44 protein-coding genes are annotated in these 57,671 nt (G+C 29.9%); 10 read left to right on the forward strand and 34 right to left on the reverse strand.

What is annotated here, in order from left to right; translation table 11 throughout:
* Together EF514_RS07260 and EF514_RS07265 are read right to left on the reverse strand one after the other, a co-directional pair.
* A partial coding sequence (locus EF514_RS07260) for a DUF1542 domain-containing protein (protein ID WP_164845569.1) occupies nt 1-2,356 on the reverse strand: 2,356 nt, incomplete at its 3' end.
* A gap of 535 nt (nt 2,357-2,891) precedes the next feature.
* Nucleotides 2,892-3,107, reverse strand: a complete 216-nt coding sequence (locus EF514_RS07265) for a helix-turn-helix transcriptional regulator (RefSeq protein WP_127724779.1) — start codon at nt 3,105-3,107, stop codon at nt 2,892-2,894.
* 170 nt (nt 3,108-3,277) lie between these two features.
* Here EF514_RS07265 and EF514_RS07270 point away from each other — a divergent pair, with 170 nt between their 5' ends.
* Entirely contained in the window at nt 3,278-3,634 is a 357-nt protein-coding gene (locus tag EF514_RS07270; protein ID WP_205666391.1) for a helix-turn-helix domain-containing protein, read from the forward strand.
* A gap of 354 nt (nt 3,635-3,988) precedes the next feature.
* Here EF514_RS07270 and EF514_RS07275 read toward each other — a convergent pair whose 3' ends face one another.
* The 15 genes from EF514_RS07275 to EF514_RS07345 form a co-directional block, all read right to left on the reverse strand.
* Nucleotides 3,989-5,641, reverse strand: a complete 1,653-nt coding sequence (locus tag EF514_RS07275; RefSeq protein WP_127724780.1) for an S-layer homology domain-containing protein — start codon at nt 5,639-5,641, stop codon at nt 3,989-3,991.
* Nucleotides 5,642-6,047: 406 nt separating this feature from the next.
* Nucleotides 6,048-6,773 (reverse strand): hypothetical protein, encoded by a 726-nt coding sequence (locus EF514_RS07280; RefSeq protein WP_127724781.1) that lies wholly within the window; start codon nt 6,771-6,773, stop codon nt 6,048-6,050.
* 13 nt (nt 6,774-6,786) lie between these two features.
* Nucleotides 6,787-9,006 (reverse strand): M1 family aminopeptidase, encoded by a 2,220-nt coding sequence (locus EF514_RS07285; protein ID WP_127724782.1) that lies wholly within the window; start codon nt 9,004-9,006, stop codon nt 6,787-6,789.
* Complete coding sequence (locus EF514_RS07290) at nt 8,996-9,862, reverse strand: ATP-binding cassette domain-containing protein (protein WP_127724783.1); 867 nt, start codon at nt 9,860-9,862, stop codon at nt 8,996-8,998. Before EF514_RS07290 ends, EF514_RS07285 begins: the two co-directional genes overlap by 11 nt.
* A gap of 116 nt (nt 9,863-9,978) precedes the next feature.
* The gene (locus EF514_RS07295) at nt 9,979-11,322 is read right to left on the reverse strand and encodes a sensor histidine kinase (RefSeq protein ID WP_127724784.1); all 1,344 of its coding nucleotides are present in this window, start codon (nt 11,320-11,322) and stop codon (nt 9,979-9,981) included.
* A gap of 88 nt (nt 11,323-11,410) precedes the next feature.
* Nucleotides 11,411-12,085 carry a response regulator transcription factor gene (locus EF514_RS07300; RefSeq protein WP_205666392.1) on the reverse strand — a complete coding sequence of 225 codons (675 nt, stop codon included), beginning with the start codon at nt 12,083-12,085 and terminating at the stop codon, nt 11,411-11,413.
* Nucleotides 12,086-12,405: 320 nt separating this feature from the next.
* Complete coding sequence (locus EF514_RS07305; protein ID WP_127724785.1) at nt 12,406-13,185, reverse strand: DUF6612 family protein; 780 nt, start codon at nt 13,183-13,185, stop codon at nt 12,406-12,408.
* A 426-nt stretch (nt 13,186-13,611) separates the two neighbouring features.
* Nucleotides 13,612-14,679, reverse strand: a complete 1,068-nt coding sequence (locus EF514_RS07310) for a mandelate racemase/muconate lactonizing enzyme family protein (protein WP_127724786.1) — start codon at nt 14,677-14,679, stop codon at nt 13,612-13,614.
* A 13-nt stretch (nt 14,680-14,692) separates the two neighbouring features.
* A complete protein-coding gene (locus EF514_RS07315; protein ID WP_127724787.1) occupies nt 14,693-16,060 on the reverse strand; it encodes a transglutaminase-like domain-containing protein in 1,368 nt (455 codons plus the stop codon).
* Between the two features lie 23 nt (nt 16,061-16,083).
* On the reverse strand, nt 16,084-17,079 hold the full coding sequence (locus tag EF514_RS07320) for an ABC transporter ATP-binding protein (protein ID WP_127724788.1): 996 nt from the start codon (nt 17,077-17,079) through the stop codon (nt 16,084-16,086).
* On the reverse strand, nt 17,045-18,040 hold the full coding sequence (locus EF514_RS07325) for an ABC transporter ATP-binding protein (protein ID WP_127724789.1): 996 nt from the start codon (nt 18,038-18,040) through the stop codon (nt 17,045-17,047). Before EF514_RS07325 ends, EF514_RS07320 begins: the two co-directional genes overlap by 35 nt.
* A 14-nt stretch (nt 18,041-18,054) precedes the next feature.
* A complete protein-coding gene (locus tag EF514_RS07330) occupies nt 18,055-18,939 on the reverse strand; it encodes an ABC transporter permease (protein ID WP_127724790.1) in 885 nt (294 codons plus the stop codon).
* The gene (locus EF514_RS07335; protein WP_205666393.1) at nt 18,940-19,872 is read right to left on the reverse strand and encodes an ABC transporter permease; all 933 of its coding nucleotides are present in this window, start codon (nt 19,870-19,872) and stop codon (nt 18,940-18,942) included.
* Between the two features lie 86 nt (nt 19,873-19,958).
* Nucleotides 19,959-21,545: an ABC transporter substrate-binding protein gene (locus tag EF514_RS07340; RefSeq protein WP_127724791.1), complete on the reverse strand. Its 1,587-nt coding sequence runs from the start codon at nt 21,543-21,545 to the stop codon at nt 19,959-19,961.
* A 760-nt stretch (nt 21,546-22,305) separates the two neighbouring features.
* On the reverse strand, nt 22,306-23,778 hold the full coding sequence (locus EF514_RS07345) for an AcpB/EbpR/MafR family transcriptional regulator (protein WP_127724792.1): 1,473 nt from the start codon (nt 23,776-23,778) through the stop codon (nt 22,306-22,308).
* Nucleotides 23,779-23,960: 182 nt separating this feature from the next.
* Here EF514_RS07345 and EF514_RS07350 point away from each other — a divergent pair, with 182 nt between their 5' ends.
* From EF514_RS07350 to EF514_RS07365, 4 genes are all read left to right on the forward strand, one after another.
* Entirely contained in the window at nt 23,961-25,073 is a 1,113-nt protein-coding gene (locus EF514_RS07350) for a M20/M25/M40 family metallo-hydrolase (protein WP_127724793.1), read from the forward strand.
* A complete protein-coding gene (locus tag EF514_RS07355; RefSeq protein ID WP_205666394.1) occupies nt 25,066-25,695 on the forward strand; it encodes a YitT family protein in 630 nt (209 codons plus the stop codon). Before EF514_RS07350 ends, EF514_RS07355 begins: the two co-directional genes overlap by 8 nt.
* A gap of 252 nt (nt 25,696-25,947) precedes the next feature.
* Entirely contained in the window at nt 25,948-26,913 is a 966-nt protein-coding gene (locus EF514_RS07360) for a hypothetical protein (protein WP_205666395.1), read from the forward strand.
* A gap of 17 nt (nt 26,914-26,930) precedes the next feature.
* Entirely contained in the window at nt 26,931-27,575 is a 645-nt protein-coding gene (locus EF514_RS07365) for a hypothetical protein (protein WP_127724795.1), read from the forward strand.
* A 926-nt stretch (nt 27,576-28,501) separates the two neighbouring features.
* On the opposite strand, the gene EF514_RS07375 is transcribed toward EF514_RS07365, so the two are convergent.
* The 11 genes from EF514_RS07375 to EF514_RS07425 form a co-directional block, all read right to left on the reverse strand.
* Nucleotides 28,502-29,314: an SDR family NAD(P)-dependent oxidoreductase gene (locus EF514_RS07375; protein ID WP_127724796.1), complete on the reverse strand. Its 813-nt coding sequence runs from the start codon at nt 29,312-29,314 to the stop codon at nt 28,502-28,504.
* 1,268 nt (nt 29,315-30,582) lie between these two features.
* Nucleotides 30,583-30,795 (reverse strand): hypothetical protein, encoded by a 213-nt coding sequence (locus EF514_RS07380; protein ID WP_127724797.1) that lies wholly within the window; start codon nt 30,793-30,795, stop codon nt 30,583-30,585.
* A 268-nt stretch (nt 30,796-31,063) separates the two neighbouring features.
* Nucleotides 31,064-31,969, reverse strand: coding sequence for a copper amine oxidase N-terminal domain-containing protein (locus tag EF514_RS07385; RefSeq protein WP_127724798.1), 906 nt, complete (start codon nt 31,967-31,969; stop codon nt 31,064-31,066).
* Nucleotides 31,970-32,029: 60 nt separating this feature from the next.
* Complete coding sequence (locus tag EF514_RS07390; protein WP_127724799.1) at nt 32,030-35,830, reverse strand: S-layer homology domain-containing protein; 3,801 nt, start codon at nt 35,828-35,830, stop codon at nt 32,030-32,032.
* Nucleotides 35,728-37,041, reverse strand: a complete 1,314-nt coding sequence (locus EF514_RS07395; protein ID WP_127724800.1) for a hypothetical protein — start codon at nt 37,039-37,041, stop codon at nt 35,728-35,730. Before EF514_RS07395 ends, EF514_RS07390 begins: the two co-directional genes overlap by 103 nt.
* 51 nt (nt 37,042-37,092) lie before the next feature.
* Complete coding sequence (locus EF514_RS07400; protein ID WP_127724801.1) at nt 37,093-37,719, reverse strand: hypothetical protein; 627 nt, start codon at nt 37,717-37,719, stop codon at nt 37,093-37,095.
* A gap of 354 nt (nt 37,720-38,073) precedes the next feature.
* Nucleotides 38,074-38,835, reverse strand: coding sequence for an ABC transporter ATP-binding protein (locus EF514_RS07405; RefSeq protein ID WP_127724802.1), 762 nt, complete (start codon nt 38,833-38,835; stop codon nt 38,074-38,076).
* Nucleotides 38,825-39,820, reverse strand: a complete 996-nt coding sequence (locus tag EF514_RS07410; protein WP_127724803.1) for a FecCD family ABC transporter permease — start codon at nt 39,818-39,820, stop codon at nt 38,825-38,827. Before EF514_RS07410 ends, EF514_RS07405 begins: the two co-directional genes overlap by 11 nt.
* Nucleotides 39,810-40,691, reverse strand: coding sequence for a heme ABC transporter substrate-binding protein IsdE (gene isdE / locus EF514_RS07415; RefSeq protein ID WP_127724804.1), 882 nt, complete (start codon nt 40,689-40,691; stop codon nt 39,810-39,812). The genes EF514_RS07410 and isdE overlap by 11 nt, the downstream gene beginning before the upstream one ends.
* Nucleotides 40,684-41,622 carry a heme-binding Shp domain-containing protein gene (locus EF514_RS07420; RefSeq protein WP_127724805.1) on the reverse strand — a complete coding sequence of 313 codons (939 nt, stop codon included), beginning with the start codon at nt 41,620-41,622 and terminating at the stop codon, nt 40,684-40,686. The genes isdE and EF514_RS07420 overlap by 8 nt, the downstream gene beginning before the upstream one ends.
* A complete protein-coding gene (locus EF514_RS07425) occupies nt 41,619-43,061 on the reverse strand; it encodes an NEAT domain-containing protein (protein WP_127724806.1) in 1,443 nt (480 codons plus the stop codon). The genes EF514_RS07420 and EF514_RS07425 overlap by 4 nt, the downstream gene beginning before the upstream one ends.
* A 1,199-nt stretch (nt 43,062-44,260) precedes the next feature.
* Here EF514_RS07425 and EF514_RS07430 point away from each other — a divergent pair.
* Complete coding sequence (locus EF514_RS07430; protein WP_420836574.1) at nt 44,261-44,557, forward strand: transposase; 297 nt, start codon at nt 44,261-44,263, stop codon at nt 44,555-44,557.
* Nucleotides 44,558-45,039: 482 nt separating this feature from the next.
* On the opposite strand, the gene EF514_RS07435 is transcribed toward EF514_RS07430, so the two are convergent.
* From EF514_RS07435 to EF514_RS07455, 5 genes are all read right to left on the reverse strand, one after another.
* Nucleotides 45,040-45,876, reverse strand: a complete 837-nt coding sequence (locus EF514_RS07435) for a hypothetical protein (RefSeq protein WP_164845570.1) — start codon at nt 45,874-45,876, stop codon at nt 45,040-45,042.
* Nucleotides 45,877-45,953: 77 nt separating this feature from the next.
* Complete coding sequence (locus EF514_RS07440; protein ID WP_127724809.1) at nt 45,954-47,582, reverse strand: ABC transporter ATP-binding protein; 1,629 nt, start codon at nt 47,580-47,582, stop codon at nt 45,954-45,956.
* On the reverse strand, nt 47,579-49,297 hold the full coding sequence (locus EF514_RS07445) for an ABC transporter ATP-binding protein/permease (protein WP_127724810.1): 1,719 nt from the start codon (nt 49,295-49,297) through the stop codon (nt 47,579-47,581). The genes EF514_RS07440 and EF514_RS07445 overlap by 4 nt, the downstream gene beginning before the upstream one ends.
* On the reverse strand, nt 49,294-49,665 hold the full coding sequence (locus EF514_RS07450; protein ID WP_127724811.1) for a YbaN family protein: 372 nt from the start codon (nt 49,663-49,665) through the stop codon (nt 49,294-49,296). The genes EF514_RS07445 and EF514_RS07450 overlap by 4 nt, the downstream gene beginning before the upstream one ends.
* Nucleotides 49,666-50,832: 1,167 nt before the next feature.
* Complete coding sequence (locus EF514_RS07455; protein WP_127724812.1) at nt 50,833-50,991, reverse strand: S-layer homology domain-containing protein; 159 nt, start codon at nt 50,989-50,991, stop codon at nt 50,833-50,835.
* Between the two features lie 520 nt (nt 50,992-51,511).
* Between EF514_RS07455 and EF514_RS07460 the strand changes: the two genes are divergently transcribed.
* The 4 genes from EF514_RS07460 to EF514_RS07475 all read left to right on the forward strand — a co-directional run bounded on the left by EF514_RS07460 (nt 51,512) and on the right by EF514_RS07475 (nt 55,798).
* Nucleotides 51,512-52,198 carry a response regulator transcription factor gene (locus EF514_RS07460; RefSeq protein WP_127724813.1) on the forward strand — a complete coding sequence of 229 codons (687 nt, stop codon included), beginning with the start codon at nt 51,512-51,514 and terminating at the stop codon, nt 52,196-52,198.
* Between the two features lie 8 nt (nt 52,199-52,206).
* The gene (locus EF514_RS07465) at nt 52,207-53,244 is read left to right on the forward strand and encodes a sensor histidine kinase (protein ID WP_127724814.1); all 1,038 of its coding nucleotides are present in this window, start codon (nt 52,207-52,209) and stop codon (nt 53,242-53,244) included.
* A gap of 71 nt (nt 53,245-53,315) precedes the next feature.
* Complete coding sequence (locus tag EF514_RS07470; RefSeq protein ID WP_127724815.1) at nt 53,316-53,999, forward strand: ABC transporter ATP-binding protein; 684 nt, start codon at nt 53,316-53,318, stop codon at nt 53,997-53,999.
* Entirely contained in the window at nt 53,996-55,798 is a 1,803-nt protein-coding gene (locus EF514_RS07475; protein ID WP_127724816.1) for an ABC transporter permease, read from the forward strand. The genes EF514_RS07470 and EF514_RS07475 overlap by 4 nt, the downstream gene beginning before the upstream one ends.
* 339 nt (nt 55,799-56,137) lie before the next feature.
* On the opposite strand, the gene EF514_RS07480 is transcribed toward EF514_RS07475, so the two are convergent.
* Entirely contained in the window at nt 56,138-57,136 is a 999-nt protein-coding gene (locus EF514_RS07480) for an isocitrate/isopropylmalate dehydrogenase family protein (RefSeq protein ID WP_127724817.1), read from the reverse strand.
* Nucleotides 57,137-57,671 lie beyond the last annotated feature (535 nt).

The raw sequence follows: 57,671 nt of genomic DNA on the forward strand, positions 1-57,671 counted from the left end.
TATTTTTACCGGCAGTAGCAAATTTATTTACTCTCCCAATGGCTTCAGTCTTACCATTTTCAGATACATCATCTCTTGCATTGATTTCTTTTATCTTTGCATTTGCTGACCCATCTATAGCTGCCTTAGCTCCTTCTTTGGCAATGGCAAGTAGTCCATTTTCCTTAGCTTGTCCTACCTCTTCCTCTGTCGTAGCATTGTCTATATCTTCTTTGACTTCTTTTACTGCATCATCAATGGCATCTTGAGCAGCTTCTTTTTCTTCCTCACTTAAGTTGTCATTGTTTTCAATTTTTTCTTTCTCTTCAGCTGCTTTGTTGTCTATTTCATCATTGGCTTCAATTTGAGCATTTTCAATTCCACTTAAAGGTAATTTTACATTTTCAATGGCTACTAGTCCCGCTTCTTTTGCTTGGTCTACTTCTTCCATCGTTTTTCCATTGCCAATGTTTTCTATGGCATTTGTCTTCTCGGTTTCCACTGCTGTTTTAGAAGCTTGAGCATCCTCTTCCTTTGGATTTTCTACACTGTCAATTTCCTTATTTTTTACATTTCCCTTGGCAATGATTTCTGCCTTGGCTCCTTCTTTGACAATTGAAAGTAGTCCATCTTCCTTAGCTTGTCCTACCTCTTCCTCTGTTGTCGCATTGTCTATATCTTCTTTGGCTTCTTTTACTGCATCATCAATTGCATCTTGAGCAGCCTCTTTTTCTTCCTCACTTAAGTTGTCATTGTTTTCAATCTTGTCTTTCTCTTCTTGTGCCTTATTATCTATTTCGTCCTTAGCTTCTGTTTGTTTAACGCTTATATCTATTTCAATATCCTTTATTGCAATTTCAAGTAACTCACCTAAATTTCCTGCATTGTCAATAGCACGAACCATTAATTTACTATCTCTTGATACTTCCTTACCTATCTTTATATTAATTCCATCTGTTTCTTCATCATGTAAGTGTACAGCATCAATAATGTAGTCACCATTATCATCTTTTTTCCCAGTGTCTTCAGGATCTTTATCAAAGTCTACAATATATCCCTTAATGCCTGACTTGCTCTCTTGCACAACTTCATCTGACATTAAATTATTTTCGCTTGGATTGGTTTGATTTAAAGCTTCAACTTTTCCTTGATATAGAGTTCCTATATCCTTTGCGTTAAGAAGTACTGTATCACTATCTTCCGTCTGTTCTATTATCTTTGCATTTGGCATCTCAGGTCCGGCATAGTCCATGGCTGAGTAGTCTTCCAGTGATTCTTCCTTTGTCAGTTGAGCCAAGAAGTAAATGGTGTTTGCAAAGATTTTTAACTCATCATCAGTACTGTTCGTATAATGTCCTGCCTGCGTTTGAGCTGTATTTTTATAGGTGGACAAATAATAATTAGATTCATAGCTTGCCATTCCACTTCCGTCATCATAGTCTAAAGTTTTATTTGGTGTTTTCATACCATGATCTGATAAAGTTCCATCTTCTTTCACCAAGCGCATCCATATTTTCCCTTTAGTAAGAGCTGCATTAACATGAGTTAATGGTATTTTCAATATTTCATCTTTTGCCAATTTATTTGGATATTCCAAAAGAAATCCATCTCTATCAACTTTTATATACGTGCTTTGATGAGCCAATTGAGCAACGTCTCTATCAGCAACTACTCCCGCATAGTGTCTCAATTTTGAATACTGCCAATTGTCATTCTTCATAATGTCAAAATCATTACTTACACTTCCCCAATCTATTAAGGTGTCATGGCCGAATAATACTCCACGACCTGTTTTAATATATGCTTCAATGGCATTTCTCATTTCATCTGTCACAGTCACAAGGCCATTTAAGTCTGCTTTACCAATTACTATAACATCATAAAAATACTGAGATGTGTCTCCATTTCTGCGAAGGATTCCTTCAGGGTCTCTCTTAAAGTCATCATTACTTTTATAGGTCATATTTATTCCACCATCAGGGTCAAATTCCGTTGGAATCTCAACTTTAGATGAGTTAGTATTGGGATAAATATTAAGCACCTTTATATCTCTATTATAGTTTGAAGATCTAAGTTCAAAGTCCTCTTGCTCTTCTTCAGACAAATTCGGATCATATAATCTTTGGTAATACCTGTAGCTAAAAGTGTCACTTTCATTAGGCTTGTCCCAATTTACATCTAATTTATTTTCTTCTGTATTATTTATCATACGTAATGCAAAATTTCCCTCTTTGATTACTTCTCCATCTTTAGGAAATTCAGCAGCTTCCTCGTCTTCAACAGTAACTTCACCACTGTAATCTTTAAGATCATCATTTGATTCCGCATAAGCTCTTACTTCAGTTATCGGTGTTATTATATTTGTAAAAATCACCATAATTACTAATAGTAAACTTATACTCCTCATTTTTTTTCAATCTTTTTCCTCCTAAAATTCAACTATACATTATTATAGTTATATTGTTATAAATTTTTTTAAAACATTATTATAAATTTAACTATTCCTAGAGAATAAATAATTAAATCTTATTTGTTATTTGAAATTTAAATTATAATAATACTATTTACATAATTACAATATTAATTTAATACATATTAAAAGTATAAATAACTTATCTCTATATGTCATATACCTATCCTTTAAATAAAACTTTTTATTATATTCCAAATATTTTAATTTTTATATAATATACCAATGTATAAAATTACATAAAAAAAGACTCATACTATTTTCCAGTATAATTCCAATACAAAGCATCCAGTGTTTATGATTAATTAAATATTATTTTTATAATTAATACTTACTTAAAAGTAATCTTTGTATTAATAAGTCTTATAATATCAGTTAAATAAACATATTTAGCTACTTTTAAACTATTTATTTTCACCTCCTAATTTAAAAAATAAAATAATTATTGAGTTTGATACAATTTAACAACATTATTTAAAAAAAAATCTACACTTACTCCATATATTTTTGATAATTTAATGGCATGTGTAATGGATAGTTTTACGTTTCCATTCTCAAGGTGATTGTATCCGCTTCTATTTTTATACCCAAGTTTTTTAGCTATTTCATCTTGTGTATAACCATTTTTAATTCTTAATTCTCTGAGGATATTATTCATCTTGCACCTCCAATTTGTTTTCATATTTCAAACATACATTTCATTATAGTTGAAATTACTTCAACTTTCAAGTGTTTCTGATGAATTAATCGAAGTTTCTTAAACATCATTGTTTTTATTGTATAAACTTGCTACACTATTGTTAAGTTTATCTTTCTTAAACTAAGGTGGTGTTAAAAATAGTTTCAACTGGAGAACGCATAAAAGAACTAAGAATTAAAAAAAATCTAACGCAAGAAGAATTAGGGAAAAAATTTGGTTTAGTAAAATCCACTATTTCTCTTTATGAAAGTAATAAGAGTACACCTGATGATAATATAAAAAGAGCACTTGCTAAATATTTTGATGTAACTCTTGATTATTTAATGGGAGTATCAGACAATCCTAAAGGTGAAATAATCAAAAATAAAAAAATACCCGAAAATATAGCCGCATATTTTGATGGTGAAGAATTTTCCGATGAAGCATTGAGAGATATTGAAGAATATATTGAGTTTGTAAAACAAAAAAGAAATAAAAAAGGTTAAATTATTATAAAATAAGTGCTAGTAAAATATAGAATTTTACTAGTACTACAGTGTATCTTATTATAGAAATACTTAATTTACAGAAAAACTTTTACAGTTTCATAAATATCTGAATTTTATCCTTATAAAAGTTTATGGTTTTAGTTCAGCCTTTATTAATAATTATTTAATAATATCTACTATAAAACAATTATCATATTTTTTGTTTCTGATTTATAAATCTATTATACTCCTAAAGTTTTAATTTACAAAAGTAGACATATTTTCTGTCTACTTTCATTTTTTAATCTAACGATATTATTTTATTAACAATATCTTATATAATCACTAAAGTTTTTAAACTATAATAGTTAATTAATAATTTTCAATTTTTGACAACACATCCATATAAATTTGACTATCGCCATCAGGTATAATACCTAGTCTCCAAACTGATATTCCCTTTAAGTCAAATAGTTTGGCTAAATTCACCTTAGCTTCAACACTTCTTGAATCTTCATACCAAATAATATTATTTGTTCCATCATTTCCATCATAAAATTTAATAAAAGGATTTTCATAAAGCGAACTATAATTCATCTCTACATCTGTATTCATCCTTTTAATAAGCGCATCATAATTAGGCGTATATGGTCTATTGTGTAAAACCTTCCCTTCCTGAGTTTTCCATTGTGCGGTTATAAAAGATAATTGCAACAGTATTTTGTTATGATCTTGAACACCTGTGTTCGGATCTGTAATTTCTCTTAGTGCATAATATACGTCTTCTATTGGAGTAAGAGGAGTATCAACTACTCCATTTGCCATTTCTTCATCACTTAACAATTTAGCATTGTAATCATGTGCCATTAAAATGACTTTATCTGCAATATCTCCAATTGTTTTATAGTCATAACCATCAAAATATTCACGTGTTTCTCTGCCTATAGGATGTACTGCTACATATATTTTTTTATTTCCAACTTTGTTTCTTAAAGCATTTAAAAGTTCATTTAAGCTGTTCTTTAAACTTTCACCTTTTAATCCTTCAAAGTCTACTACTATACCATCAAAATCACTTATAGAATCTGCCATTAAATCTACTGCATTTGCTCTTAAATTTACATCATTTAATATATTAGCCGCATCTTCATTAGAAACTGCCAACATCAACATTTTTTCTTTATCGCCACTAATATTAATAATATCTTCATAACCCTCTGGTAAACTATATTCATTTTCATTGGCTGAAGTATTATTTACAATTAAATTTCCATTATCAAATTCCAACTTTCCCCAGCCAAAAGAAATACTATCAAAATTTGAAATAGAATCCTTTTGACTTGCAGAACGAATGGCATAAAAAGCATTTTTGTGATCTATTTTATTATTAATACGCTCGTACATACGAATTAATATTGCAGCCACTTCTTCTCTCTTTGCTGTATTATTAGGATTATAATTATACTCATCAATTCCTTGAATAAATCCAAAATCTTTTGCCATATTAATAAATCCGGTATCTTCAGTTACATCATTAAAGCTGCTATTTTGTGAATTTAGTTTTGTAGCCAGTTCATTATAACCTAGAGAGTTTACAATCATAACAGCCATCTCTCTTCTAGTAATTGCCTCCTTTGGTCTAAATGAACCATCTTCATTATTTATAACTCCATGTTTCAAAGCGGTACTTACATATGGAAAAAACCATTCAGAAGAATCTGAGTTATCAGAAAAATTATTTTCTACTTCTTCTACTAATTCCCATCCCATTAATTTACAAAGAAAAGTCACAAATTCTGCCCTTGTTACAGTTTGACCTAAACCAAATTGTCCATCACCAACTCCGGAAGTTATTTCCAACCCCCTAAGCTTTTCAATATAATCATAAGACCAGTGATCTTGTGGCACATCAGAAAAACTTTCTTCAGCTGCCAAGACGTTAGCCGATAGCGCATTAAACATTAAGGTACACACCATTAAAATTAACAATAATTTTGAAAGTTTACTATTCACTTTAGCTCTCATTTAAATACTCCTTTTCTCTATATATTTTTAACAATAATTTCTAGTCAATAATCCTTATCCTCTAAAATTAGTTTAAAATATATAATTTCTATAATTGTTATTAAATTATTTTTATATTTAATATTAATTTAATAAACCATAAATATATTATAGCAAATATAGTAAGTAATACCATGAAACACTTAAAAATGGTGCATTTTTTAAAAACAATTTGTAAGTTTAAAAGTTAATAGATAAAATTATTATTTTTAATTACACTTTTTGATCTACTATTTTTAAATAATTCTATATATTATTGAATTAAATAATTTTCATTTCTAACAATATGTTTATTTGCTTTGAATCTCGACAATATAATATTTGAAATCGGCAGAATTATAAATTTAATTAAACACAAAGTTTGAAATTAAAAATTATATATTTTTTTACTAAGTTTCTTTATATACAGCACTATTAAAAACAATCCGACTACTAGAAATAGAAGTCTTGACATTCCAAAAGAAAAAGATAACTTAAAGGCCGGATCAAGTATACCTATACTTAAAGGGTAGTTAACAAAAAAGTTTCTACCATATAAATCTATTTCCTCTGGGAGATTTATAAAATTAACAAAAATTAATAATCCCATAAGTAAATAATTTGCAATTGGTAAAATACTTCCTATTGATAAACCTAAGCCCATAATTATTATTACACTTGGGATAACAATTATAATCAATGGAATTAGCAAATCAAAACTCATGCTATATTGAAATATAGATTTATAAAAATAAAAACTGTATAGTATAGGAACTGCAAGTATTATCATAAAAGACACTATAATCGTCATAAGTCGTACAAAATAAAACTTACCTATATTTACTGAGGTTATATTTGTAATTGCTTGTATGGTCTTTTCTTCTCTAGAGAATAAAAACGATATAAAGAATAATAGTGTTATAAGTATTATAGGCATAATTTTTGAAATGTAAAATCCAAAACTCCAAGGAGAAAAAGGTGCAGTATTAGCCACTCCAAGAATTATTTCCCCGCTCAACAATAAATAACTGTAAAGTAGTGTTGCAAATAGCAATCCAACAAAATACTTATTAATAATAAGTCGTTTTACTTCATAGTAGAAAATTTTATACATGTACTGACACCTCCTATAAATTTAATTGAGACTCTATGAGTCCACAGGCATCTAAAAAATCTTGCCATGTTATATACGGATGCATTTCAGTATCTTCCTTTGAAAATAAATCTTTCAATATTCTATCCATTTCTTCTTCACCTCCAACTAGTTCTTCTGCTTTTAGTATCTGTAGAGGAACTTTTGTATATATATTCATTGATATAAATTCCATTTGTAAATTATAAAGATATCGTTCCGGCAATTGCGTCAAATATTTAGGATTTCGTAAATAAAAATTATCATTGGTGTTTTTTAGTTCTCTTTCCCACACATCAATATAGTTCTTCTTAACATATTCTTCACCATATTTTTCTTTCATCATTCTATAAGTCGCGTATACAGTAACACCCTCACTTGTCCACTCAGGATTTTCCATATCCATCATAAACCTATGAACTCCCCACCATTGATGAATTATTTCATGCGCTATAACTTCTGAAGCATTTGCTCCTTTTAAAGGATCATTTAAAACCTCCTCAATAAAACTGGACTCTGTTATGAAGCTTAAATTATCCGTAGCCCCTCCTCCTTGAAAATGTGCGCTATTCATCACCAAATTTAAAGGTAACTCTTTAGAATAAGGCAGTTTCCCATATGTTTTAGTACAATATTCTATTGTTGATTTTAATATTTCCTCAACATTCCAATTTTCAAACTTCTCGCTATGCTTTTTGCTATAATAAAAATTTACCGGAAAAAACTCATTACCAATTTCCATGCACTCATAATCCGCAGCAAAAAAGTTCATACCTCCACTTTCATTAAATACTTCCCAAGTATTTGTACCATCCATATTTTTACTTAATAGCGCCACAGGTTTTCCTATTGACACCGGTGTCATATTAGATGGAATTGTGATATTCCCTTCTATTGGGTTTATTTCATCTGATAGTATTAACAACTTAGGCGCCAATTCATTTCCACTTATATAAATATAATCCGATGTTATTTCTCCTCCCAGTAGAAGTCCCTCTACCGGAGCAGGAATTTTTACAGTTCCTCCATACTTTATTTCCATATTTATATTCTTATCTTTTGGTAGTTCGGTTATTATATCTCTATTTCCATAACCATAGTCATTTTTCAAATCTATAAATTCAATTTCTTTTCCATTAACAATAATTGAATCAATTTTAATTCCAGGAGATAAGTTTATGATACATTCCTGAGAATCTTGGCTTTCATTTACTATGCTATATATAGCTTTACCAACAGTCTTTCCCTTTAAGGTATTTAAAGAAATATTAAAAAAAGTATTTATCAATTTTAAATTTTTATTTCCCTTACTTTCTTCCTTGTTTGAAGTAGCTACTGCAATATCCCCTCCAGAAAAATAATTTTCTTCTAATTCAACTTTGGCTTGGTCTACATAAGGTTGGTTTGTATACATTAAAAAAGCTGTTGTTATAAATGTAATACTAAATGTTAACAACCATTTATTTTTAATATTTTTCCTTATGGATGCAAAAATGGTTTTCTCGTATACTCTAACACTTAGTAAGGATACAAAATAAAGTCCTAATAATAAACTAATCCAAAATATCCTACTATAAACAGATGTACGGAACAATAGTGTATTGCCAAAATTATCAGAATAAATAGGTATTAATGGATTTATCCATCTGAGCATATATCTTTCTTCCACCCAAGGGCTAAGACTGTACAATATTAATAATAAAAAAATTATAAAGGACAGTTCCGCACGAGTGACTATTTGATATATTGAAGCTGATGCCAATATTCCCATGACAACTGTTAAAAACATTAACAGTCCATAAGACAATATATATTCTAAAACACTAAACTGTATTCCTAACTTAACTGCAGTGTAAGGAAGATACACTATAGCTGTCAAAACTGTAGTTAAAAACGCTAAACAAATAAGCGAAACAATTTTTACTCCACTATTAAAAAGAGGATTAATAATGCTGTCCGCCAACACTTTTACCCTTGCTTTCTCATCTCTACTCCACTCGTATAAAGTATACATTCCAAATACAAACGCCCCACCTAAACCTCCTGCTAAAACAGGATTTGCCAATACTACACTTGATGTTGTGCCATAAGTTGCCGGTTGATATAAGCTATAACCTAGTATAGGACATATCAGCGTTAGCATAATAACTAATTTCATTATCTTGGAGCGAAGAAGTCTTAAAATTTCCATTCTGACTCGTTTTCTAAAATCCATCACTTCTATCCTTTCTACTCATTAAATACATATATGCATCCTCTAAAGTAGGCTCCACTTCACTCATAAATTCCGGCAAAATTTCAGCCACCCCTCTGCAGATAACCCCATTTGCAGTATTAACTCTAGACGTTATTTCACAATGCTGCTCTGCCTTAGAATGTTCATAAAATATTCCAACATGACCTTGAGCTAAGTATATTAATTCCTCGGGAGTTCCTGTAAATATTATTTTCCCCTCATCCATAACTATTAGCTGATTACATACTGCCTGAATGTCTTCTACAATATGCGTAGATAAAATCACCAGTTTATTCTCCGCTATTTTTGAGAATAAATTTCTAAAATTAATCCTCTCTTCCGGATCAAGTCCAACTGTAGGTTCATCAAATATCATAAGACTCGGATTTCCTAAGAGTGCTTGAGCAATTCCAACCCTTTGCTTTTGACCGCCGGAAAGTGTCCTTATCTTTTTTTTGCTTTTCGTCTTCAAATTAGTCATATTTATTTTTTCCAGTATTTCACTCCTTGGTTTTTTAATTCCTTTTAAAACTGACATATACTCTAGAAACTGATATACTGTCAAATCTTCATACAATCCAAAAACTTGAGGTAAGTATCCTAATTGACTTTTCAAAATTTTTTCTTGTTCTACAATAGATTTTCCTCTTAAAAAAACTTCTCCTTTTGTTTGTATTAAACTCATCGTTAAAAGTTTTATCAAAGTAGTCTTTCCTGCTCCATTAGGTCCAAGTAAACCAATTAAATTCGGACTCTCAAGCACTAAATTAATATCTTGTAATGCCTTTTTACCATTTGAATATGTCATCTCTAAATCTGAAATCATAATTTCCATATTTAAATCCCTCCAATTTTCTAACATTAAGGATAAAGTATTTCTATGGAGATACTATGACTTCCATTTGTAGATTTAATGGATTAAAAAATCGATAGCTCTCGCTACCGATTTTTTTAAAATTCTATTGTAAAACAAACTCCATCTTTAGTATTTTCCATAATGTACTTAAAACTATGTTTTTCCAAAATGACTTTGACCAAGTACAATCCCAAACCAGTACCCCCGGTCTGCTTATTTCTAGATTGTTCAACTCTATAAAAAGGTTCAAATAAATGTATTATAGACTCTTTCGGAATGCTAGCTCCAGTATTTTCTATTTTAAAAGTTCTATCTTCTTTATTAATGTAAATCCTAATCTCATTTCCTTCTGGTGAGTAAAATAAAGCATTCGCTATTAAATTTGATATAACTTTATTTATTGAGTACTTATCTCCATCTATTGTTAAACTATCAAAACTCTTTCTAATATTCATTTTCTTTTCTTGAAATCCAATTTCAAACTTGTCTAAAAGTTCTTCTGTTATTTCAGAAATATTAATTTTAGAAAAAGTATTAAAATCATTTTCATATTTGCCCATTCTAGATATCATAACCAATTCTTGTACAAGTTCCTCCATCTGTTTCATTACTTCCATTGAACGACGAAGATATTTATCTCTATCTTTATATACGCCAACTCCATCTATCATTCCGGTTAACTGTCCCTTAACTATAGTAATAGGTGTCTTTAATTCATGGGATACTGCAGAAAAGAAATCATCACGTGTTCTCTCCAACTCACGCTCTCTTTCTATATCATCTTTTAATTTATCATTCGCACTTTGGAGTTCAATAAGTGTGCTTGATAGTTTGTCTGATAAATCATTTAAGTTTTTCTGCAAAAGTCCTATTTCATCCTCTCTATTTTCATCACATTTCCAACTGAAGTCCAAATTAGCCATTTGATTGGAAATTTTACTAAGCTTAACTATAGGTTTGGTTATAAAATAAACATAAAATATTGAAGTAAATATGGACACAACTACTATAATTAAAAAAATCATAGGCCAAATTTGTCTCATAGCCTCTTCTGCTTGATTTACAGCCTTTAAACTTCCCGTTATAATTAAAACATATTCTTGAGTCTCTTTTGGAAATTTAAATTCTTGACCAATTGTCGCATTCAACTTAGATTCGTTGGATATTTCAATAGGTTTTAAATCGGATTTATCATTATTGTTATAAACAAAACTAGTCGCACTTGCAGTGAAAATCCCCTCATGTTTAGTCTCAACGTAAGCCTGTTTTACTATATTTCCATTTGTATTTAAAATACTCACTATTGCATCGTTTTCTATGCTAAAGCCAAGTAACATATCATCACAATCTTCCAGATTTGTCTTTTTCAAATTCTCTATCAAGGCATCCATCTTAACTTTTAATTCCTCATCCTGATTTGCAAGATAAGTCTTTGGCATCACCCATGCAATAAAATAATACGTTAGAGAAGAAATTAAAATTAATATTATGCAAGTTATTAAAAAACTTTTAAGAGCTAAACTAGATTTAATATTCCTTATCAATCTTATAACCTACCCCTCTAATTGTTTCTATATAATCTTCTCCAATTTTTTTCCTTAAATTCTTTATATGAGTATCTACTATTCTTTCATCTCCAAAATAACTGTAATCCCATATTCTATCTAAGAGAACTTGTCTTGACAAAACCGTTCCCTGATTTTGAAGTAATATTTTTAAAAGTTCAAACTCTCTTTGTGTAAGCTTAATATTCCTATTCTTTAATATAACCATATAACCATCTAAATCCAATATTAAATCTCTATATCTAATAATATTATTATATTTTTCTTTCTTATACCTTCTAAGAACTACTTCTATCTTCTTAAGTAGTATCTCCATAGAAAATGGCTTTGTAATGTAATCTTCTATTTCCATATCATAACCCTTTAATTGATTTCTTACCTCATCTAATGCAGTTAACATTATAATTGGAACTTTGGAATCTTCTCTAATTGTTTTACATACTGAATATCCATCAATCTTTGGAAGCATTAAGTCTAAAAGTATTAAGTCTACATTGTTTTTATAATATATTTCTATTGCCTTTTCACCATCTGGTGCAAGTAATACTTTATATCCTTCATTTTCTAAATAATTTTGAATCAATTCTCTTATATCATAATCATCCTCAACTACTAGTATAGTAAAAATTACAATCACCTCTTCTTTACAATAACATATTATTTTGTATTTAATATGAAGTTGTTATTAATTTTATCTATTCAAATAAATTTTTTTTATAAAATATAGGCTAGAAATTTTTAAAATCTAATAAAATTACTATACTTAATTCTATCAATTAATTTATTCAAATATTTTCTCTACATTAAAACATATTAAACAAATAACTTTTTATAATTACAACTATATAAAATCAAGAACGATTTAGGATATTAAATTTAAAAACATATTATAAAATTTTAAAACAATAGCTTTAAAATAAACCCTCGGAATTTACTCCAAGGGTTTTAATATTTCCACTATTTTTTTACTTCTTCAGGTATAATCACTTCTTTAACATTATTTAAATTTTCAAATGTAACTTTTTGTTCTTGATTCATAGTCATTTCTTGACCTTCAATATTCATTACCATCTCTACATTTGTATCAACATTTTTTTGTAGAAATGTTTTTGAATCAATAACTACCTTGTAATCAAAACTATTTATTGTCATATTATCAAATAGTTGACTCATTTCAGGGGCCATTGCACTTGACATTTGTTTTATTACCGCCTTTATAGAATCTCCATTTCCGCTATAAGTAAGAATATAATCTTCTCCTTCTTTTGTAACTTTAATATCTTTTTCATTTTCTTTAAGCAAATTTAAAGTTTCTTCAGAAGAAAAACTGTTAGTTAATGTTTCTAAATCTAATCCAAGACTACTAAGCTCTACCTTTTGCCAAGTTTCTGAACCTGGTACTTGAGTGTACATTATTTTATCATCCATATAAGATGTCGTTTTTATTTCAGAACCGTTACCGCCTACAGTAGAATCTATCTTCATAGCAATAGGTTCTGTAGTAAATTCTATATTAGAAGTCATGGTAATTTCACTTCCCTGTCCGGCTACATTAGTAGCTACAAAAATTTCTGTGTTCATTTTACCACTAGTTATGACTTTGGAAGCTTCCGAATAATTTTCTAAAACTTCTGCTGTTGATAATTCATTATTTCCTTCTGAACAAGCTACTAAACCAAATGATAATACTGCTACTACTAACAATAATACATAATTTTTTTGTAATAATTTTTTCATAGATCACCTCTAAATAATTTATTTTTCGTATCAGTTAACTATACTTTATTACTATAACATAGTGTATGAAAATATGCACTAAAAATTTTCCCGTAGTACTTCAACAAAATATTTTGAACCTACATATTCCCATTCTAACAGCATAATGTCTTTAAAAAGTTAAACTGAAGTATATAAAAATCGCCCCTTATTCTAAAACAAATCATAATAAAATCTATTATAGAGATTTATAATTAATGTATACTATTTTTGACAGGTATATTAAACTTGTTTTTGACATTTTTATAAAGTTTTTTACTAGATACTTAATTTGCAGAAAATTATTAAATTGTTGAAAATCTGCAAATTATACATATTAAAAAGCACTTTGAAAGTCAAGCTTAAAGCTTACTTAACAAGTGCCTCCATAAAATAATCTCCCTTTTGTTAAAAATCTATTTCCAAACCTAATCCGGGTTTTTCTGTAAGAGTTATTATATCTCCTTCTTGTGTATAACCGCCACTTACATATTCAAGTTCTTCTATCATTCTATAGCTATCCAGATCTGCATATACTATATTTTTCTTAGCCGCCGCCAAAGCAGCACCCGCCGCTATACCGACTCTAGTTTCACTCATACATCCAATCATACATTTTATTCCTGCCGCTTGAGCTACTGCATTTATTTGAAGTGCAGGAAATATTCCACCTGCCTTCATAAGTTTAATATTTATTACATCACAAGCTTCTTCTTTAACTGCTCTATGTGCATCATTAGGAGAATGTACCGATTCATCCATCATTAATTCCTGTGTTATTCTATCTTTAATGAATTTCATTCCATCAAAGTCCCAACAAGGAATCGGTTGTTCTATTTCTTCAACTGAGTACTTTTCCATTTCTCGCATTACATTTATAGTTTGTTTTTTATCATAACCTTGATTCGCATCTAATCGTATACTTATTTTATCTCCAACAGCTTCTCTAATTTTTCTAATTGCCTCTAAATCCTCTTCATAATTTAAACCAACTTTAATCTTTAAAATATTAAAACCTTCATTTACGTATTTTTTAGCAAGCTTAGCCATTTCATCAGGAGTATCTATTCCTATGGTCATATCAGATTGAACTGTATTGGAATTTCCTCCCAAAAGCATATATAGGGGCATTCCCGTTTTTTTACCCAATATGTCATATAATGCAAAGTCTATAGCAGCTTTTCCTGCTGTCTTACCCACAATAAATCTATTCATAATTCTATGAATTTTTTCTATTGCCAAAGGATTTTTCCCTATTAATTCAGGTTTGATTTTCTCAAAAAAAGCTTTTATATCTTCTATATTGTCTCCAGTTACAGGTTCAAAGGGAGATGCTTCTCCATATCCGCTTATACCTTCATCTGTTTCTATTTTTAAAAGTAGAGATGAGGTTTTCGCATTTTCCCTAAGGGCAATTTTAAACTTTACTTTTGAAACAGGCTCCATCTCTCTCCATTTTAAATCAGTTATAATCATATCTTCACTCCTTTTATATTATCTCTTCTATTTCAATTACTCTTTGTTCAGTAATTAAGTCTTCCGATTTTAAAGGACCGCTTTCATATTCAGCTTCTCCACTTTGATTATCATAAGGGTCCTTTCTTAAATATTTAAGCTGAGGGTTAAGCTCGTGTTGGAAATCTAAAATTGATACCATTCTAAAAGGCTCTAAATTCCCAAAGTAAAAATTCCACCTATCCATATCTCCTTCCCTAAAAGCAGCTCCTCCAAAGGAACAATCTGCATAGAGCCAGCCAAAGGGAGCTATGTAAAATTGAGCCCAATCATGATTACCTATTGAAAGGGGATTTGAATAAAGTCCGGCTTGCCATCTTGCAGGAATTCCTGCAAATCTACACATAGTTATAAATAACAGAGCTTGAATACCACAGTCTCCCTTTAATGACGTTGCTCCATACATGGGAATATTTGTAATAGCATAATATGGACGAACAAAAGAATACATAATTTTTTTCGTTATAAAATCATATATTTTCCTCGCCTTTTTCAATGGATTCGTTTCATCACCAATTACTTCAACTGTTAAATATTTAATATATGGTGTAAATACAATATGCGGAGAAAGCTCTTCTGTATAAAAAGTAGGCTGTGCTCCTAAAGTGTTTGAATAATCCGGATTCACATACTCCATTATGTTTTCATATTCATATTCTACATAAAATTCTTCTTTACTTCTATAATCTTCCTCAAAATATACAGTTCTTGCAGGATAAGTTGGATCACCTATTACTTTAGGTGTATGCGATGTATCCAAAAGTTTAACGTTTTTAATCTGAGCGCCTTCAATTGGAATTGGAAGATGAACTCTTATTTTTTCTCCCACTTTTTCCGCATCTTCATTTATTTTTAAAAAGGCTTTAATTCTTATTTTATAACCTAATTTACCTCTTTTTTTCATTTTTGTTATAGTTTCATTTAAAAGAGAAAAGTTTCCCTCTTTGTCCACAAGATTCCTTTTATCTATTACTCTTTTCGCAAGTTGAGGAACTGTTTTTACCAAGTTAGCCACTATGTCGTCTTTAAAGTGCACCTTTCCATTTATATAATACCAATCTGTAGAGTCTAACTCCCATAATTCGTCAAGTTCCTCTTTTTTAAAATCCTTAAAGGAATTTTGCAACAATTCAAGAGCTTCGTCATAATCATAAATATAGCTTTTTGGAATAATTTCAAGTATTTCTTTCTCTAATTCAAGTCTTTTCTTCAATGCAGTAGGAAGTTCTTTTTTTAAACGTCTATCAATTACTCTTATTGCTCTCTCAAAATCTCCACAAGCTTTTAATCTACCTATGTCTTCAGGAAGTTCAATCTCCAAATACTTTAAATTTTCGTTCATTTATTTTTCCTCAATTCTATATATTATTCCGGATAAAAACACGCTACATAGTGCCCCTTTCCTATTTCTTCCAAAGTCGGTATTTCCTCTTTACATCTATTTTTAGCCTTCGGACACCTACTTACAAAAGAACAGCCTTTAGGTATATCAATAGGACTTGGAAGATCTCCTTTCAACTCCGCCTTTAGAGGATCTTTTTTAAAATCAATATTCGGAATTGCCAGCAATAAAGCCTTGGTATAAGGATGTGCCGGATGGTAGTATAACTCTTCTTTCTCTGCAAGCTCTACAATCGAACCTAAGTACATTACCGAAATTCTATTTGATATATGGTAAACTACATTTAAGTTGTGCGAAATAAAAGCGTATGTCAAATTCCACTTTTCCTGTAAGTCCATTAAAAGATTAATAATTTGCGATTGAATTGATACATCAAGCGCTGAAACAGGTTCATCACAAACCATAAATTTCGGGGTAAGTGCCAATGCTCTAGCTATTCCTATACGTTGTCTCTGTCCTCCTGAAAATTCATGGGGATAACGCCTAACATAGATTGGATCTAATCCACAGAGTTTCATTAAACTTTTAACTCTATCTATTCTCTCTTCTTTTGAATACAACTTTTGAAATAAAAAAGGCTCTGCTATAATATCCCCTACAGTCATTCTTGGATCAAGAGAAGAATAAGGATCCTGAAATATTATCTGCAAATCCTTTCTCAGCGGTCTCATCTCTTTCTCACTATAGTCTGTAATGTCCATATTATTGTAAATAATTTGTCCGCTGGTGGGGTTGTTTAAACGTATCATAGATCTTCCGAGAGTCGTCTTACCACAACCTGATTCTCCAACTATGCCCAAAGTTTCTCCTTCACTTAAAGTAATTGATACTCCATTTACAGCTTTTACATAACTTTTTTCTTCTCTAAATTTTTTCGCCTTAATTGGGAACCATTTTTTTAAATCTCTAAGAGTAAGAAGTTCATTATCCTGCACTATTTCCCCCTCCTCTCTCTTCATAAAGCCAACACCTAACCTGTCTATTTCCGTTTAAATACGTTATCCTAGGTTTTTCAACTCTGCATATCTCCATACACTTTCCACATCTAGTATGAAATAGACACCCTTGCGGTAAATTACTAAGTGAAGGTACCATTCCATCGATTACGTGTAGCCTGTCCTGTTTGTTTTCAACAGTTGGAATAGAAGCAAGAAGAGCTTCTGTGTAGGGATGTTTCGGGTCTGTAAAAACTTCTCTGACAGAACCATACTCCATTTCCTTTCCCGCATACATTACAAGTACATTATCACTTATTTGAGCAACAACACCTAAATCGTGAGTTATCATAATAACCGCTGTATCCATATCTTCTTTAAGCCTATTTATAAGGTCTAAAATCTGAGCTTGAATAGTTACATCCAATGCAGTAGTCGGCTCGTCACATATTAAAAGTGACGGATTACAACAAAGAGCTATGGCAATCATTGCCCTTTGACGCATACCTCCCGACAATTGATGTGGATAATCATCTATTCTTTTTTCCGGATTGGGTATTCCCACTTTTCTTAACATATCTATTGCTTTTACTCTAGCTTCATTTTTATTTACATTTTGATGAATTAACAAGCTCTCCATAATTTGATATCCAATTGTAAGTACTGGATTTAACGCAGTCATAGGCTCTTGAAATATCATAGCCATTTTATTTCCTCTAATATCTTGCATTTCTTCCTTTGACTTCAATAAAATATTATCCCCTTCAAGCAATATTTTACCATCTACTATTCTACCCGGCGGACTTTGTACAAGACGCATAATTGAAAGAGCGGTAACGCTCTTCCCACTTCCGGATTCACCTACTATTCCCAGTGTTTCACCTTTCTCAAGAGAGAAACTGACATCATCAAGTGCGTATACGACTCCTTCTTCAGTATAAAAGTAGGTACTTAAATTTTTAACATCCAGTAGCTTTTCTACCATGTCTCATCTCCTCTCTATAGGTTCTTAAGCCTCGGATCCAATGCATCTCTTAATGCATCTCCAAGCAAGTTGAAAGCCAACACAGTTAAGACCAGTGCAATTCCCGGAAAAATTGCATAACTTGGATTAACACGCAAATGCATTCTTGCCGTACTTATCATCTGCCCCCAACTTGAATCTGGAGGTTGGACTCCTAAACCCAAAAAACTCAAACTAGCCTCGTACATAATGTCAGCTGGAATTTCCATAGTAACTATTACTATAATCGTAGATAGGCAGTTGGGAATCATATGTCTGAGAATAATTTGATAATTAATTCCCCCACTTGCCTTAGCTGCTTCTACATATTCATTTTCTTTTAATTGAATAACTTGAGACCTTATTACTCGGGCAACACTTGTCCAACCGACAAATCCTATTGCAAAAAACACGTTGATTACTCCTGTTCCAAGAACAAACATTATTACTATAGCAAATAGTATTTGTGGAAAAGATGCAAATATTTCAATAATACGTGAAATTATCGCATCAACTCTTCCCCCATAATATCCGGCCATTGCTCCCATTACTACACCTATAGTTACAGCAATTGCTTCTGCTACAACTCCTACAGCAAGAGAAACTCTCGTACCATAAATAATTCTGGATAAAATATCTCTTCCAAATTCATCTGTTCCTAGCAAATGTACACTTGAAGGCCCCTTCAATATGTTTTTTGTGTCTTGATAAGACTGATCAAAAGGAGCAATAATTGGAGCAAAGACAGCAACGATAATTAATAAGAAAATAAAAGCAATGCATAGTATTGCCAATTTATCCTTTTTTATTTTTTGGAAAGCATCATGGTAAAAACTGGTGAATTTAACTGCATCCCTGTCTATATTGTTAATTTTTTCCATTTATCTCTCTCCTCGGGTAACTCGAATTCTAGGATCTATAAATCCATACGCTAAATCTATTATCAAATTTGCTATTACAAATACAAAAGCTATATATATAGTACAACCTTGAATTACAGGTATGTCCCTCTTCATAATTCCCTCTACTAATAATGTTCCTATCCCGTTAATTGCAAAAACAGTTTCCACCAAAACCGAACCACCTAAAATATTTTTAATAAGTGTTCCCAGATAAGTTAAAATAGGAATCGAGGCATTTTTAAGACCGTGAAGAAGAACTATTTTTCTCTCACTTACCCCTTTAGCTCTAGCCGTTCTAATATAATCCTGATTTAATGCATCAAGCATATTTGTTCTGGTAAGCCTTGCAATTGAGGCACCATATATCATTCCAAGAGAAATAGTAGGAAGTACATATGAATTTATTGAATTAAGTCCTGATATAGGTAGCACTCTTAACCAAAGACCAAAAATCAGCTGCAATATAATTGCAAGGAAAAATGATGGCATTGCCATTCCAAGTGTTGAAATAAACATAATAATTCTGTCCAATGCCCGTCCCCTAAATACTGCCGACAATATTCCCATAAAGAGACCAAAGACTATTGAAAACACTAATACTGAAAGTGCTAATGTTCCTGTTACTTTGAAACCACGAGCAAGAAGCGTACTTATTGGAAGTTTTTGAAAGTAGGAATTTCCAAAATCACCAGTAGCGGCATTCTTTACAAATGTTATATATTGCTTCGGAAGAGGTTCATTCAACCCCATCTGCTCTCTTATTCTATCAATAGTCTCCGCATCTGCTTTTTTTTCCATCATCACTGCTACAGGATCTCCGGGAGCTACATTTACCATAATAAAAGTAAGTAAAGTTACTCCTAATAAAACTATAACTGTCTGTAAAATTCTATTGGTCAGATATCTGCCCAAAATTCTTCACCTCAACCTTCGCTTTTAATTTTATCAAGACAATATCTTCAAAGATTTCACTTTGAAGATATTGTCCAACCTGATATTTATTCTGCTTTCTCAGTTTTAGCAAATCTAACCATGGAGTCACTATACTCAACACCGGTTACCTTTGGTGATTGTAAATAATAAAATACCGGATTATAAAGAGGAACCATTGCAGCTTTATCCTCTACTAATAATTTTTCAAGTTCAACATAAACGGCCTCTCTTTCATCCTCAGGAAGAGACCTTCCAAGTTTCATAAGATTATCTGTCTCAGGATCATTCCAATTTGATGAGAATAATTGAGATCCGGCTGAATTATAGAATGTATAGGTGAAATTGTCAGGATCCGGTATGTCTTTATACCAAGTTAAAATAGGACATTGTACCTCTCCTGCTTTACGCATATCTACATAAGTTGCCTGATCCACCAAATTTATTTTTAAATCAATATTTGAAGCTTTCATCTGCTCTTGCAAAACTACTGCAATATCAGCCGCTTCATCTCCCTCAACAACGTAACTTTCCAGTTTAATTCCCTCTGCATATCCTGCTGCCGCAAGTAATTCTTTTGCCTTTTCAGGATCATATTTATTTGCCTCTCTATCCGGATGACCCATTATATTAGGAGGTATAATACTGTTTGCAGGAGTTCCGTTACCCTGTAAAAAATCCTGTACCAAACTTTCTTTATCTATTGTGTAGGTTAATGCCTGACGAACTTTTACATCATTTAACGGCTCCATATTTACGTTTAAATTCAAAGCAATAATAGCCATCAAATCAACTTTTACTAATTGATCCTTAAATTCATTAGTTTTATATGGTTCAACCATTTTTGTTTCTACTTTTACAAGATCAAGATTTCCAGCTTCATACTCCATTATGCTCGTATTAGGATCCATATTGTAAACATAAAGTTCATCTATCTCCACTGGAGTTCCGTGATAGTTTTCATTTTTCTTACATCTGGTATAATCTTTTCCAACAAACTCTACTAATTCATAAGGTCCTGTTCCAACAAAAGTATCTATTCCCCATTTATCTCCCGCTGCTTCACAGGCTTCTTTCGGATAAATCATCATCTGTTCACAGGAAAGTACACTTAAAAAAGGTGCATAAGGTGTTGAAAGTTCAATTTCAAAATTATAGTCATCAATTACTTTAAATCCGGCAAGTGATTCCGCTTTCCCTTCTAACATCTCAGGCCCACCAAGTATCATATCGCATAACCAAGTATTTAGATTTTGTGTTGCCGGATCAAATATACGATTGAATGTATATTCTACATCATAACTTGTAAGTTCAGTTCCGTCATGAAACTTAACTCCTTCTTTTAATTTACATGAATATGTAACTCCATCTTCAGTCGTCGGCAAAGTTTCTAATAGTAATGGTTGAAGTTCACGATTTGAGTCATATTCCAACAACGGTTCACAAATATTCTGGGCAGGCAATATAACATCTGTTGTAGTATATTTATGCACGTCTAAAGAATCCATATCGGGAAATTGACTTGCAAATTTAACTACTTTCCCTACATCACCCTGTCCTTCTCCTTCATCAGATTTGTTAGTTACTCCACATGCTGTAAGTAAAATAATCATTCCCAATAATAAGGATATGTGTTTCAACTTATTTTTTTTCAAATGCTCATCTCCTTTGTTAAGTTTCTTTATCACTTTAAATTGATATTAGAAAATATAATATATTTTTAAATTAGTTTTGTCAACGAAAGTTTAGTTTTTATAAAAGACTATTTTTAATATATATAAATAATTGTTATAGTTTTTTCCTATATTTACTATATTAATTTACTATATATTTGTTCTATTAATAAAGTCATGCTATATTATTGCCTCTATGCTAAATGAATTAATACTAATGCTGCTAAAATTTATTTAATTAAAAACAGAAACTATAAAATTGATTAGTTAAAACCAAGTAATTTTAAGATATATTAATTTTTATGACAAATGTCTATACTTATTTTTTATTTAAAAGCCGTTTATATATACTACAACACAAAATTTTTACTGTGAAATCAGTAGAGAATTTAAAAATCTTTGATCGTAGTCTCAAAATATAAACACTGTAAAGAAACTTAAACTAATCATTGCAAAAAGCTAGGCATTAAGTCTTAGAGCCCATAACCAAAGATAACAAACATAAAATTTTTAAAATGAAATTATCAAGTTAAGTCCATAAATAGTTATTCTTTTCATCAGGTCTTCAAATATATTTTAACTATACTTGATCTCCTTTTATTTACTTTACTATACATCAATAAAAAACTGTGTAGGTGAAATCGTACACTTCCTCACTTACACAGTTATTTTTATTACAAATTAAAAATTTCTGAAATAAATAACGCAACCTAATTTAAATGATTTTCTCATAAATCTCCTCTTAATAAACCTGTCTATTCATTATTTTCTTTTGATAAATTCTTTCCTCTGCTAAAAGTATATTTTTAAAATCATCACTTGTAGGATATTCATTAATGCAAACCACCTCTTCACAGCAAGACACTTTAAATTTTGGTATATTTGTAATTAAAACATCTATATTTTTCAATGAATTTTCTAAATCAATTGCCTCAGTTATAGTTGAATTTAGTATTTCAATTTTCAACCTTGAATATCCTCGTATTAAGTCTGAAACCATTTCAGCGTGCTCTACATCCGTATCAAGAAAAATGCCCATTTGTACTTTGGGAGCTTTGTCTTTTATTTTTCCCAATAAGCTTGGCCAATGTGTAACCAATAGATATAAAATCGCATATATACTCTCTACATTTTTTAATTCAGAAAAAACCTCTTCAATTTTTTGAAAAATTATCGTTGCAATGGATTTATTATTTTTTAAAAAACCTTCTGTAAATATCTTATTTTTATCATATAAGGCATATACCGGTGTATCAGAAAATTGGATTATATTAAACAAATCAATATGTAATTCTTTAGTATCTTCAGTAGAAATCTTTAGTGCTTTTGCTACTACATTAAAAAGAGTTTCAATACGAAAGTCCAATCCCCTGTGATATTCAGAATGCTTCTTAAGTTTTTTTATATCAGCTATACTTCGTACAAATTCAGGTCTCAAAAAAAGATGAAAAAGTTCTACTAAAAGGTCTCCGCTTAATTCAATTTCCCAAACCCTTTTAAATTTTTCACAAAACTCCTTGTCTCTTAAAACTTCAAAATTTAAATTTTTTCCGCTATTTTCATACCCAGCTAAATGATACCCACTTAAAATTCTCATAAGCCTAACATATGTCCAAATCCAAATTCTTGTTCTGTCCGGATAGTTTAGAGCAAAACCACCGGATTTTGCCATCTTTTGACATAGTTCAATAAGTATTTCATATTTTCCAACTTCTGTAATATTTTCAATATCATCGTACAATTCCGAGAATAAGGCAATATATAATTTGGAAATATTTGATTCGTTCCCTTCAATTCTAAACGGTCCACTGTTTATATAAATTTCCGACCTACTCAATTTTTCATTCAATGTACTAACCATTCTACGAAAAGTCGATATACTTATAAATAACTCCTCTGCTATATCTTCCTGACTTTTGTTTTTATTAAAAAATAAATATATCAACAGTTGAAATTCTCTGCTTTGTTCCAATATCAATCGATATATTTCTCGAATGGAAGAATCCTTAGGTATTATTAGAGCAACACCATTTGGACCTGTTTCAACCTCAATGGATTCTAAATAAGAATTCATTTGAATAATATCTGATGATAGTGTACGTACTGGATATCCACTAATTTCACTTACCTGATTTAATGTAATTCTACTTTCCTTAATCAATAATTCTAAAAATTCCAATTGTCTTTGATCGCGTTTTGAAAGTAATAATCGCATTCTAATACCTCCCTTCACCTCTTATAATCTTACCTTCATTATACTGCTTTTTTGTATTTTTTATGTACTTTTTTATTGTTTCCTAACACTTTCATTTTTTGCATATCTATATGCTATTTGTGAACTTGTTCATTGTTTTTTAAGGCCTCATAATATACTTATAAAATCTAAGGAGGAAAAAGATGAACAAAAATCGTTTAGTAAACACTTTTATGAATCTTGTTAGAATTGATTCAGAATCTAAAAATGAAGGAAAATTTCATGAATATTTAAAAAACAGATGCAAGGAGATTGGGCTTCAAACTTATGAAGATAATACAAAAAAAGAAACCGGTCTTGGAGCTGGAAACTTACTTTGTACGTTAGAAGCAAATTCCGACTTACCGCCATTAATGTTTTGTTGCCACACTGATACTGTTCAACCGGGAATAGGAATCAAACCATTCATAGATAATGAAATTATTTATTCAGAGGGTAACACTATTCTAGCAGCTGATGATAAAGCAGGAATCGCAGCAATATTAGAGATGATCACTGTATTGCAGGAAACAAATATCAACCATGGTAAAATAGAACTTTTATTTACACCAGGAGAAGAAATAGGACTTTTGGGAATTTCTGCATTTGATATGACAAAATTAGAATCAAAATATGGCTATGTATTAGATAGTGCAGGTCCAGTTGGAGGAATCCTAATGGCAAGCCCCAATTTATATTTTATTGAAGCCACTTTCCATGGAAAAGCAGCTCATGCCGGAGTCGAACCAGAACTAGGAGCTTCTGCAATTCAAATGGCAGCAAAATCCATTAGTAAAATGAAATTGGGTCGAGTCGATCAGTTAACGACATCAAATATTGGAACAATCAAAGGAGGAATTGCAACAAATGTAGTCCCTGAAACTGCTCATTTAACAGCTGAGATACGCTCTATTTCCGAAGATCAATGTTATGCTTTACTCAGTGAAATGAAACAAATTATGTATTCCGCCGCTAGAGAATTTAATGGTTCTGTGGAAATTAACACAAAAAAATTATCTACAGGATACCAATTGAAAGATTCTTCTTATGTCGTCAACTTAGCTGGTGACGCTTTTAATCAATTAAATATTCCCATTGATCAACAAATAAGCGGTGGTGCAAGTGATGCAAATGTTCTAAATGCCAATGGAATTGAAACAGTAAACTTAGCAATAGGATATGAAAAAATTCATACTACAGAAGAATTTATTCCCATTGCAGAATTGGAAAAAATTACGAATGTTGCAATTTATTTAGCTACAAACCATTATGCATAAAAAAATTAAAGAAAGGATTTTTATGGAAAATATATTTACAAAAAAACTCACAAAAATTTTTATAGCAATTATTATAATGGCTATTTCCATCAATGTATTTCTCTCCCCCCATGACATTGCTGCCGGCGGTATTAGCGGTTTAGGCATACTATTAGAAAGAGCTTTTGACATAAACCGTTCCTTAGTTGTCATGATCGTAAACGTCGGAATGCTTGGATTAGCCTATTTGTTCTTAGGAAATAACTTTTTTATTAAATCCATTATTGGAAGTTTATTCTTACCCATTGCACTGTTTTTGGTTCCTGAGATTATGGTTATTCAAAATCGTTTATTGTCTGTTTTATTAGGAAGTGTTATTTTTGCCCTGGCAGTTACTATTTTATATCAAAATGAGTCTTCCAGTGGAGGTACCACAATTCCACCACTAATATTTGAAAAATATTTTAACCTGAATACTTCCATAGGTCTTCTTATGACCGATTTATTCATAGTATTCTTTAATATTTTCATCTTTGGTGTTGATTCATTTTTCTTTGCTATACTATCTCTTATAATCACATCCTTTGCAATGAAATATATTGATAAAAAACAAATAAACCTAAATACACTATTAATTAAATGAAAATTTACAAATTGAAAGGAGTAAATAAAAATGAACCCAGTATTAGCTTTTACAATTATTATGTTAGTTTGGACAATTAGTGATTTTGTATCAAAAAAGAGTAATTCTCTATTATCATCATTACTCGTTGCCTCTGTTATCTTTATCATAGGTTTCAAAACAAATCTATTTCCGGAAGATTTATTAAGTTCTTCTTCTCTATTAACTTTTGGTACGACTGTTGTCGGTTTTATAATCGTACACATTGGCACAATGATAAGTTTTAAGGAAATGAAAAGTCAATGGAGAACATTTTTAATAGGTTTTGTATCTATTTTAGGAATGGTAACTGCACTTTTTACCTTTAGTTTCTTATTTGACGGTCTTGAGTATGTAGTAGCTGCTATTGCCGCATTGAGCGGCGGAACAATTTCAGTCGTTATGATTCAAGATGCTGCTCTTGCTTCAGGATTAATAAGTGTAGCTGCGCTTCCCGTATTAATCGCCGCTTTTCAAGGTCTTATCGGTTTCCCTCTAAGCTCTATTTTACTTCGAAAAGAAGCAGTTAATATTAAAGCAAAATTAAAAGCAGGAGATATATCAATTAAAACCTATTTGGAAATGTCAAAAGAAAATTCAAAAAATATTACTAAAAAGTCAAAATTTAAATTACCTAAAATGTTTCAGACAACACCAGGTACCTTATGTGCCGTAGGTATTGTAGTATTGATAGCAACCTATCTTAGCAGCCTTACAAACGGAGTAATTAATACGTTTATCATTGCATTAATCTTAGGAACAGGATTAAGAAGTATCGGTGTATTTAAACCTAATATCTTAGGAGGTATTGATGCTTTTGGAATCATGATGCTTGCCATAATGCTGATTATATTCGGTCCACTATCTACCCTTGCAATTGATGACTTGTTGGGACTTATTTTCCCATTAATGATATCTTTTGTTATTGGAATCACCGGATGTATCCTGTTTGCATCAATCACAGGTAAATTTATGGGGTATAGCCTTCCCATGTCAATTTCTATAGGTTTAACCTCTCTTTACGGTTTCCCCGGAACTATGGTATTAAGTCAAGAAGCCGCAAGAAGCGCAGGCGATTCAGACCTAGAAGTTAAAGCCATTGAAGGAGAAATTTTACCTAAAATGATTGTTGCTGGATTTTCAACAGTAACCATAACTTCTGTGTTCATTACAAGTATATTGGTGAATTTTATCTATTAATTTAAAAAGGAGAAATAATGAATAAATCTAAAATTATTATAATAACTTTATTTTGTATCACATTAGGTCTTACAACCTTTAAACTAATCAGTCCAAGAAAAGCTGATCAAGATATATCCGTAGCAAAAACTGCAACACTTTTAACAAATTCAGATGGATATTTTATATACAGAGGTATAATTACCGAAAAAGATGAAAATTTCATCACAGTAGAACAAGTAAATGGCTTTAACTACGGTATTCCGAAAATAACCTTTCTTATTAATAAAGAAACGGCATTTAGTGTTAATGCAGTAGAATTAGAACTTGGACATTTTATAGAGGTTCAATATAAAAATAATCCTTATGTATCTAAACCTAATGAAATAACTGCAAGCGAGATTATTTTAATCAGTACCTTTGGAGAAGATATTCTAAAAAACGGAAATATCATTTCTTCAACACCAATTGATGCAGACAACTTTCGTGTAGAAATTGAAACAATCGTTGATGGGCAGTCTAGCTCCACCACTATTATATTATTGGTTCCTGTAGAGTCCATGGAAATACTATCTCCTGAAGATTTGACTGAAGGCTTACTCATCTCTGCAATTACAAAGGGAGTTGCAACAGCAAGTATTCCTCCTCAATATCCGGTTCTATATTTACTACCTATTGAATAACTGAAATTCAAAGGACGTAACTTATAAAGTTGTCAAAAAAAATATAAAACATTCATAATTATAAATGTTTTATAATACAAAGAAAACTTAAAGTAAGTTGTATAAATGAAATCATACACTTTTTTTCACTTATACAACTTATTTTAAACTTAAATGGTCAAGTCAGAAAAGGATGCACCGTTATCAAAAAGGGAAAGTTTGCGAAAGTCACTTATTCACAACCAAAGATGAGCGTTTCAAGAGTGAAGCATTTTTACAGGAATCAAAAGAGGTTTACACGGAGCTTATCAATAGGCACATTTCAGATTCCGAACAACGATTGAAAGTATTTGATAGGAACAGCGTGTATCTTCCCACAAAAAAGATAGTCAAAAGCAACCCCACGGCTGCCGAAATCGAAGCGGACAGCATCACAAAGGCATGAATGGAACAAAACAGCGTTTGGCTTCTCGTATCGGGTATTGAATAAGCAAAGATACTGGAAATCAAACAGACTGAAATCCACGACAAAAACAGTAAATCCATCTGTGAAAATGGTTGGCTTCAAAACCTGTTTAAAGTTGTCATAAGCGATGTAAATAAATTTCTGCAAGCCATCATCCATGAAAAGAATGTACAACCCAAGCCAGTCCTTAATATGGATATGAACGAGTCCCGCAAATACAGAACCTTATGCTAAACAAGCGAAAGTAATTAAGAAATTATAAGAGCTCACACTACCGAATCTACGACAGCAACTTGCTGAAACAACAGGTATTTCCAAAGATAGGGACAGATAGTCATAACATAGGAATCATCACCGCAGGGCTACCTGCTTTGCAGTTTTACATATCTCAGAGCATAAGAAAACACCCTGCAAGACGCAAAATCTTGCAGGGTATAATTTTGTAAATTCACAAAACAGAAAGGTATAGATAGATTGTAGGTTAGAGGGCGTGTCCACCGGACACTTTTATTACTTGTCCAGTAAGCATTCTTGCTTGTTCACTTGCCAAGAACAAAATAGTTTCAGCAATATCTTCTGGTTGAATCAATTTTCCCATTGGAATTAACGGAAGGACTGCTTTTTCCAAATGATTATCAATCCATCCTGTCTGCGTTGGACCCGGTGCAACCGCATTAACAGTAATTCCATACTTTCCTACTTCCATAGCAATGCTACGGGTAAGTGCTTCTAAAGAAGCTTTACTCGCTCCATAGGTAATTTGACCTGCAAAAATTTGTGCGGAATCCGTAGAAAGATTAATTATTCTTCCGTAATCACCACGATGGTTAATCAGTTCTCTTGTCATCAAAAGACTTCCTCGAACATTCACTGCAAAGGTGTCATCAATCACATTTTGTGTAATTGTTTCAATAGTATCGATACCCTCCATATCACCACTAGCCGCATTATTCACAAGAATATCAATTCTTCCGTATTTCTCTATGGTAGCAGAATAGATTGCCTTTACTGCATCCTCATCGGTAATATCACTTTCAAACACAAGATAATCTGCGTTCATTTCTCTAAGTTTGCTTTCTATAACATCTGCATTCCCTGCATTTGCTTCAAAGTATCTGTCAGTTCCATTCCTATCCGTTTTATTTGGATCAAATGGTCTGGGTTCTTTCTTGTATACCAAAACCACCTTTGCCCCTTCACGAGCAAAAGCAAACGCTGTAGTCGCTCCAATTCCTTGCGGGTTATTCACTCCTGTAATTATAGCCACTCTATCCTTTAATCCGTAATCGACCATTTATATTTCCTCCTAGAACTCAAGGGTTTCACGATAAGGTCGCCTTGTTCTTTTAATAACTAAAATATATCAAAAAAACACAGCAAAATCTACTATCTACCAACTTCAATATCTCTATTTTTTAATTTATATCTATTGTTGAAATTATTAATATGTATATATTCATTATCAGATCGGTACACCTATTTCATACTAATTCATTAATTCTTCAATATTATACATAAATATACTTTTTCCTGATATTCTCTCATTAAAATTTTATGTGATATATAAACCACAACCAGTAGCTCTGTTGATTCCTATAATTCCCAATAGCTGAGCCTATTTTTTATATTTTATAATTTGATATACAACCTGCTCCATTAACCACTAAGTATATAGAGTTTTTATTATTCGCTTATTCTATATTTAAAACAATACATACCTCTACTGCTCCACTAAGTATATTTCTTAGTCCAGATGTTTAAATTAGACTAAACAAATTTAATGCTATTCTATATTTTCTTTTAATAAATATATAATCATTTCGTGCTCATTAATGTAATTTGGTTATTTATTGTAAAAGTTTCTGTTTATAAGGGGTATTTATTTTAACGTAATATAATTAACCTTGAGGGTTATCCATAACTCCTTAATAAATCATACTCTGAAAAAGTTGCCCTTAATGGGCTTCTTTTTCATTTCGTGCTTATAAACGTTTTTTGGTTACTTATTGACCAAATCTTTATTTATATAGGTTATAATATTTATTGATAAATCATTGACCTCACAAATTAAATGTCCTAACTATTTATGTTGCTGAAAAGGTAGTCCTTATGGGACTTCTTTTTCATTTCTAAACTATTAACTGAAGATTAATTTATTTATACTAAATCTCAATTGACAACTTAACACATACTTTACAATTACTTAGCATTTAAATAGTCCTATACTCTGTTTTATTATCTACTATTTGTATTTTAATATTACTTGTTAAATCTAAGAAATATTATATAAATATTTATATTTTCCTAATATCAATTTTATAATTCCTGTTTCACGGAATTTTTTAAAGTCTTTTATCTCTTATAAAGTGCAGCTCACTAAATGTTTCTTTTTTGTTTTCAGAAAGTTTTTTAGACTTCCTTGAAAAAAATAATTCTAATTCCAATAAAAGTATTAAAACATATACTTCAAAATTAAACACTTAAATATTATTTTTTCTTTCTCTAAAAAACACTACCACATAACATAAGTTATGCAACAGCACTAGTTATTTATATTTTTTACTATGAAAGTACATTTTTAAAGAACTCAATAAATTCTTTTGACTCATCTATTTGCTTTACTAATAAACACACATTGTCCGGATCTTCATTAATCATTTCCGGCACACTAAACTGTATATATTTTTTAGGAAAAACATCTGATTTTATCGTTAGTTCTTTTGGAAAAAAACTTTGTTTTGCCTTGATAATATTTTTTATTATATTTGGTCTCACATCATTTACAAATGTACAGCTTCCTTTTTCTCTTTACTTATTCTTCTTTTCTTTGCCATATAAATAGCCTCCTATGATATTTTTATCTTATCATGAAGGCTATATTTACAGACTTTTCCACATGCTCTAATCAATCAACTATTAATCAATGAAAAATCCCTAAACGTTTAAAAAATATTCAAAAATTTAATACGGTAAAAAATACTTACATATTTAAGTTGACAGTCCCACTTACTCCATTTCTATAAATCTAATTCATACTATTTTCTTATTTATTATTTTCAATTGATACTGTTCTAGTCTCATCATTCCATCCTACTTTGCAATTAAATATTTCTGCAATTGCTCTTATAGGTACAAACGTTCTTCCATTAATTATCTCAGATTCAACGTCAATTTCCATTTTGACTCCATCATTTTTCATTATTGTATTTTCCCCAGTAGTAAGTACTAACTTAGGATCTCCTATACCAATTGTAACTTCTCTATTATCTTTATTCCAGTCCACTTCTAATCCTAGCTCTTCAGATATAAATCGAAGTGGTACCATTGTTCGATTGTTTTTTATATAAGGTGGTACATCAACATTTACTATCTTTCCATTTACTTCAATGGTAATATCCTTGGTTGGCACTTCATTAACTTTTTTCTCCCTTTGTTTTTGAACTTTACCCTTATCTTCTTTTAAATTTATTTCTTTAGCCTCATCCCAATGAAATAGAAGATAGGCATCTTGTTCTCCTGAGCCTACACCCTCACCTGCTATTTCATCCATTGCATCTACCCAAACAGCCACCCAAACTCTATCATCTTTATTATCTCTCTTAAATGTATATTCTTTTGTAAATTCACCATTTTGGATATTACTTCCTATTACTTCATACTTAATTTTAGCATCATGATCAGAATATACAAATAAATTTGTAATTTGCCCATCTATATCCATAAAATGTAAAGGTTTATATTGCAATTTATATTCATATCTACCATCTACCTCTTTTACTATTGCTGTGTGATTAATTGCCTCATTTCCCATTGAGTATTTGTCAGGTTTCTCACTTTGATGCATCATATCTACAGGAACTTCATATACTTTACCCTCTATAGCATTTACAGGAAAAATCGTTCCAAAAAAAAACAATAAACTGAGAACAACGCTTGCTAATCTTTTCATTTCTCTTTCCTCTCTATTTTTTAATCAAAGCACGGACTTTTAAATCCGTGCTTAGCTATATTAATGATCTAAATTGTATAATACTTGAGCTACTTGAGCTCTTGTAAAGTCATCTTTAGGAACAAATCTGCCATCAGGCATTCCTTTTACTAGTCCTTTACGTGCCACTTTCATAACATCTTCTCTCGCCCAATAAGCTATTTCTGAACTGTCGCTAAAACTTATGTCCTCATTTACATTTTCTTTATTCTTAGCTGTTGATTCTATAAAACGATTTAATATCGTAGCCATTTCCTCTCTTGTTATTGCTTTATTTGGTTTAAAAGTCTTGTCATCATAACCTTTTACTATTCCCTTTTTATCTGCCCAATTTACAAAAGGCGCATAGTACTCTCCAGATTTCACATCAACAAATGATGACGAAGCAGTATTATTTGCTATTCCTGCCATACGACCAAGTACCGTAACAAATTGACCTCTTGTTATCGCCTTATCTGGGCTAAATAAAGTATCCGTAGTACCTTTAAAATAACCCTTACTTGCCACATAATTTATAACATTTTCAGCCCAATGACCCTTAATGTCAGTAAATTTATTCCCTTCAACTTTTTCTTCTTTCTTTTCGTCAGTTCTGGCAACTTCCTTTGCATTATTCCAGTCAAATACTAAAATGGCATCTTGCTCTCCATCACCTGGTGAACCACCAGCAATTTCGTCCATTGCGTCCACCCAAACCGCCACTCTTATTTCATCTTCTTTTAACTCTTTTCTTGTAAAAGTGAATTTATTTCTATTTTTCGATGCTTCTATTTTAGAAGATCCAGAACCACTTTCATATATAAATAAATTAGTTAAATGTCCTTCTCTACCCATTAATTTCATTGGATTAAATGTTAAAGTATATATCGCTTTCCCATCTTGTTCAACAACTTTTGCAGTATGAACAATTGCATTATCCGCCATAGATTCTTTACTTATATCGTAAGCATGTTTTACTTTAACAGGAACTTCATAAGTTACAGATGCTTTATTTTTATCTATTTCTTTATTCTTATCCTTAAATATTCTCATTGTATCTTCCAAGTCTTCTATGGCAATATCTACATCTCTTTGATCATAATCTTTAGGATTGTTTAAAATTCTATTTGCTTTGTCAATTGCATTATTTAATTTTCTAATTTCATCTTCTTTATATCCCTTTCTATCTAGTTTTTTTGCCTCATTAACTATACTTTTAAGTCTTGTAGTATTTAATTTTTTTAATTTTTCTTTCTCTTTAGGCTTTTCTCCATTGTATGTGAAGCGTAATATAGCATTTTGTTCTCCTGAACCTCTTCCTCCACCTGCTATTTCATCCATTGCATCTACCCAAACTGCTACTTTTACTTCACTTCGAGGTTTCCCTGGAAGGGTAAAAGCAAAGGTGTCACCGGATTTATCAGCTTCAAACCTATTATTTCCATCATATATAAATAAGTTTGTCAAATATCCCTGCATACCCATAAATTGTAGAGAATGAGTATCTATTCTATACATTGTCTGTCCATTTTTTTCTGAAATCCTTGCTGTATGATTTAATGCTTCATTCCCCATTGAATATTTTCCATCTTCGTAGTAATGCCACATTTCAACATAAGCAGTTTGTTCTCCCCCTGTACTATTATGACTTAAATTACCACTTGAATCATTGTTTATTGAAGGCTTATCTTCCAAATTTGCCATTGCCAAATATAATAATTCCGCCGCCTTATTTATTTCATCTTGAGTTGCTCCTTTTTTATCTAATAACATCCTACCCAAATATAATTTTTCCTCAAATTTCTTACGAGAAGATTCTGTTTTATCATAAGTAGTAAATCCCTCTGAGCGCATAATAGCATTCTTTAATATAGTAAAATCTATAGACTTTTCTAATGGTTTTGTATATGGTGGAGTAATGCTTTGACTTAGTCCTTTAACCGCTTTCTGTAATTCTTCTACTGCTATATTTACTTCTCTGTCAGGTACATTTACATTATTGAAAACATTTTTAGCACAATCCAATGCCATCGCTAATTCTTTCAAGCTGTTTTCATTAGCATCTTCCTTATTTGCAATAACTGTTTCGTGAAGAGCGTCTATAAGCTTTTGTTTATTATTATTTTGTAAAGGTACTTTTAAAGTTTCCCAATAAATTACAAAATTCGCCTTTTTGATTCCTCCACCTTCCATAATTTCTTCCATAACTGGAACAAAAACTTCTACTCTTTGTCTTTGTCTTTCATCTGAAGAATTCGGTTTTTCTATTGGAATTCTTAAAACTTTTGGATATGACTCAATGCCGTGTTTTTCCCCTACTTCATCTACCAGATAAGTTTCTAAGACTTCTGCATCTTTAAAACTATTTCCTGATTCATAACGAAGTCTACCTAAATACCCTTCTTCCTCTAAAAAATGAAGAGGAGCCATACTTAGTTCTAAAAAATATTCTCCATTTTCAACATAAACAGCGAAAGGCTTTTTAACCGCTCCATCCATCATAGAACGATGACTTTGATATACATTAGAGCAAGCTTCTTCAAAAGAAGGATAATTTTCAACATGATCTTGAAATACTACACCTTGTACTTCATATCTACCATCTTCTAAATCTAAGGCGTCTCCTTGAGTTCCTACTAACCCTGTTTTTCCTGCTTCCATTAATGTTTCAAGAATTTTCTGTTGTACATTAACTAGCTCCTTACTGGCTTTAGAATTTTCAAGTAAACTTTCTCCATAGCGAATTTGCATTTCCAAATCCTGTCTTACTTTAGGATTCCAATTCTCAATGATAGCATTCTTTGCATTTTCAAGCGTTCTTTGTAAATCAGTCTTGTAAGCTCCGCCTGATGGATCATCCATGCCTTGATTTTCAGAAGGAGAATTAATGAATTCACTTATTGCTAATTTCAATTTATCTGTTGTTTTATCCAATATTTCCTGAGTAACTTTAGAATTAAAAAGTTTTTCCCCTTCTTCAATAGCTATCTTTAATTTATCAAAGGCTTTCTTCGTCTTATTCCCCTTTTCAATCATCTTTGCAGCTATTAAAGCCTGATTCAAGGGCTCTTTGTTTAATTCAAATTCCTTTAGTACTAATTGATCAACTGCTTTCTGCAGTTTTTCTACCTCTTTTATAATTAAACTCTGCTCTACTTTTAAATTGTTTTCATTTTCACTTAAAAATTGTTTAGAAACCTTTATTGTCTCACTTAAAACATTATACGATTCTGTAGTATAGTCTTCTTTAGACATTTTTTCTGCTATATCAAGCAATTCTCGCAGTACATTAAAGTCCGCATATTCTGAATCAAAAGTCATCTGTTTAAAGTCTGGAAAGCCAAATTGTACAACATCTTTCGCAATATAGCTCGTTTCCCCAATTGACACACTATCTTTTGTTTCTATTGATATAAACTGAGCATTATCTAATGCAATATAATTCCAAGTTCCTGAACTTTGAGGGGTAAATCCTATATTACCTAATTTAAATTTAGTAATATATTTATCTTCTTTTTTGGGCGACCATTTTGAATTAAAATCTACGCTACTTAAAGCTTCCACTGAAAATGGCTTTTCTTCTATTATTTCAATGTCTTTTAAATTCCCCTCTGCATCTGCATATTTAATAGGTCTGCTTGGATCTACGGGAACTAACCTATACTCGCTTATCTTTCCATCACTTCCTCTATAAGATGAAATTACTGAAATAGTTACATCTACTTTGTTCCCTCTAATATCTATATCCATCCAAGGAAAAAGTGGTGCATACGAACAAATAACAGGCGAAATCGAACGCTCTTCAAAATTTTCAAGACTACTAATATATTCAGCTTCCGACATTTTCCAGCTATTTGTTTCAATATCCCAATAGTTTTACTGTCATCGTGTTCATCTATACCTGCTCTATATTTTCCCGATGGAAAATTATAACTTATTTGTTTTAATCCATTCATATCCATTAATAAAGATAAATCTTGAGGATTGTCTAAACCCATAGCGTCTACTATTACAGCGACCATTTTCTCCGCTTCATTATTTCTAAGAGGAATAATAAAACTCTGTGGATACTCAATTCCACTATCTAAATCTAAATAATAATCAGAAGGATGAAGTTCTTTTCTGACTTTCTCATAAAGCCCTGGTTTTTCTATATAGTTATTATAGTCTTCTAAACTATTATATTCCCATAATTTAAGTAAATGTCCAGTTAAACCAATATCGTAATTTCCTGCGATCTCTTCCGGTGCTCCCATAGGTTTAAATTTTATAGTTAAGTCCTTCTCTCCTTTTTGTCCCACTCTTAATATCCCTTTTTCTGAAATTGCTGCTTTTGACATTGAATATCTTCCAGATCCAGAAGCATTTCTTGCAATTACAGGAACTTCATAAGTCCCTGGAAGTAGATTGTCAGGAATATTTTTTGGTTTCCCCTGAAAAATATAAATTTCATAAATTCCTTCTTTTATAGTGTCTTCCTTTCCACCATCATCAAATGTTTTTGAACAGTCTATATTAATTCCATAAGAGTGATTCCCATAAGGCGCATTCCCTGCAACAGGTACTACATCCACTACTTTTCTTTCATTCTTTTCCAAAGTTTCATCTGTTCCATCACTTTTTTGTGCTACAACAGTCATATATGCCTCTATTTGTTCAGGCCAAATATCATATTGAAAATCTAAGTTATCTTCTAACACTTCAATATTAATTACGCCAAAAGAATTAGCAAAATAATTTTTTACTTTAATTTCATATCCATGACATACTTGTTCAGAGCCATGTCTTTCATAAAATAAATCCTGATGTTCTTCTTTAAATTCTAAAAGTCTTGAGTCATTTTTACTCATTTCCTTAAATTCAATATAGTCCTCATCTTTCCATGACCTTTCTGTTCTACCTGAAACTCTTATAAAAATATTATCTTTTACATCACCATTATTTAAAACTAAAGGAACCCTTTCAGGTGCCTCACTTTGAGCTATTACATTTGTAGGAAATATTCCCACTATTAACATTAATGCTAAAAATAAACTAAGTAATTTTTTTTCCATTTTTCCTCCTCTTTTTTAAAAGGAGGAGATAACTCCTCCTTTTAAACTTACTTAATTAAATGTATATCTCGCTTTTGGATTCATCATTGCTCCAGCAACTTGCCCTAAAATACCTTCATTAGCGAGATTTGTTTTAAACTTAACTCCAATAGTTTTATTGAATAAATTACGATTTATATTTACTATTTCATTTACAACAGTATTTTTAGGAACTGTAATTGTAAAATATTCAGGAACAAGTTCTCCTTCTTTATTAGAAGAAGATTTATTACCATGAGCTGTTGCTTCTATGAAAATTCCACCTAAGTTAAATTCCAATTTTGTAATATCTGCACTATAAGTTCCAAGCAAAGGTATTTCCCTTTTAATTCCTTGAGTATATAAAACTAATTCATAAGAATCTTCAGTTTCTGTTCTTATACATTTGTCCTTTATAAAAGCAGAATCAGACATTGAAAGTTCATTTTTATTCTCTTTTACCATTACAAAGTCTCCTGCCACTTTATTAGAAACCTTTTCTTCAAACTCTTCTAGTACCATATTAGCTAAAGTTTCTATACCATACTTCTCAATTGCATATTCTTCTGACATATTTGAATCCATTTCCACTGCCATACTCGGTGCAATAAATCTCAAAGTCATAACAAAAGCTAACATTAAACCAAATAATTTTTTCACTTCTTACCTCTTAACAATTTTCTATATAAACGCTCATCGTACTTTAATCTTAAACCACTTTCAAACAAACCACCTCCCTTACTTACTTATTTATTTCTTTAACTTAAAAAAATATTATTCTTAATTAATATATTATTATTTTGTCGTTTTTTTAATCTTACTTACTTCTATTGTTCTGATTTTAAATGTTCTAGAATAAAGCTTTTTTAGACTTTTATCATATTTAAGAACTTTTAAACCATAGTTCCAACAAAAATCACAAACCAAAACTTTCCTTTAATAATTTTTAAAAATTATATTTTATTCTTTCTTTATACCTACAGTTAGTCATTCCCAAATTATTTCTGTTATTATTTATTGATCTTGTAAAACAACTTTGTTTCCACAAACCTCTTCAACTTTAAGAGATATATCATATATCTCAGATAAATTCTCATTATCTAGTACCCTGTTAGGAGAACCCTTAAATTTAATTTTCCCATCTAACATGCCAACCACCTCATCAGAATAATTTATAGCTTGATTTATATCATGTAATACCATTATTATTGTAATGCCTAAGTTTTTATTCAATTTTTTAATTAAATTTAATATATCAAATTGATATTTTATATCTAAATAAGTAGTTGGTTCATCTAAAAATAAAATATTACTTTTTTGAGCAAGTGCCATTGCAATAAATACCCTTTGTTTCTGGCCCCCTGAAAGCTTCTCTATTTCTTCATTTTTAAAATCCAATAATTTAGTAAGTTCAAGAGCCCACTCCACTTCTTCATAATCTTTTTCAGTGTATCTGCGTAATGGTTTTAAATAAGGTGTTCTACCATAACTTACAAATTGTTCTACTGTAATATCTCCTCTTATTCTATTTTGTTGATGAACTATTGCAACTTGTTGAGCAAACTCCTTATATTTTATATCTTTTATGTTCTTACCTTTTAAGGTAATCTTTCCTTGTCTTGTTACTAAATTTTTAGTACAAAGATTTAATAATGTGCTTTTCCCACTTCCGTTAGAACCTATTATTGTAGTAATGCTTCCTTCTTTAAATTTTACATTTATATCTTTTAAAACTTTGCTTTTCCCATAGGAAAAATTTAAATGTTTAATTTCCATAATTTTTTCCTCCTATTTTTAATAAAGATATAAAGAAAGGTCCTCCAACTACGCTCATAATTACAGCAGACTGTATTTCATAAGGATGAGCTATTATTCTTCCAACTGTATCTGAAAGAAGTAATAAAAATGCCCCTAAAAAAATACTAAAAGGAATTAAGTATTTATGATCACTTCCAACAATTAATCTACCTATATGAGGAACTAAAAGTCCCAAAAACCCTATTACACCTACTATTGCAGTTGTAACCGATGATAAAATTATCGCTATAAATGCTATAAAAAACCTATACTTATTCACATTTACTCCTAAAGACCGTGCAGTTTTATCTTCTAAAGAAATTAAATTACATGCCCTTGCAGTAAATAATGAGATTATTAAAAATATTCCAATGTATAATACAATTATTCTTACATCATCCCAAGTCTTTTGTGATATATTGCCTTCAATAATTGACTGAACTTTCGTTAAATTTCCACCTGTAAAAGATTTAATTCCCTCAGCTATTCCAACAAAGGTCATATTCAAGGCAACTCCAACTAAAAGCAACCTTATAGGCCTTACTCCATCATCCCATGCCAGTGAATAAATTAGAAAATAAGCTAATAATCCGCCTACTACACTAAACAATGGCGTTAAGAAAAAAATATTCGGAAATATTAAGGCTATTATAAGAGATGCAAGAGATGCTGCTGAAGATATTCCGATAATTCCCGGATCAATCAACGGATTTTTCATAACAGCTTGTAGCATGGTTCCAGAAACTGCTAGTGCAGCTCCTGCAAAAATTGATATAATTATTCTTGGAAATCTCAAATCATATACTGTTGCTACGTCTGAATCATAATTTATAAATAATCCTCTTATTAATTGAATGGGCGTAATCTTTAGACTTCCAGTATTTAATGAACAAATAAATAAAATAAATAGAAGTAAGATTATAATTATAAAACTTAGTGTTTTTTTTCTTGTATTATTCTTCATAAAGAACCTCCCGCAAGTCTTCTAAAGCTTCTTTATAATTGAATTTTGCACTCATTCCAAATTTCTTATACTCTAAGTCATAAACCTTGTTTTCTTTTACTGCCCTAAAATGTTTCCAAATATCATTGGTTTCAAACTCTTCTTTAAACATTTTTACAACATCATTGGGCATTGCGTGAGCACATCTTAGTATTATGTCAGGATTTTTTTCAATCATGTCTTCAGTGTTAATATTTATAAACTGCTGATCTGTACCAGCATATACATTTTCTCCTCCCGCAAGTTCTACTAAACTTCCAACATAGGAGTTTTCAGTGGCTACCACATAAGACCCTGGGAGTCCCATTAACACTAAAATTTTTGGACTTTTAAAATTTTTGTTTTTCTCTTTATAATTTTTAATAAATTTCTCAAAATCATCTCTTAAAGCCTTTGCTTCTTTTTCCCTTCCCAGCAATTCACCAAGATCATCTATTGACTTATACATACCTTGAACATTGTTTAAATTTAAAAATCCATAATCAACATCTGCCGCCTCGTATTTGGGTAGTAAATCAGAGATTAAACTTACAGGACTGAATATATAATCAGGATTCAAAGATTTAATAATTTCCATGTCAGGAGTCATTGCCATTCCAACTTTAGGTAATTTTTCATATCTATTTGGACAATCATCTATTTCTGAGTCTGGAACTCCAATAAGATCTACATCTAATTTTTCCATAATATAAACCGTAGCCATACTTGTTCCTATAATTTTTAAATCATCAGATAAATTATCACTATTATTTGAAGCTTCATTTTGATCAACGCAACCAGAAAAAAATAACAATGAAATAAATAAAACTATACATGATTTAAATTTATTCATATAATTGTTCCTCTCTAAATTCGTTTTTCTTTTTAAAATAATTTGCAACTATATATATTCCAGACGCCATTAATAATAGTAAAAAAGCTGTTCCACCTAAAATAGATATACATACCTTAAATATGAAACTTGTAATTGGTCCCCACTTTATCTGATTTATATCTTCTCCGCTATTTTTAACTTCTTTCATATCTGAATCATAAATCCTCTTTAATTCTTCAGAATTCTTAGTTAAAAGCCCATGTGAATATCCTAAATCTCCAGCACTCATTTTTGAATTAACTGGATTCACTTCCACTTTTTTACCATAAAGAAACATTTTTTCTTCTAAATCATTAGTTCTTATGTTATTATCTGTTTCACTAATATTTTTACTTTGGTGTATTGTATTTTCTTCTAAATTTTTCGAACTATTATTTCCTAATGAATTTTCTATTGAATCTTTAGAACTACCTATAATTGCAAAGTCAGTATTCCCACTTTTGAAATCAGTAAAATTATAATAAAATACTACATCTCTTCCCATTGGTCCCACATAAAATGTACTTCTTACAATTGCATCTTTTTCAGGTATTGGAAATCTATAATCACAAGTCTCACTTGTATTTTTAGGAATATCATAATCTACTAAATAAAAATCATCATCGCCTTTATTTTGTACTGCAATACTTACATTTTCTATAAAATTAGCTAAATTATATCTGACAGTGACGTATAGTTGCCCGTTCACATTTTCAAATAAAGCCTGATGATGTAGCACATTCTCTGTCATTCCTTGTCCAATCCCTGGATTATTCCCTGCATCTTCTATAGTTCCTGTTATGGGATGTTCATAATAGGGATTAGCAGATGCCGTTTCTAAACCGGATCCTAATACTTCAAGAGGAAAACACATAAGTAATAATATTATTATCATTATTATTTTTTTCATATTATTTTCTCCTTTCTGTTTAACTCCTCCTTAATTTCCATTTCTTCTAAAAGAACCTTTAAATATTTTCTTATAATATATAAACTTCCAAAAACTATTCCTACTATTCCAAATAGAGAAATTATTATTATTACCTTATTTTCTTTTATGATTTCATTTTCACATAAGTGTAATGTATCCTCTTGCTTATCTTTATCTACGATATTTTGCATATTTCCCAAATTATCTTTTTTATTGTTCTCAGATTTAACCTTAGCCGGAGAAAAGTTCCTCGATTGAGGCTCTATTTTAGAAGTATCATTTATTTTATTTACTTTTGGTGGATTGCTTTTTCCATTAACTGACGTTGATAGAATCGCTTTTGTTGTACTATTTCTTTCACTTCCCGTATCAGTTATTTCTTTTTTTTGACCACCTGTAGTATTTTCAGCTTTTTCAACCATTGCAAACGGCACAAATTTATCATAATTAAAATTTATTTCATCATCTTTAAGATTATATTGAATCTCCTGTATTTCCTCTTCTATGGCATATAATGTAAAGTCTTTTTGTCCTTTTTTTATTGGAAGAGTTATGTTAACAAAACCTTTAGGAATAAACTTTTCTCTTAAATTATTTATTTTGCCAGAAGAATTATACGGAATTTCACTTAACTCCCCCAATGCTTCCAACTCATAAGATGTGACCATATCTAAATCACCAAACCTACTTTGTACTACTTTCAAATCCTTTCCTGTCATTTTATTTGCATAGAAGGTAAAATCTTTATCAAATATTCCTGAATCTGCTTCAATAGTCACTCCTTTATTGCTTTTCTTGATACTTTCTTTTGGATCAAATAGTTTTCTCTTCTCTCCATTTTTAGCCTTACTAATTAAAACAGCCTCATCTTCACTAATTTTTTTTATTTTATCAAACTCAAATTTTAACCTTGCTTCAATCGGGTCATCCCCCATAGGCTCTACCTTAGGATCTACCATTACTCTTAAATATTCATCCATATACTTCAATGGTAATGTAAAAACCTCTGGTCTTTTTTCATCTTCTTTTGACACTTCCAATTCAAAAGAATGAGGAGTGGATTTTACAAATTTTTCTCCATCATCATAATATAAATTTATTAAAGAAGCAGTTAAATTCGATATTGTCATTTTGTCACTTCCTATATACAAAGTTACATCTTTATCTTTAACTTCTATATTAGCTAAATGTTTCATAGCTTTATTTCCCATTGAAGCTTTATCTTCTATTGCATGCCAAAGATTTACAGGCAATTCATAAAATCCTTCTTCTAAAATTATCGGATTGTGATTATTAATACTATCTAGTTCTTTTTCCACCTCTTTTATTTCATTTACATCCATTTCTATTGCTACTACCATATTTAATGGTAAAACCAAAGCTAATATAAAACATATTAAATTTAAAAAACTTTTCATTTTTATTTCCTCTATTATTTTTTATTAACAATTGCTCTCATTACCTTTTTAAATCCTACCAAAATCCTATGAATTAAATCAAGCTTTTTAAGACTTTTTATCAGTTAACTAGAGTTTACTATATTTAACTCTCTTACTTTTTTTCTAAATATTTTATTGAAAAATATGTAAACTTATTAAGTTTATACATAAAAAATAATATAATAAAACAAAAATATCAGTTATTTTAAAAGTTCATATCAGTTAACTCTTTATTTTAAAATAATATAAATCCATTAGCTATGTGAGGTGACCCATATAAGTGGTAACAAATATAAAAGTACCTTGTATTGAAATTTATTGTAAAATAAAATCAATAGGGGTACTTTTTGTATGAAAAGAACTATACATAGCTATGAAACTAAAATGAAAGTTATTGAAATTAAGTTAAATGAATATTCTAATAGGCAAGTCAAAAATGAGTTAGGACTTAAAAATAAATCTCAAATACAAACCTAGCGGACATAATATCGCAATGGTGAACTACATAAATCTAATCAGCCAATTGGCAAGCAATATTCCTATGGTAAAGGTCCCGAAAATTCTAATTCTGAGAAAACTTTGAAACTTAGAATTAAATCTTTAGAAGAACAAGTAGAACTTCTAAAAAACTACAAACACATGGAAAGGAAGTGGTTCTGGAAATATTAGTTAGTCTAGTTAATAAATTAAAAAGAATAATTCTAAGTAAGGATATTTTATCACTATTTAATATAGCTAAATCCACATATTAGAGATGGAAGAAGAAAAATAATAGTAAGATAAAAGTATTAAGTGATAAAATATATTCATCAGACAATCAGTGAGAAACAAAATTTAAATTGTGTAATAGATACCTTAAATCAACTAACTAAACTAGATAAACCATGTGTTTTATATTAAGATCAAGAGGGAGCTCGTGAAAAAAAGTCTATAAATATAGCCTTCCATGATAAAATAAAAATATCATTAGGAGGCTATTTATACGGCAAAGAAAAGAAGAATAAATAAAGAGAAAAAGAAAGCAATAAGTAATTTTATTGAAATGTATGATAGTCTAGATGGACTACACTATAAAATATGTATCTTACAAACATAGAAAAGAATTTGCAAAGGATTTAAAAACAATCTATCATGCACCTAATGAAAAAACAGGACAGGATGATGGAACTTACTGAAAAGTGGAAAAAATCTATTCTCAGTCTATGAAAAATCGGACAGAAAATCGGGATATTTTAAGTCCGATTTTTAAATTTTCAGAATCAACAAGAAAGGTAATTTATACAAATAATGCTATAGAAAGTTTAAATAGCAGTTATCGTAGGTTAAACCGTCAACGCTCTGTATTTCCAAGTGATGCATCATTATTGAAAGTTCTATATTTATCTACAAATTTGATTACTAAAAAGTGGGTAATGCCCTTAATAAGCTGGGGTCAAGTATATGGTGAATTTTTAATTATGCACGAATACAGCTAAAATAAAATCTAGTTTCACAAATTTTATTAAAAAATACACCTGTTTTTACATGTGCACTTGACTTGTCTATCAATAGGTATTATAAAATAAGTACTAGTAAAATATAAAATTTCACTAGTACTATAGCATGCCTTTTCATAGAAATACTTAATTTACAGAAAAATTTTTACAGTCCCTCTTTTATTTTTTTAATATATTGGATATTTCTCCATTCTTCCCTATATTATCTAAATAATATATCCAACTATAAATTTGTCACTTCTATATTTATACTTTAAAACTCTCCACTTCTCATAAATCATTATTAAAAAACACAAAATACTTTTCCATATATTTTGGAGTAAAAGCTATGTTATATTTACAATTACATTTTGTATATGATAAACTATGAATATCTTCATTTTACATATTAAAACCTCCTTGTTATTTAATTGTCGCTTGCATGTTGCAATTCATTTAACAAGAGAGGCTTTAATTAATATTTATATTTTAAATAAATCTAAAGTAAATAACATAACAACTTTTTCTATATGGTTCTTATAAAAATTCACATTTACAAGCATTTCAACTATAACTGCCGCTTGCAAAATACCACTACCTGAATAAAACCAATTGTTTAAAATATTTAATGGTAGTATACATTTGGATTCTGATATAATATTATTATAATTTTTATTATCTACTTCATAATTTATTGATCTTAAAAAACCTTTTTCAACTATATCATTTAACGTTTTTACTACCGGCTTTACTTTTATATTTATTGTTGAGCTTTTTGCTATGATAAGTTTAGCTGTACTACTACAACATTCCATAGCCGTTGATGTCACTATTGACGAATTATCCACTTCATCTTTTTTCAATATTACTAAATTAACATTATATTCACCTTCACCCAATTTGTCTTCAAGTATTTTATAAGAAAAAGTTTTTTCTATGCTATCTTTAAAAATTTCTAATTTCTCATATGTCTCTAAAAATTTCAAATTGAGCTCTTCAATTTTGTTTATAAGAATTGTATCAGCAATTTTTTTTGCTTTTTCATGGTCTAATGACATACCTGACGACAATACTATTATTAATCTATCTCTACAAGATACAAACTCATCAATAAATCTTTCACCTATTTGGGTAAATATTATATCGTTTTTAAATTTATAAATTAGCCCGATAGCAATTAATCTATCTACAATTTTCTTTGAATTAGATTTACTACAATTAAAATATCTTGATAAAGAAGTTATCGTTTGAAACTTCTTACTATCTTTTATATATAAAAGATATTTCAATTGTGCTTGCGAAACTTTCAAATTATTCATAATTTTAGCTCTTTCTATAATTACAATTACATAATTTAAATTCTCATATTTTACACGTAACATAATAGCAGAATTAATTATAAGTAATAAATTTCATCCGATATTCCTAAAGTTGATTTCCTATGACTTACTAAAATGAAGAATCTATCTCTACTTTGTTTTTTAATTGAATTTAAGATTATACCTTCATTCAAACTGTCAATGTTTGATGTTGGTTCATCAAGCAAACATAATTTTGCATTATGCAAAAAAACTCTTGCCATTCCAATCCTCTGCGCTTCTCCAGTAGATAAATTTAAGGAATCTTTTTTTACAATTGTTTTATATCCATTGGGTAAATTTATAATAAAATCATGAATTGATGCTTTTTTACATGCTTCAACTACTTCATGAAATTCTGCATTTATTTTAGCAATCTTAATATTCTCTTCAATAGTGTCGTTAAATAAATATGTCTTTTGTGTTAAATAGGCTTCATTTTTTCTTAATGAACTACTTTTTATATTTTTAATATCTATGTTATTTATTAAAATTTTACCACTATTAATATCATAAAATCTCATGATAAGTTTTAATAGTGTTGATTTACCGCTACCACTTTTACCAAATATGCCAAGAATTCCTTTTTCTGATCCATTTAAACTAATGTTTTCCAAAATATTTCTATCCGTATATCCAAATTTTAAATCTTCTACTTTTAAATCATTATATTCAACTTCACTTCCATCTTTATTTTCTTCTACAATAGGCTCTTCATTAATTATAGATAAAACTCTATTAGCACAGGCAAATACCATGCTTAAATCATTAGCTAAATTTGAAAGCGAAAGCACTGGTCCAAAAGATGAAATAATAAGTATACAACCAACTACAACTCTATCAAGTTCTACATTTCCAGATATAAACAATTTAACTGATAACAATAAAGTAAATAAATTACATATTGTTATTATAAACGTTGACATAGAGAAGTTTACTCCAGCAAACTTACTCAGTTCTATTGAAGTGTCAAATAAATCTTCCGATATTTCTATAACTTCCTTATTCTTTAAATCATAGGAATTGAATTGCACCAGTTCTAAAATTCCGTTTACATTCTCATATAAACTTGTATTTAGTTTCGATATTTTTCTTCGTTGTATATTCCCAATATCTTTAGTTCTAAAAAATATAATAAATGGTATTAAAATCCCTATTATTATATGAAATACAAATAGCAATATTGAATAAAAAGGACTACATAAGTATAAAGTATATATTAGAACAATTTCACAAATTATTGCTATGACAATAGGTGAAATTGTATGGGCATAAAACACCTCCAATAATTCAATATCTGAAGTAATCAAAGAAATCAAATCGCCACTATCTTTTCTATCAAGCTTTGCTGGAGATAACCTCCTCATTGATAAAAAAACTTGATCCCTTATTATATATAGTGTCTTAAAAGCCACATAATGATTACATAGCTGTTCTAGATATTTAAATATCGCTCTAAAAACACCACACGTTATTAATACAATTAAACACAATTTAATATTTATATTTTTCCCTGTTGCTATTTTTATTATTTTATATGCCCCAAATGTAGGAATAGTCATAGCAAGTAAATTTCCTAGAGAACCAAAAAATATAGCAAAACACATTACTTTAATCAAAGGTTTCACTATTTTCAAGAGATTGAAAAATACTTTTAATTTTTTCATTTAACTCCTCCAACTCTTTCAAGTTCTTCTTGAAATGTATAAAGATTATAAAAATAACCTTTTTCTTTCATTAAAGTTAAAAAATCACCTTCCTCACATACTTGATTGTTTTTTAAACAGTAAATAAAATCAACATTTTTTATTGATTTTAATCTATGAGTAATCAATATAATCGTTTTTTCTAATCTTAGCTCTTCTAATACTTTTAATATAATTTTTTCACTCTCTATATCTATATTTGAAGTTGCTTCATCTAAAATATAAACCTTTGGGTTTTTCAAAAGCGCTCTAGCTATTGCAAGCCTTTGAATTTGTCCTCCTGATAAATTTTTAGCTTCCAATTCTATTTGTGTGTCAAGTCCATCCCTTTCCATAAACATTTTGTACAAATCTACTTTTCTTAATGCCTCCATCATATCTTCATCCGTAGCCTTAGGATTCCCAATTTTTAAATTATACCTTAAACTTCCTTTAAAAATATATGGTTTACTATTAATTAAAGTAACATTTTTATAAAATGAACTTTTACTATATTCTTTTATTGCTACTCTATTTAACAAGATTTCTCCGTCATAGTTTAAAATCAATCGCATTAATAAACCAACTATTGTTGATTTACCACTTCCTGATTCCCCCACTATAGCTGTTATTTTCCCATGCTGAAAAGAAATATTTATATTTTTAAAAATTTCTTTCTCTCCAAACTTAAAGGATAAATTATTTATCTCTAAATCTATATTTATATCCTCAAATTGTTTCCCTACTTCGTATCCCTCCTCTATCTCAAGTATTTCTAACATTCTTTCCACTGCTATAACCCCATTCATTGATATGTGAAAATATGAGCCTAATTGCCTTAATGGCAGAAAAAATTCTACTGATAATATAACGAATATTAATGCATTTTCTAGTAAAATATCTCCTTTTAAAAAAAATAAAATCGCAAAAAAAGTTACTAGCCCAGTTCCTAAATATACGATTATATCCATGATAGTAATATTATTTAGCTGAACGCTTAATAATTTCATTGTAGCTTTTCTGAAATTTTCAGAGTATCGATTCATCAATTCATGTCGTTTTTTATCAGAGCCATACATTTTAAGCGTAATTAATCCATTTAGATTATCTATAAACATATCGGTTAAATTTACATAACTACTCCAATAATTTTTTGTAACTTTTTTCGCTATCTTTTGGAACAATATAATAGCTAGAGGAATTAAAAATACAAAACACAAATTCATTAATGCCAACACTAAATTCACTCTACTTAATATTATAAATAGCAAAATTGGAGCAATTATAGAATATATTAATTGAGGCAAAAACAATCCATAATAACTACTCATTTTCTCAATTCCATCAACACTAAGTTGTATTAGTTCAGCTTCACCAATCTCAGATTTACTTCGCAAGCCTAATCTATAAATTTTTGAAAAAAGACTATTTCTAAAATAATTTTTAGCATCTAAAGATGATTTTTCTGATATTATTGCTGAAATATAAGAAATTAACCCTTTAACTATAGCAATAATAAAAATCGACAAAAGTATTTTTGTATTCATGCCTTTATATTTATATATATTTGATAAAAAAATAGATATACAAAAAACAAGTGCTACACTCAGTAAAAGAGATAACACCTTTAAAAATATATTTCCAAAAATATATTTTTTTACATTTGGAAATATATCTATTAGCCTTTTATCTATCATAATTCATCCCCTTTAATAGTTTTAACCCTAAATATGAAATAATAATAATGTCCTAACAAAACTAAGATAATACAAATACGACCGTGAAGATTTTTTACTAATAAAAAACATATCAACAGTAATAATGATACTGTCAGTAAAGTTTTAATTTTTTTCTTAATGCTAAGACCTTTACGAGTAATAATCCCATCAACATATTGTTGGTAAAGATTGGTTTGTAAAAACCAACGGTGAAATCTATCGGAACCTTTTGCAAAACAAAGTGTCGCCAATAATAAAAATGGAACTGTAGGTAAAAATGGTATAAAAGTACCAACTGATCCAATTCCCATGAAAACAAAACCTAATGTTATAAAAATATATTTCATCAAAAAACTCCTCTCTTTAGTAGGTAATGAGAGTTTAATTGATAATGATATATATTATCAATTAAATCGTTTTTTGTCAATTAACTCGTGATTTATTGCAAAATAATATATAATAAGCATTTCCATTATCTATTCTTTGTATTAAACAATTTATAGAATATTTTGTTAATCGGAATTAATTTTATAAAAAATAACCTAAGACTGAGGTTTCATGATTTGATACTTTAAAATTATATCTTTTTCATAATTTATGTACCTTTCAAGTTCAAAAATTATATAATCACTATAAAGATTTCTAGTATTTAATAAATAAAATATACTTTTCTAAGAGGAGTTTTATATAAGTTATAACTTTAATAAAAATATAATAGAATATTTTAATGAAAATCTACAAAAATTTTAACGTATTCCATTTATAATGCAGCTTATAAAAACATAAAAATTCTTAATTATTGAAGTAATCAATAAAATAAACACAATGCTAATCTATGTAATATAATTGAAACTATTATTCTAAATATTGCCGAGAGAAATTTTCCAGAAGTTAATCAGAATTAATTATCAAAAAACGAGTAAATTAAATCAAAAAATCTTGTTTTATAATTTTTAAAAATAGTGAATCTATAAATTATAACTAACTGGTATATTATATATTCTTAAGGAATAAGCAACAACGACTTCTTAATGATATTTTAAAATTCCCATTGTTACAAAGAAAGGAAAAGTATTTAAAAAAATAAAAATTTCTAACTATAACAAAAATAAACACGAGATTATAAATAATTATATTAAAGAACAAACTACAATCCAATCTATCAACAACAAAATCGGATAATACAGCTGAAATATTTCTACAGCTTTTCCACAAATTATTTTAATTGATATTTAAAAGTAGCAATCATCAGGTCTACCTTAAATACTTGTATATGTTCAGCTAACTATTAATTATTTTATCAATACAAAGCAGAAACATGTTAAAAAAACACGCTTAACATAACCAATAAAGAATAATAGTTACCCCTAATTTTATTTTTTAATATAATAGACAATTAGATAGTACTCTATAAACTAAATTTCTAAAGATGTATTCTTTTGGAAAAATATAAATATTGAAATTTATTCGATTTTATTAATTCATTTGGAGTTCCTTCAAAAATTATTTTCTACTTATTTTGATTTCCATCCCATTAATTTACAAAGAAAAGCTACAAATTCTGCCCTTGTTACAGTTTGACCTAACCCAAATTGTCCATCACCAACTCCGGAAGTTATTTCCAACCCTCTGAGCTTTTCAATATACTCATAATACCAGTGATCTTGCGGCACGTCAGAAAACTTTCTTCAGATGTAAAGACGTTAGCTAAAAACAAATTAAAAATTAAAATACACACCATTAAAAATAATAGTAATTTTGAAAACTTACTATTTATTTTTGCTTTTATTTAAATACTATTTTTCTCTAGATGTTTTCAATAATAGTGCTTCTATATTAAATTATTCTTTTGTCCTATAAATTAGTTAAATAATATAATTTCTATAATTATTATTAATTGTTTTTCCTAAACATCAATTTAATAAATTATAAATATATTATGACAAATATAGTAAACAATACATTAAACACTTAAAAATGAGCTATTTAAAATAATTTTGAAATTCAAAAGTTAGTATAAAATATTAAAGTATTTTAACTAGAATTTAAACTTCAAAATGTATTTAGAACATGTTTGATAAATCTTCAACTTTATTGCACTGTCCTTTTAAACACACTATAATTGTGTTAATAGAGTAAGATTTCATTATTTTAATATAATTGTGATAAAAGTAAAACAGGACGGTGTAAGAGATGAAACATATATTTTTTGTGGAAGATGATTTAAGTTTAATCAACGGCTTATCCTTCGCAATGAAGAAAGAAGGATATAAAGTGGATATTGCCCGCACAACTTTAGAAGCGCAAAGTTTGTGGCAAGAAGGAAAGTATGACTTAGTGATCTTGGACGTGTCACTTCCAGACGGTAGCGGATATGATTTATGCAAGGAAATCCGTAAAACATCAAAAATCCCAATTATTTTTTTGACTGCAGCCGATGAAGAAATAAATATTACTATGGGTCTGGACATCGGAGGCGATGATTACATTACCAAGCCTTTTAAGTTATCAATATTTCTCTCTAGAATAAATGCCCTGCTGCGTAGAAGTAATAACTTTAACGAAAAGAGCACAGAACTAAATTCCAATGATATAAAAGTAGATTTATTGAAATCAGAAGTTTACAAAAATGAGATACAAGTTGATTTAACTGCAGGCGAATATAAACTATTATGTTTATTTATGGAAAACCCAAACATTATTCTCTCATCGGAGCAGATTTTAAGTAATCTCTGGGATTGTGACGAAAAATATATTGATAGTAACACTCTTACCGTATATATCCGCAGACTTCGTACCAAAATTGAAGACAATCCTAGTAATCCAAAGAAAATTGTAACAGTTCGTCGCATGGGCTATAAATGGAATACCAAAAAGTGAGGTATGTTATGCAAGTATTGGCAAATCAGAAAATCAAACAACTATTTTTAAAAATGTTTTCATTCATTATTCTATTTCTTCTTATATCAGTGGTTTTAATTAAATTGGATATGAAAAATTCTGAAACCTATATACTTATATCTGCCTTTTGTATGAGTTTTCTTATTTTAACAGCCATATATCGCTACTTTAAAGAACAAAGTAATATTATTAAGAATGCCATTACACAGATTAAAAGCTACACCTCAGGAAATACTAGTAGTCGTATTAAGTGTGACGAAGAAGGTGAATTATATCTATTATTTCATGAAGTTAATTCTCTGGTTTCCATTTTAAATACTCATATTGAAAAAGAAAAAGAAACCAAAGTCTTTCTGAAAGATACGATTTCAGACATTTCCCACCAGTTAAAAACCCCACTTGCCGCCCTTAATGTCTATAATGGAATTGTTCAAGAAGAAGCTGCCCAATTACCGTTAATTAATGAATTTGCAAATCTTTCCGAAAAAGAGCTTAATAGAATTGAAACGCTTGTACAAAATCTTTTGAAAATCACAAAATTAGATGCTGGTACTATTGTAATAGAAAAAAATATAGAGAATGTCTCTGACATAATGAATGATATTCAAAAACATTTCCAATATCGTATTAAACAGGAAGATAAGACTCTATCTCTTCTAGGAGATGATATAATCACTATCCCCTGTGACCGCATCTGGTTTACTGAAGCAATTAGCAACATTGTTAAAAATGCCATTGACCATACTGAAAAAGGCGACACTATCTACATTGAATGGAAACAATTTGCATCAATTGTTCAAATAACAATAAGAGACAATGGTAGAGGTATCCACCCCGAAGATTTACATTTCATCTTTAAAAGGTTCTATCGTAGCCGCTTTTCAAAAGATACACAAGGCATTGGTCTTGGTCTTTCACTTGCAAAGTCAATTATTGAAGCACATAGCGGAACCATCAAAGTTGACAGCGAGTTAGGCATTGGAACAACATTTACCATAGATTTCTTAATTCCTACAAAATTGTAGGATTGCTGTCACTTTATAGTAGTATTGGTGTGTTAATCTTTCCATATAAAATAGAAAGAGGTGTATCTCTCATGAATTTATTAGAAGTAAAATCAATTTCTAAAACTTATGGCAGCGGCAATACTGCCGTTCATGCATTAAAAGACATTACTTTTTCCGTTCCAAAGGGCGAATTTGTTGCAATTGTTGGAGAATCCGGTTCCGGGAAAAGTACCCTTTTAAATATCATAGGTTCTCTTGACACTCCAACATCTGGAAAGGTATATATTGACGGTAAAGATATTTTTGAAATGAAAGATCAAAATTTAACTGTCTTTCGCCGTAGAAATATTGGGTTTATATTTCAAAGTTTCAATCTTATTCCAGAACTTACCGTGGAACAAAACATAATATTTCCTGTATTACTTGACTATCAGAAGCCGGATAAGGGATATTTAGAAGAACTACTTATGGTACTTAACCTAAAAGATCGTCGAAGTCACTTACCCAGTCAATTATCCGGTGGGCAGCAGCAGCGAGTGGCAATTGGACGAGCCTTAATGACTAAACCTTCAATTATTCTTGCTGATGAGCCAACGGGTAACTTAGACACAAAAAACAGCAGCGAAGTTATTTCATTATTAAGGGAAACGGCAAAAATTTATGAACAAACTATTATTATGATTACTCATAATAGAAGTATTTCACAAACAGCAGACCGAATATTGCAAGTATCAGATGGTATATTGACTGATTTTGGGAGGTATAGTAAATGAAAAATTACCTTAGCCTAATTCCCATTTCCGCAAAAGTCCATAGACGACAAAACCGTATGACATTGCTTTGCATTATTTTCGCAGTATTCCTTGTAACAGCCATTTTCAGTATGGCAGATATGGGTGTTAGAATGGAATCAAAAAGATTAATTAGTAAACATGGAAGTGAAGCACTGCAGGGAATAAGCAACAATAAAACTGCACAGAGCTTATATATTTCAGCAATATTATTATTCATAATGATATTAATTGCTGGTGTATTGATGATTTCAAGTAGTATCAACAGCAATGTAGCTAAGAGAACACAATTTTTTGGTATGATGCGTTGTATTGGTATGAGCAAAAAACAGATTATACGTTTTGTCCGACTGGAAGCTCTTAATTGGTGTAAAACAGCAGTTCCCATTGGTATTATACTCGGCATTGTAATTACATGGATTTTATGCGCTTTCTTAAGATTTGTCGTTGCAGACGAATTTTCCAATATGCCACTTTTCGGCATAAGTATAATTGGTATTATAAGCGGAATAGTCATAGGTGTCGTTACTGTTTTAATAGCCTCCAGTTCTCCAGCAAAAAAAGCCGCTGAAGTATCTCCCATTGCTGCAGTATCAGGAAATTCCCAAAATACACATGCCACTAAGCCTGTAGCTATCACTAATCTCTCTAAAATTGAAACAACGCTGGGAATTCATCATGCAGTATCTGCTAAGAAAAATTTTATTCTTATGACAAGCTCCTTTGCACTAAGTATTATCTTATTTTTAAGTTTTTCTGTTTTAATTGATTTTGTCGGTTATATTATGCCACAGTCATCAAGTACTTCCGACCTTAACATTTCAAGTAATGATGGTTCTAATTCAATAGATTCTGCACTGCTGGAAAAAATTAGCAATATGGATGGTGTTAAGAAAGTTTATGGAAGAAGAAATTTATTTAATATTCAAGCAAAAGTTGGAAAAGATAAAGAGAAAATTGACATAATTTCCTATGATGAATTTGACTTAGAAAGTTTATCTAAAGATAAACTTTTAAAATCAGGCAGTGATATTTCAAAAGTATATGGTAATAATAATTCTGTTCTTACTATTTGGGATAAGGAGATTTCATTAGAGATTGGCGATACCATTAGCATCGGAAATGATAATTTTGAAATTGCCGGTATGTTAAAATATAATCCTTTTAATGATGACGGTAGTACAGATAGCAAAATCACAATTATCACCTCTGGGGAAACTTTTAAACGGATAACAGGTATTGATGACTACTCACTTGTTATGATACAGACAACAAAAGATGTAACAGATGATAATATAATGGACATTAATAATATTCTAGATGATAATTACACTCTCCACGATAGAAGAGAACAACGCACAACTGCCACATATATGGCTTTTGTAACATTTATATACGGTTTTTTAGCAATTATTACTTTGGTAACTGTTTTAAATATTGTAAACAGTATTTCTATGAGTGTATCAGCTCGAATAAAACAATATGGTGTTATGCGCTCTATCGGTATGGATGAACGTCAAATTAAAAAAATGATAGCTTCTGAAGCATTTACCTATGCCATATCCGGTTGTTTTATCGGTTGTATTGTCGGATTACTTATTAGTAAGGGGTTATATGATACTTTAATTACTTCACATTTCAGCTATGCTGTATGGAGTATACCTATTAATTCAATAATAATGGTACTATTATTTGTTTGCGGATCTGCTATAATTGCAGTTTATCATTCCTTAAAACAAATTAAAAATACATCAATAACAGAAATAATCAATGAATTGTAATAATTCTGATTTTGAAAAGTTTAGGTGAAATATAAAAAAACAAATTAAAAATATTCCTAAAAAAACCTGTAACCTTTAATATAAAAGTCTTACAGGATTTTTTACTATTTACTTTCAAAATTTAAAAACTTTTTTATAATTCTCTATGTTTATCAGTTTTCGCTACTTAACTAAAAATTATTAGTTTATACAATTAGAAACATAATGTTTTGAACTGTCTATTAATCGTTGAAATTTAAAACTATTAAATATTACAAAAATATAGCTTTAAAAATAATAAAATCTATAATATTTTCCCCATATACGAAAGACTTTAAAATGAAATAGAAAGCTGATAGTTTATATTCCTATTTCCTGCACAACTTTTTTTGTAAATTCTGTCGTAGTAGTTGTTCCTCCAAGATCCTGTGTATAGTTATTAGAATCGGATAATACTGTTTCAATGGCCTTTTCTATTTGTTGGGCTTCCTTGTTTAAGTTAAGGTGTCGAAGCATCATTACTCCGGTAAGCAACATTGCTGTAGGATTGACAAGATTTTTACCTGCAATGTCAGGCGCTGAGCCATGAACTGATTCAAATATGGCAATATCTTTTCCTAAATTTGCTCCGGGAACTAATCCCAAACCTCCAATTAAGCCTGCGCATAGGTCTGATAAAATATCTCCATAAAGATTTTCTGTGGCAATAACACCATATTTTTCAGGATACATAACAAGCTGCATACACATATTGTCCACTAGAACTTCTTCCAATTGAATTTTAGGATATTCTCTGGCAACTTCTCGAACTGTGGATAAAAAAAGTCCGTCAGTTAGTTTCATAATATTTGCCTTTGTAACCACTGTAACTTTTTCTTTGTTATTTTTTGCTGCATAGTCAAAGGCACTGCGTAGTAGTCGCTCTGATTTTTCTTTCGTAATAATTTTAATGGAGTGTGCTTCCGTGGAAGATATTTGTTTCTCAACACCGGCATATAAATCCTCTGTATTTTCACGAAAAATAACTAAATCCACATTGGAAAAGTGGCTAGGTATGGTTCCCACATTTTTAATAGGTCTTACATTGGCATATAGGTCATATTTTTTTCGCAGCTCCACATTTATACTGCGAAATCCAGTTCCAATGGGAGTCGTAATAGGTCCTTTGATTCCAATCTTGTTGGATTCTAAACTTTGATATAGTTCTTCAGGAATATAAGTTCCCTTTTCTTTGTAAACAAATTCTCCAGCTTCTTGAACATCCCAAGTAATGGGAGCTTTTGTTGCGGCAATAACTTCTTTTAAAGCGTCGGTAATTTCAATACCAACACCATCTCCGGGAATTAATGTAACTTTCATAAATTAAACCTCCAGTTCTCTCTTTGGAATAGTTAAAATATCCACATTTTCTTATAACTTCTCTCTCATAAAGAGAGTTTTAATCCGATTTTTAAAAATATCATCCATTTTTGCATCAGAAGTTAATGTAAGTCGCCTACATTTTTTAAACCCAATTGCAACTATTGCAGGTCAATATAGCTAAGAATATGTCCATTTTTATTTAGTCAACGCCCATAGCCTCCAATTATTTTTTGTCTACAAGGTTACCTTCTAAAAGGCAACTTTCTAAATTTTTATATGTAAAAATTTCTCATGATTTCCTCCTTTTAAAACAATCAATCTCCTATTAAAACTAAATATTTTCATATCTTAAGTAATAAAAAGATAAGGGATAAAATTAGTATAATTAATAATACAAAGTAGAAGGACTTAAGTAAGTTAACCTTTGAAAATTAAATAAATAATATTAAAAATAGTATCTACAATAATACATATATTTATTTCAGATTATAACTTTAATATATTATAAATAATATTAACAAATTTTTCTTTC

The organism is Anaerosphaera multitolerans (genome assembly GCF_004006535.1).
Lineage (GTDB): Bacteria > Bacillota > Clostridia > Tissierellales > Peptoniphilaceae > Anaerosphaera > Anaerosphaera multitolerans.

Excerpts from the sequence above, each read along its gene's own strand:
- EF514_RS07405 (WP_127724802.1), bottom strand. The coding sequence starts at position 38,835 with ATGGAAATTAAACATTTAAATTTTTCCTATGGGAAAAGCAAAGTTTTA.
- EF514_RS07410 (WP_127724803.1), bottom strand. The coding sequence starts at position 39,820 with ATGAAGAATAATACAAGAAAAAAAACACTAAGTTTTATAATTATAATC.
- EF514_RS07320 (WP_127724788.1), bottom strand. The coding sequence starts at position 17,079 with ATGAAGAGAGAGGAGGGGGAAATAGTGCAGGATAATGAACTTCTTACT.
- EF514_RS07345 (WP_127724792.1), bottom strand. The coding sequence starts at position 23,778 with ATGCGATTATTACTTTCAAAACGCGATCAAAGACAATTGGAATTTTTA.
- EF514_RS07355 (WP_205666394.1), top strand. The coding sequence starts at position 25,066 with ATGCATAAAAAAATTAAAGAAAGGATTTTTATGGAAAATATATTTACA.
- EF514_RS07305 (WP_127724785.1), bottom strand. The coding sequence starts at position 13,185 with ATGAAAAAATTATTACAAAAAAATTATGTATTATTGTTAGTAGTAGCA.
- EF514_RS07360 (WP_205666395.1), top strand. The coding sequence starts at position 25,948 with ATGATAAGTTTTAAGGAAATGAAAAGTCAATGGAGAACATTTTTAATA.
- EF514_RS07315 (WP_127724787.1), bottom strand. The coding sequence starts at position 16,060 with ATGAACGAAAATTTAAAGTATTTGGAGATTGAACTTCCTGAAGACATA.
- EF514_RS07375 (WP_127724796.1), bottom strand. The coding sequence starts at position 29,314 with ATGGTCGATTACGGATTAAAGGATAGAGTGGCTATAATTACAGGAGTG.
- EF514_RS07280 (WP_127724781.1), bottom strand. The coding sequence starts at position 6,773 with ATGTATAAAATTTTCTACTATGAAGTAAAACGACTTATTATTAATAAG.
- EF514_RS07465 (WP_127724814.1), top strand. The coding sequence starts at position 52,207 with ATGCAAGTATTGGCAAATCAGAAAATCAAACAACTATTTTTAAAAATG.
- EF514_RS07395 (WP_127724800.1), bottom strand. The coding sequence starts at position 37,041 with ATGGAAAAAAAATTACTTAGTTTATTTTTAGCATTAATGTTAATAGTG.
- EF514_RS07425 (WP_127724806.1), bottom strand. The coding sequence starts at position 43,061 with ATGAAAAGTTTTTTAAATTTAATATGTTTTATATTAGCTTTGGTTTTA.
- EF514_RS07275 (WP_127724780.1), bottom strand. The coding sequence starts at position 5,641 with ATGAGAGCTAAAGTGAATAGTAAACTTTCAAAATTATTGTTAATTTTA.
- EF514_RS07295 (WP_127724784.1), bottom strand. The coding sequence starts at position 11,322 with ATGCCAAAGACTTATCTTGCAAATCAGGATGAGGAATTAAAAGTTAAG.
- EF514_RS07350 (WP_127724793.1), top strand. The coding sequence starts at position 23,961 with ATGAACAAAAATCGTTTAGTAAACACTTTTATGAATCTTGTTAGAATT.
- EF514_RS07435 (WP_164845570.1), bottom strand. The coding sequence starts at position 45,876 with ATGAATAATTTGAAAGTTTCGCAAGCACAATTGAAATATCTTTTATAT.
- EF514_RS07310 (WP_127724786.1), bottom strand. The coding sequence starts at position 14,679 with ATGATTATAACTGATTTAAAATGGAGAGAGATGGAGCCTGTTTCAAAA.
- EF514_RS07385 (WP_127724798.1), bottom strand. The coding sequence starts at position 31,969 with ATGAAAAGATTAGCAAGCGTTGTTCTCAGTTTATTGTTTTTTTTTGGA.
- EF514_RS07440 (WP_127724809.1), bottom strand. The coding sequence starts at position 47,582 with ATGAAAAAATTAAAAGTATTTTTCAATCTCTTGAAAATAGTGAAACCT.
- EF514_RS07475 (WP_127724816.1), top strand. The coding sequence starts at position 53,996 with ATGAAAAATTACCTTAGCCTAATTCCCATTTCCGCAAAAGTCCATAGA.
- EF514_RS07445 (WP_127724810.1), bottom strand. The coding sequence starts at position 49,297 with ATGATAGATAAAAGGCTAATAGATATATTTCCAAATGTAAAAAAATAT.
- EF514_RS07290 (WP_127724783.1), bottom strand. The coding sequence starts at position 9,862 with ATGGAAATTATGATTTCAGATTTAGAGATGACATATTCAAATGGTAAA.
- EF514_RS07390 (WP_127724799.1), bottom strand. The coding sequence starts at position 35,830 with ATGTCGGAAGCTGAATATATTAGTAGTCTTGAAAATTTTGAAGAGCGT.
- EF514_RS07365 (WP_127724795.1), top strand. The coding sequence starts at position 26,931 with ATGAATAAATCTAAAATTATTATAATAACTTTATTTTGTATCACATTA.
- EF514_RS07420 (WP_127724805.1), bottom strand. The coding sequence starts at position 41,622 with ATGAAAAAAATAATAATGATAATAATATTATTACTTATGTGTTTTCCT.
- isdE (WP_127724804.1), bottom strand. The coding sequence starts at position 40,691 with ATGAATAAATTTAAATCATGTATAGTTTTATTTATTTCATTGTTATTT.
- EF514_RS07325 (WP_127724789.1), bottom strand. The coding sequence starts at position 18,040 with ATGGTAGAAAAGCTACTGGATGTTAAAAATTTAAGTACCTACTTTTAT.
- EF514_RS07470 (WP_127724815.1), top strand. The coding sequence starts at position 53,316 with ATGAATTTATTAGAAGTAAAATCAATTTCTAAAACTTATGGCAGCGGC.
- EF514_RS07265 (WP_127724779.1), bottom strand. The coding sequence starts at position 3,107 with ATGAATAATATCCTCAGAGAATTAAGAATTAAAAATGGTTATACACAA.
- EF514_RS07460 (WP_127724813.1), top strand. The coding sequence starts at position 51,512 with ATGAAACATATATTTTTTGTGGAAGATGATTTAAGTTTAATCAACGGC.
- EF514_RS07480 (WP_127724817.1), bottom strand. The coding sequence starts at position 57,136 with ATGAAAGTTACATTAATTCCCGGAGATGGTGTTGGTATTGAAATTACC.
- EF514_RS07330 (WP_127724790.1), bottom strand. The coding sequence starts at position 18,939 with ATGGAAAAAATTAACAATATAGACAGGGATGCAGTTAAATTCACCAGT.
- EF514_RS07450 (WP_127724811.1), bottom strand. The coding sequence starts at position 49,665 with ATGAAATATATTTTTATAACATTAGGTTTTGTTTTCATGGGAATTGGA.
- EF514_RS07285 (WP_127724782.1), bottom strand. The coding sequence starts at position 9,006 with ATGGATTTTAGAAAACGAGTCAGAATGGAAATTTTAAGACTTCTTCGC.